Origin of the sequence: Anaerosporobacter faecicola, from assembly GCF_012070565.1 — a bacterium.
Lineage (GTDB): Bacteria > Bacillota > Clostridia > Lachnospirales > Lachnospiraceae > Anaerosporobacter > Anaerosporobacter faecicola.
Genome location: NZ_JAAQRO010000008.1, coordinates 173,015 through 230,685 on the forward strand (window position 1 = coordinate 173,015; position 57,671 = coordinate 230,685).

The 57,671-nt window shown below is 33.0% G+C and carries 54 protein-coding genes (2 of these 54 running past the window's edge); 1 reads left to right on the top strand and 53 read right to left on the bottom strand.

The window, feature by feature from the left end; genetic code table 11:
• From HBB17_RS03985 to HBB17_RS04015, 7 genes are all read right to left on the bottom strand, one after another.
• Positions 1 to 650, bottom strand: partial view of an MBL fold metallo-hydrolase gene (locus HBB17_RS03985; protein ID WP_167955945.1) — the 5' portion only. Its footprint begins 1 nt before the window's first position; the window shows 650 of its 651 coding nt (coding positions 1-650); it begins with the start codon at positions 648 to 650; its stop codon straddles the left edge of the window (only 2 of its three bases are visible, at positions 1 to 2).
• A 74-nt stretch (positions 651 to 724) separates the two neighbouring features.
• On the bottom strand, positions 725 to 3,031 hold the full coding sequence (locus HBB17_RS03990) for a RelA/SpoT family protein (protein ID WP_167955947.1): 2,307 nt from the start codon (positions 3,029 to 3,031) through the stop codon (positions 725 to 727).
• Between the two features lie 267 nt (positions 3,032 to 3,298).
• Positions 3,299 to 3,823, bottom strand: coding sequence for an adenine phosphoribosyltransferase (locus HBB17_RS03995; RefSeq protein WP_167955949.1), 525 nt, complete (start codon positions 3,821 to 3,823; stop codon positions 3,299 to 3,301).
• A gap of 120 nt (positions 3,824 to 3,943) precedes the next feature.
• A complete protein-coding gene (gene recJ, locus HBB17_RS04000) occupies positions 3,944 to 5,719 on the bottom strand; it encodes a single-stranded-DNA-specific exonuclease RecJ (RefSeq protein WP_167955951.1) in 1,776 nt (591 codons plus the stop codon).
• Positions 5,720 to 5,969: 250 nt separating this feature from the next.
• Positions 5,970 to 6,923: an LCP family protein gene (locus HBB17_RS04005; RefSeq protein ID WP_167955953.1), complete on the bottom strand. Its 954-nt coding sequence runs from the start codon at positions 6,921 to 6,923 to the stop codon at positions 5,970 to 5,972.
• 44 nt (positions 6,924 to 6,967) lie between these two features.
• Positions 6,968 to 7,897 (bottom strand): glycosyltransferase family 2 protein, encoded by a 930-nt coding sequence (locus HBB17_RS04010; protein ID WP_167955955.1) that lies wholly within the window; start codon positions 7,895 to 7,897, stop codon positions 6,968 to 6,970.
• Between the two features lie 52 nt (positions 7,898 to 7,949).
• Positions 7,950 to 8,933: a glycosyltransferase gene (locus HBB17_RS04015; RefSeq protein ID WP_167955957.1), complete on the bottom strand. Its 984-nt coding sequence runs from the start codon at positions 8,931 to 8,933 to the stop codon at positions 7,950 to 7,952.
• 387 nt (positions 8,934 to 9,320) lie between these two features.
• On the opposite strand from HBB17_RS04015, the gene HBB17_RS04020 reads away from it, so the two are divergent.
• Positions 9,321 to 11,078, top strand: a complete 1,758-nt coding sequence (locus HBB17_RS04020) for a M3 family oligoendopeptidase (RefSeq protein ID WP_167955959.1) — start codon at positions 9,321 to 9,323, stop codon at positions 11,076 to 11,078.
• A gap of 273 nt (positions 11,079 to 11,351) precedes the next feature.
• Here HBB17_RS04020 and HBB17_RS04025 read toward each other — a convergent pair whose 3' ends face one another.
• The 46 genes from HBB17_RS04025 to HBB17_RS04245 form a co-directional block, all read right to left on the bottom strand.
• A complete protein-coding gene (locus HBB17_RS04025) occupies positions 11,352 to 13,952 on the bottom strand; it encodes a homocysteine S-methyltransferase family protein (protein WP_167955961.1) in 2,601 nt (866 codons plus the stop codon).
• Positions 13,953 to 13,971: 19 nt separating this feature from the next.
• A complete protein-coding gene (gene sdaAA, locus HBB17_RS04030) occupies positions 13,972 to 14,841 on the bottom strand; it encodes an L-serine ammonia-lyase, iron-sulfur-dependent, subunit alpha (RefSeq protein WP_167955963.1) in 870 nt (289 codons plus the stop codon).
• 12 nt (positions 14,842 to 14,853) lie between these two features.
• Complete coding sequence (sdaAB, locus tag HBB17_RS04035) at positions 14,854 to 15,528, bottom strand: L-serine ammonia-lyase, iron-sulfur-dependent subunit beta (protein ID WP_167955965.1); 675 nt, start codon at positions 15,526 to 15,528, stop codon at positions 14,854 to 14,856.
• 205 nt (positions 15,529 to 15,733) lie between these two features.
• Positions 15,734 to 17,779, bottom strand: coding sequence for a homocysteine S-methyltransferase family protein (locus HBB17_RS04040; protein ID WP_167955967.1), 2,046 nt, complete (start codon positions 17,777 to 17,779; stop codon positions 15,734 to 15,736).
• Between the two features lie 352 nt (positions 17,780 to 18,131).
• Positions 18,132 to 18,578, bottom strand: a complete 447-nt coding sequence (lspA, locus tag HBB17_RS04045) for a signal peptidase II (RefSeq protein WP_167955969.1) — start codon at positions 18,576 to 18,578, stop codon at positions 18,132 to 18,134.
• Between the two features lie 5 nt (positions 18,579 to 18,583).
• Complete coding sequence (locus HBB17_RS04050) at positions 18,584 to 19,624, bottom strand: glycosyltransferase family 2 protein (protein ID WP_167955971.1); 1,041 nt, start codon at positions 19,622 to 19,624, stop codon at positions 18,584 to 18,586.
• Between the two features lie 107 nt (positions 19,625 to 19,731).
• Positions 19,732 to 20,268, bottom strand: a complete 537-nt coding sequence (locus tag HBB17_RS04055; protein WP_167955973.1) for a helix-turn-helix domain-containing protein — start codon at positions 20,266 to 20,268, stop codon at positions 19,732 to 19,734.
• Positions 20,269 to 20,335: 67 nt separating this feature from the next.
• Positions 20,336 to 20,644 (bottom strand): transposase, encoded by a 309-nt coding sequence (locus tag HBB17_RS04060; RefSeq protein ID WP_408609333.1) that lies wholly within the window; start codon positions 20,642 to 20,644, stop codon positions 20,336 to 20,338.
• Positions 20,645 to 20,995: 351 nt separating this feature from the next.
• The gene (locus HBB17_RS04065; protein ID WP_167956239.1) at positions 20,996 to 21,631 is read right to left on the bottom strand and encodes an IS3 family transposase; all 636 of its coding nucleotides are present in this window, start codon (positions 21,629 to 21,631) and stop codon (positions 20,996 to 20,998) included.
• Complete coding sequence (locus HBB17_RS04070; protein ID WP_167955976.1) at positions 21,538 to 22,101, bottom strand: helix-turn-helix domain-containing protein; 564 nt, start codon at positions 22,099 to 22,101, stop codon at positions 21,538 to 21,540. The genes HBB17_RS04065 and HBB17_RS04070 overlap by 94 nt, the downstream gene beginning before the upstream one ends.
• 99 nt (positions 22,102 to 22,200) lie before the next feature.
• Complete coding sequence (locus tag HBB17_RS04075; protein ID WP_238483665.1) at positions 22,201 to 23,799, bottom strand: acyl-CoA carboxylase subunit beta; 1,599 nt, start codon at positions 23,797 to 23,799, stop codon at positions 22,201 to 22,203.
• A 251-nt stretch (positions 23,800 to 24,050) separates the two neighbouring features.
• A complete protein-coding gene (locus HBB17_RS04080) occupies positions 24,051 to 24,758 on the bottom strand; it encodes a phosphocholine cytidylyltransferase family protein (protein ID WP_167955978.1) in 708 nt (235 codons plus the stop codon).
• A complete protein-coding gene (locus tag HBB17_RS04085; protein ID WP_167955980.1) occupies positions 24,755 to 25,834 on the bottom strand; it encodes a pyridoxal-phosphate-dependent aminotransferase family protein in 1,080 nt (359 codons plus the stop codon). The genes HBB17_RS04080 and HBB17_RS04085 overlap by 4 nt, the downstream gene beginning before the upstream one ends.
• 41 nt (positions 25,835 to 25,875) lie before the next feature.
• Positions 25,876 to 27,897 carry a sulfatase-like hydrolase/transferase gene (locus tag HBB17_RS04090; RefSeq protein WP_167955982.1) on the bottom strand — a complete coding sequence of 674 codons (2,022 nt, stop codon included), beginning with the start codon at positions 27,895 to 27,897 and terminating at the stop codon, positions 25,876 to 25,878.
• 277 nt (positions 27,898 to 28,174) lie between these two features.
• Complete coding sequence (gene pseC, locus HBB17_RS04095; protein WP_167955984.1) at positions 28,175 to 29,299, bottom strand: UDP-4-amino-4,6-dideoxy-N-acetyl-beta-L-altrosamine transaminase; 1,125 nt, start codon at positions 29,297 to 29,299, stop codon at positions 28,175 to 28,177.
• A 147-nt stretch (positions 29,300 to 29,446) separates the two neighbouring features.
• Positions 29,447 to 30,130, bottom strand: coding sequence for a PIG-L deacetylase family protein (locus HBB17_RS04100; protein ID WP_167955986.1), 684 nt, complete (start codon positions 30,128 to 30,130; stop codon positions 29,447 to 29,449).
• 51 nt (positions 30,131 to 30,181) lie between these two features.
• Positions 30,182 to 30,637, bottom strand: a complete 456-nt coding sequence (locus tag HBB17_RS04105; RefSeq protein ID WP_167955988.1) for a GNAT family N-acetyltransferase — start codon at positions 30,635 to 30,637, stop codon at positions 30,182 to 30,184.
• 76 nt (positions 30,638 to 30,713) lie between these two features.
• Positions 30,714 to 31,754 carry a UDP-2,4-diacetamido-2,4,6-trideoxy-beta-L-altropyranose hydrolase gene (gene pseG, locus HBB17_RS04110; RefSeq protein WP_167955990.1) on the bottom strand — a complete coding sequence of 347 codons (1,041 nt, stop codon included), beginning with the start codon at positions 31,752 to 31,754 and terminating at the stop codon, positions 30,714 to 30,716.
• A gap of 65 nt (positions 31,755 to 31,819) precedes the next feature.
• On the bottom strand, positions 31,820 to 32,569 hold the full coding sequence (locus HBB17_RS04115) for an amidohydrolase family protein (protein ID WP_167955992.1): 750 nt from the start codon (positions 32,567 to 32,569) through the stop codon (positions 31,820 to 31,822).
• Between the two features lie 7 nt (positions 32,570 to 32,576).
• Positions 32,577 to 33,218, bottom strand: a complete 642-nt coding sequence (locus HBB17_RS04120) for a class I SAM-dependent methyltransferase (protein WP_167955994.1) — start codon at positions 33,216 to 33,218, stop codon at positions 32,577 to 32,579.
• A gap of 15 nt (positions 33,219 to 33,233) precedes the next feature.
• Complete coding sequence (locus HBB17_RS04125) at positions 33,234 to 34,364, bottom strand: radical SAM/SPASM domain-containing protein (RefSeq protein WP_167955996.1); 1,131 nt, start codon at positions 34,362 to 34,364, stop codon at positions 33,234 to 33,236.
• Between the two features lie 95 nt (positions 34,365 to 34,459).
• Positions 34,460 to 35,653 carry an ATP-grasp domain-containing protein gene (locus tag HBB17_RS04130; protein WP_167955998.1) on the bottom strand — a complete coding sequence of 398 codons (1,194 nt, stop codon included), beginning with the start codon at positions 35,651 to 35,653 and terminating at the stop codon, positions 34,460 to 34,462.
• A 24-nt stretch (positions 35,654 to 35,677) separates the two neighbouring features.
• Positions 35,678 to 36,688, bottom strand: coding sequence for an N-acetylneuraminate synthase family protein (locus HBB17_RS04135; RefSeq protein WP_167956000.1), 1,011 nt, complete (start codon positions 36,686 to 36,688; stop codon positions 35,678 to 35,680).
• 58 nt (positions 36,689 to 36,746) lie between these two features.
• Complete coding sequence (gene pseB, locus HBB17_RS04140; protein WP_167956002.1) at positions 36,747 to 37,736, bottom strand: UDP-N-acetylglucosamine 4,6-dehydratase (inverting); 990 nt, start codon at positions 37,734 to 37,736, stop codon at positions 36,747 to 36,749.
• Between the two features lie 33 nt (positions 37,737 to 37,769).
• Positions 37,770 to 38,420: an RraA family protein gene (locus HBB17_RS04145; RefSeq protein ID WP_167956004.1), complete on the bottom strand. Its 651-nt coding sequence runs from the start codon at positions 38,418 to 38,420 to the stop codon at positions 37,770 to 37,772.
• A 42-nt stretch (positions 38,421 to 38,462) separates the two neighbouring features.
• On the bottom strand, positions 38,463 to 39,365 hold the full coding sequence (locus tag HBB17_RS04150; protein WP_167956006.1) for an aldo/keto reductase: 903 nt from the start codon (positions 39,363 to 39,365) through the stop codon (positions 38,463 to 38,465).
• 25 nt (positions 39,366 to 39,390) lie between these two features.
• The gene (locus tag HBB17_RS04155) at positions 39,391 to 40,164 is read right to left on the bottom strand and encodes an SDR family NAD(P)-dependent oxidoreductase (RefSeq protein WP_167956008.1); all 774 of its coding nucleotides are present in this window, start codon (positions 40,162 to 40,164) and stop codon (positions 39,391 to 39,393) included.
• Between the two features lie 2 nt (positions 40,165 to 40,166).
• Positions 40,167 to 40,856, bottom strand: coding sequence for an acylneuraminate cytidylyltransferase family protein (locus HBB17_RS04160; protein WP_167956009.1), 690 nt, complete (start codon positions 40,854 to 40,856; stop codon positions 40,167 to 40,169).
• Complete coding sequence (locus HBB17_RS04165) at positions 40,853 to 41,563, bottom strand: acylneuraminate cytidylyltransferase family protein (protein ID WP_167956011.1); 711 nt, start codon at positions 41,561 to 41,563, stop codon at positions 40,853 to 40,855. Before HBB17_RS04165 ends, HBB17_RS04160 begins: the two co-directional genes overlap by 4 nt.
• A 23-nt stretch (positions 41,564 to 41,586) precedes the next feature.
• Positions 41,587 to 43,476, bottom strand: a complete 1,890-nt coding sequence (locus HBB17_RS04170) for a capsular polysaccharide export protein, LipB/KpsS family (protein WP_167956013.1) — start codon at positions 43,474 to 43,476, stop codon at positions 41,587 to 41,589.
• A 551-nt stretch (positions 43,477 to 44,027) separates the two neighbouring features.
• Positions 44,028 to 44,975 (bottom strand): hypothetical protein, encoded by a 948-nt coding sequence (locus HBB17_RS04175; RefSeq protein ID WP_167956015.1) that lies wholly within the window; start codon positions 44,973 to 44,975, stop codon positions 44,028 to 44,030.
• A complete protein-coding gene (locus HBB17_RS04180) occupies positions 44,965 to 45,972 on the bottom strand; it encodes a TylF/MycF/NovP-related O-methyltransferase (RefSeq protein ID WP_167956016.1) in 1,008 nt (335 codons plus the stop codon). Before HBB17_RS04180 ends, HBB17_RS04175 begins: the two co-directional genes overlap by 11 nt.
• Positions 45,972 to 46,907, bottom strand: coding sequence for a hypothetical protein (locus tag HBB17_RS04185; protein ID WP_167956017.1), 936 nt, complete (start codon positions 46,905 to 46,907; stop codon positions 45,972 to 45,974). The genes HBB17_RS04180 and HBB17_RS04185 overlap by 1 nt, the downstream gene beginning before the upstream one ends.
• Positions 46,908 to 46,916: 9 nt before the next feature.
• A complete protein-coding gene (locus HBB17_RS04190; RefSeq protein ID WP_167956018.1) occupies positions 46,917 to 47,327 on the bottom strand; it encodes a sugar 3,4-ketoisomerase in 411 nt (136 codons plus the stop codon).
• A gap of 2 nt (positions 47,328 to 47,329) precedes the next feature.
• Positions 47,330 to 48,433: a DegT/DnrJ/EryC1/StrS family aminotransferase gene (locus tag HBB17_RS04195; protein WP_167956019.1), complete on the bottom strand. Its 1,104-nt coding sequence runs from the start codon at positions 48,431 to 48,433 to the stop codon at positions 47,330 to 47,332.
• A 5-nt stretch (positions 48,434 to 48,438) separates the two neighbouring features.
• Positions 48,439 to 49,359: a glycosyltransferase family 2 protein gene (locus tag HBB17_RS04200; RefSeq protein ID WP_167956020.1), complete on the bottom strand. Its 921-nt coding sequence runs from the start codon at positions 49,357 to 49,359 to the stop codon at positions 48,439 to 48,441.
• Between the two features lie 8 nt (positions 49,360 to 49,367).
• Complete coding sequence (locus HBB17_RS04205; protein WP_167956021.1) at positions 49,368 to 49,844, bottom strand: hypothetical protein; 477 nt, start codon at positions 49,842 to 49,844, stop codon at positions 49,368 to 49,370.
• A 1-nt stretch (position 49,845) separates the two neighbouring features.
• Positions 49,846 to 49,971: a hypothetical protein gene (locus HBB17_RS20610; protein WP_274380756.1), complete on the bottom strand. Its 126-nt coding sequence runs from the start codon at positions 49,969 to 49,971 to the stop codon at positions 49,846 to 49,848.
• Between the two features lie 52 nt (positions 49,972 to 50,023).
• Positions 50,024 to 51,352, bottom strand: a complete 1,329-nt coding sequence (locus HBB17_RS04210) for a glycosyltransferase family 9 protein (protein ID WP_167956022.1) — start codon at positions 51,350 to 51,352, stop codon at positions 50,024 to 50,026.
• A 28-nt stretch (positions 51,353 to 51,380) separates the two neighbouring features.
• Positions 51,381 to 51,833 carry a hypothetical protein gene (locus tag HBB17_RS04215; protein ID WP_167956023.1) on the bottom strand — a complete coding sequence of 151 codons (453 nt, stop codon included), beginning with the start codon at positions 51,831 to 51,833 and terminating at the stop codon, positions 51,381 to 51,383.
• 26 nt (positions 51,834 to 51,859) lie between these two features.
• Positions 51,860 to 52,531, bottom strand: a complete 672-nt coding sequence (locus tag HBB17_RS04220; protein WP_167956025.1) for a ribulose-phosphate 3-epimerase — start codon at positions 52,529 to 52,531, stop codon at positions 51,860 to 51,862.
• Positions 52,524 to 53,579, bottom strand: coding sequence for a galactitol-1-phosphate 5-dehydrogenase (locus HBB17_RS04225; protein WP_167956027.1), 1,056 nt, complete (start codon positions 53,577 to 53,579; stop codon positions 52,524 to 52,526). The genes HBB17_RS04220 and HBB17_RS04225 overlap by 8 nt, the downstream gene beginning before the upstream one ends.
• 1 nt (position 53,580) lies before the next feature.
• Entirely contained in the window at positions 53,581 to 54,294 is a 714-nt protein-coding gene (locus HBB17_RS04230; protein WP_167956029.1) for an IspD/TarI family cytidylyltransferase, read from the bottom strand.
• A 56-nt stretch (positions 54,295 to 54,350) separates the two neighbouring features.
• Positions 54,351 to 55,568 carry a CDP-glycerol glycerophosphotransferase family protein gene (locus tag HBB17_RS04235; protein ID WP_167956031.1) on the bottom strand — a complete coding sequence of 406 codons (1,218 nt, stop codon included), beginning with the start codon at positions 55,566 to 55,568 and terminating at the stop codon, positions 54,351 to 54,353.
• A 358-nt stretch (positions 55,569 to 55,926) separates the two neighbouring features.
• Positions 55,927 to 57,432: an N-acetylneuraminate synthase family protein gene (locus HBB17_RS04240; protein WP_167956033.1), complete on the bottom strand. Its 1,506-nt coding sequence runs from the start codon at positions 57,430 to 57,432 to the stop codon at positions 55,927 to 55,929.
• A gap of 120 nt (positions 57,433 to 57,552) precedes the next feature.
• On the bottom strand, positions 57,553 to 57,671 hold the 3' end of the coding sequence (locus HBB17_RS04245; RefSeq protein ID WP_167956035.1) for an acylneuraminate cytidylyltransferase. It continues 892 nt past the right edge of the window; 119 of the gene's 1,011 nt are visible here — the last part of the coding sequence; the start codon falls outside the window, past its right edge; its stop codon occupies positions 57,553 to 57,555.

Below are 57,671 nucleotides of genomic sequence, written 5' to 3' on the forward strand. Positions count from 1 at the left end.
TACAACAATCCTTCCATATATGGATTATTCTTTCGCTCATAGCTCATGGTAGTTGTCTCTCCATGTCCTGGTAATACAACTGCTTCATCTGCTACCGATTCTAATTGATGACAAACGGAATGAATGATCTGACGCATGTTGCTTGTTGGAAGATCCGTACGTCCTACTGTCTCACGGAATAATGTATCTCCTGTAACTAGGATCTGCTCGTCCATAAAATAATAGCACATTCCACCCTTTGTATGTCCAGGTGTTGCTATTGCTTTGACCGTAAAGCCACCTAGTGTCAGAAGCTCTCCATCCTGCAGATAATGATTGGCATCACAGGTATAGGAAGCTCCATTAAAATCAACTGAAAGATTATATTCATCATTTATTAGGACTTCCCGTTCCTCAGCATTCGCATATACAGGAATCCCATACTCTTCCACTAGATCTTTTACTGCTAAGATGTGATCAAAATGTCCATGTGTCAACAAAATTGCAACTGGTTTACACTGTAATGACTGAATCTTATTCTCAATTTTTTCTTTTTCTCCACCTGGATCAACGATGATGCATTCTTTCGTTTCTTGGTTCACTAATGTATAGCAATTTGTCCGTACCGGACCAACTATACAGGTGATAACCTCCATTTTACCTGCTTTCATTTAATTGCTTACCCTGCTTTCTTCTTTTCCATAATACGTGTATTCCTATACACGATAACATATTCATTCGGTGATTAACCGGTTGTTCTCTCAATATCTAACACACTTTCAATATTTCGAATCTTACCAACAATAATCCGTAGCTGTTCAACACCATGAATCTCAAATGCTATATTGATGGTTGCCGTTCCCTGCTTACTGGTTCGTACGGTCATTGATGTCACATCGATCTTATTCTCGGTAAATACTTTTGATACATCAAGTAAAACACCGTTACGGTTATTCGCAAAAATCTTGATTTCTGCTGTATAAAGTTCCGATGGTCCTTTATCAGCAGAAGCTGCCCATTCCGCATCGATCAGACGAGCCCTGTCCTCTTCCGGTAGATTAATCACGTTGATACAATCTGTTCGATGAATGGAAACGCCTCGCCCTCTTGTAACAAATCCAACAATTTCATCTCCTGGTACAGGAGAACAACATTTTGAAAATCGTACAGCAACATCATGGATTCCTTCCACCACAATACCACTTCTCGATTTTGCTACAGTTGCTGGTTTATTATCTTTCACTTCTGATATCGTTTCTAAAACTTTTTCATCTGTGATTTCTTTCTTTTGTTTCTTTTTATATTCATCAATGAGTTTATTAACGATTTGCCCTTCTTTTAGACCGCCATGTCCAATCGCTGCATACACACTGTCCCAGTCACGGAACCCGTATTTTCTCATTGCCTTTTCTGTAAATTCTGTCTTCAGCAAATCACTTAATACAATGTTTTTCGTCTTACAATAGCTAGACATCATATCTTTTCCACGACTAATATTGTCTTCTTTTAATTCCGTCTTAAACCATTGATTAATTTTATTCTTCGCCTGTGTACTTTTTACAACACTCAACCAATCTCGACTTGGACCACGGGAATTTTGTGAAGTAATGATCTCGATACGGTCTCCATTTTGAATCTTATATTCAATCGGTACCAATTTTCCATTCACTCTAGCACCTACCATCTTATTCCCTACCGCACTATGAATACTATAGGCAAAGTCAATTGGTGTAGAGCCATTTGGTAAATTCTTCACATCTCCAGTTGGGGTAAAACAATACACACTCTCTGAAAATAAATCCAGATCACTTTTCAGCAAGCTTAAGAATTCCTTATTATCCGACATCTCTCGCTGCCATTCTAGAATCTGACGAAGCCAGGTTAATTTTGCCTCTTCATTATCCCTTGTATTCTTTCCATCTTGATTCTCTTTGTATTTCCAATGGGCAGCAATACCATACTCTGCTGTACGGTGCATCTCATACGTACGAATCTGCACTTCAAACGGTCTGCCTTCTGGACCAATTAAGGTCGTATGCAAAGACTGATACATATTGGCTTTTGGCATTGCTATATAATCTTTGAATCTTCCAGGAATCGGCTTATACATCTCGTGAATCACACCAAGTGCAGCATAGCAGTCCTTTACCGTCTCAACAATGATTCGAACTGCAAACAAGTCATAAATCTGTTCTAACGTCTTATTCTGATTCACCATCTTCTTATAGATGCTAAAGAAATGCTTTACACGTCCATCAATCTTAGCATCAATATTGGCTGTCTTAATATGATTCTTAACTTCCGATACGATATCCCGAATAAAAGATTCTCTTTCACTCTTTTTAGAAGCAATCTTTTCAATCAATCCTTGATAAACTTCCGGTTCTAGGTATTTTAAAGATAAGTCATCTAGTTCTACCTTAATCTTAGATATACCAAGACGCTGTGCAATAGGTGCGTAGATATCCATGGTTTCTCTGGCTTTTTCTTTTTGCTTTTCTGGCTTCATATACTGCAATGTACGCATATTATGAAGTCGATCCGCCAATTTGATCAAAATTACACGAATATCTTTTGCCATAGCAAGAAACATCTTCCGTAGATTTTCTGCTTGAATCTCCACTTTATCCTTCGAATAGTTCAACTGTGTCAGTTTCGTAACACCATCTACTAACAGGGCAACTTCATCACTGAATTGTTCTGAAATCTGTTCTGTTGTCAAAACGGTATCTTCCACAACATCATGCAAAATTCCCGATACAATGGTTTCTTTATCCAATTCTAATTCTGCTAATATGATTGCTACACATAAGGGATGGATAATATAGGGCTCACCTGATTTTCTTTTTTGATCCTTGTGTGCATTATAAGCTAAGTTATAAGCCTTTTCAATCATGGAGATATCCGCAGAAGGGTGATATCCATGTATTGTTTGAATTAATTTGTCATACAATACCTCAGGCGACGTAAAATCAGCAGGAGCTGTAATATCAGAGAAATCATCATTTACAACAGTATTATTGGTATTCTCTTGTCCTTGTTTCCTATCCATGAAATCACCACCTATCCTCGCATCTATCTTTCACTATTGTTTTATGTTAAATAATTATAAAGAAAAGAGTACAAAAAATCAATAAAATAATAGAATTATGTCACAAGTCCTGTTTGTGTTTGCTTAGCCCCATTCCTAGAAACACTGCGTGTTTGCTCCGAACAGTATACTTCTTTGTAAAAAAAACAATTCCTACCAGTTATTTCTTATGATAAGCCTTTATAGCTCATCTTATTCCAACAACTGTTAGAAATTGTTTCTAAAAAATTATTTTCCTTCGTACTTAATCACTGATACAACATCATAACCAGCTAATTTCTTTCTTCCTTCTAAACCTTCTAATTCCATTAAGAAAGCAATACGTACGACTTCTCCACCTAATTGCTCAACTAATTTCACAATCGCTTCAATCGTACCACCAGTTGCAATCAAGTCATCGATAATAACAACTTTTTGTCCTGGTTTGATAGCATCTTTGTGTAGCTCAATTGTAGCAGAACCGTATTCCAGATCGTATTCCATCTCTACCGTTTCACGAGGTAATTTTCCTTTCTTTCTTACAGGAACAAATGCTTTGTTCAAGTTATAAGCAACAGGAACACCAAAGATAAATCCTCTTGACTCTGGTCCAATCACTACATCGAAGTCAACACCTTTTAATTCTTCCATAATTGAATCAATGGCTAACTTAAGACCGTCTGGATCTTGCAATACACTTGTTACATCTCTAAAAATAATACCCTCTTCTGGGAAGTCCTTTATGCTTACTACATAATCCTCTAATTTTTTCATGTATGTCCTCCGTTTTTTACATAACACGTTCTTTTTCAACAATATATTATTATAGCACTGCCGTTCCCTATTGGCAACCCAAAACATTTACCCCAATAGACCGCTTTCCTATTTTTCATCCTATTGTATTCCCTGAATAATGATTTGTGGTGTCTTCATTCCATTGTATTCGTTAATATTTGGATAATAGACTACCGATAAACGTATAGAATTTGGCACGCCCCGATACATCTTATTTACTTCATTATTGCCATATTTCTCACTGAGATATTCATTAAAATGATCAATTTGATTAAAGTACAGGGCATCCATACATTTTCCGTATTGGTTTTCTACTTTTAATTTCAATGTATTGCGATTCTTTCCAAGAATATCTGCCTTCTTCACTACCAAATTTCTTTCCGCAAATACAGGTTTTTCATTTCCCTTACCAAAAGGTTCTAATAACTCCAATTCTTCCACTAGATCTTCTTTCACATAACCAAGTGGCAGCAATACATCAATAGAAACTTTATTAATCAGATCTTCTTCTGTTAATTGCGTCGTTTCATTTAAAGCTTGCCGTAATGGTTCGATGTTCTCCTCTTTAAGAGATAGCCCTGCTGCCATAGGATGACCACCAAACTTATCTAAGTATTGTTTGCATGTAGTTAGTTCTTCAAACATGTTATATTGTTCAATGGATCTAGCAGAACCCTTTACCCCTTCTAAGGCTTTCGTCAACACAATTGCCGGTTTATGATAACGTTCTCTTATACGTCCCGCAATTATTCCTGCAAGACTTTCATGACATTCTGGTAGATAAACCACCAAAACCTTATCCTTTATTAAGGAAGTTGTTTCAATCTGCTCGATCGCTTCTTCAACACCTCTGGCTGTCATATCTTTTCGCTTATCATTCAGTTCTTTGATTGCTACGGCCTTTCTCCTTGCTTCTTCCCGATTTTTCTCTAACAGTAATTCCAATCCAATCTTCGCTGTTTCCAACCGTCCAGATGCATTGAGACATGGACCAATGATAAATCCAAGGTGATATGCTGATAATCGAAATGTATTGATTTGGTGAAGTTCCATTAATGCTTCCAACCCTTGGTTTTCTGTATTCTTTAATAACTCTAGCCCATACTTAACAATCGCACGGTTTTCATCCACCAAATCCATTACATCACACACTGTGGCAATTGCTGCATAAGCTAACAATCTCTTGGTTTCCACTTTTTCAATACCAAATCGTTCATATAGTACTTCAATCAATTTATATGCAACAACTGCTCCGCAGATGTTGGGGAATGGATAGGAACATGCTTGTTGTTTGGGATTCACCACCGCATCTGCATGAGGTAACACTTCTTCTCTTCCATTCTCCGTCTCAACAAATGGAATATCATGATGATCCGTTACGATCACCGTCATATTCTCTTCCTTTGCATACCGTACCTGTTCTACTGCTGCAATTCCATTATCACAGGTGATGATCGTATCAACCTGGTCTTCTTTCGCTGCTTTTATAATATTAATATTGATCCCGTACCCATCTTTCATACGTTCCGGAATCTCATAGTCTACATTAGCTCCCACTCGCTGCAAGGCAGTATAGAGTAGGTATGTCGATACAACACCATCCACATCATAATCACCAACGATCCGTATTCTGGCATTCTGGTTAATCTTCTCTTCTAACAGTTCACATGCGAAATCCACATCTTTGAGTAGATGTGGATCATGCATGCAGTCTGTATTCGAATGAATGAAATCCTGTATCTCTTTTTGGGAAGTAAGTCCACGGTTTACAAGTAACCGTGCCAAAACCTCGCTAATATGATTATCCTGAGCAATCTTCGTAAAATCTTCCTTTTTATTTTTTAGAAACCATTTTTCCAATTTACTTATCTCCATCTATGTTTCGTATCAATGTTTCCTCTAATATGTTTCCTCTATTTATAAATCTCTTATAGCCAATAGCCACCTTATTTTCTCATATAGGTGTGTATTAATTCCATTATATTTCAACCAAATATATATGAATTACTCAAACTTGACACTTCAAAATTCACCTCAGAGTAGGTGGTTGCTATATTCTTGGTAATTAAGTTGTGTACTTTGCAGCTTTCATACAAAAAATCGAAATTTAAATGCAAAGTTCGCCTTAATTAAATATAAAATCCTGCAAAGCATTTACATTTGTTTGTAAATCTGGTATCAACACAGCCATATTGTTAATTCGTCTCTGCGTATAAGAGTCATCTATTGGAATTCGGAATTGATGGATCTCTGTGGTACCTAACATAAGAACAGATTCCATATAAGACATAATCTGATCATTGGTCAAATCCGTAGATATACTTGGTATAATCTCATTTGCCAGATCAATCAGTTCTGTAAGTGACATGGATTTTGCCTCCGTAAAGATCGCTTGTAAAACCTTTCGTTGTCGTCCCGTTCTTCCAAAGTCCCCCTGCCCATCCTGTCGAATTCTTGTATACGCCAATGCCTGTGTTCCATTCATCACATTCATTCCCGGCTTTAATTTTAACACAGAACCTTTCTTATAGGCAGTCGTTAGATATTGGTATTCTTCATCCGTTAGCGTGATTTTAACACCACCTATGGTATTGATTACCTTCTTAAATGCAGAGAAATCTACTACTGCATATCCATCTAATCGAATTCCAAAATTAGTTGCAATCGTTTCATACATCAAGCTTACTCCTCCAAAGGAATATGCCGCATTAAAACGATTTTCTCCATATCCTGGTATTGTCAGATACATATCACGCATCAATGATGTTAATTTTAATTTTTTATGTTTTAAGTCTAATGTTGCAATCATCGCAGAATCCGACCGACCTGTCTGTGTCCAGGAAGCTCTCTTATCACTTCCCACTAGTAGTATATTGATGATTCGATCATCTTCCACCAGATTCACATCTTCTAAATCCACAGATGCAAGTGTTACGCCGTCTTCTCGATTTAATCCATCTAACATTCCATATACTTTAATCTTCGCTTCTGCAAGCAGAAAACCTGCTGTTGCTGATAAAAGAAGCAAGAAGATCATGATATATTTATAGAACAATCTCTTTCTTTGTTTCTTAGTCATGTAACGATCCCCCTGATATTCTAAAGCCCTGCTTATTCAAAAAACTAGATTATAAGGAATAAACCAAGATTCCTTGGTAATCCTGATTTCAGATATCCATAACGACATATGGCATAACGACGATAGAACCAGTTGTTTTTATTTAGCTCCACAAATCGTTTAACACACTCTCTTTGCTTCTCCGTCATCTGATCATGATAAATTAGGAGTAATTCTGATGCCTGCTCCCTTATAGATGCAATTGCTTCTTTTTGTTGCTGCAGGTTTGCAAGACGTTTTTTAATATAGGAAGCGTATTCTTGATTACCAACTACATTCCCTGTATGTTGGCGATATAGCATCGTTGGTTCTTCCAAATATCCAATTTTACCAAAGGTCGCAGCTACTAGAGCAATCCACCAATCATGCATTCTCGCATGCTCTGGAATCACTTCAATCTTTTTGCACAAAGCCCGATTCATCATCATTGTACAACCATTTAGCTTATTTTCCATCAGCAAATGAGGCAAGTCCAGTTTTTCCGTATTCAGATGATTGGATCGATGAAATGATAAATGGAGCAGCGAAAGATTCTCATCCACCACTGCTGCATCGGTAAATACAGCTAAAGGGGTATCCTTCCCATAGCTTTCCTCCATCTTCTTCATCTTCTCCAGTGTAAGTTGGATTTTATCTCGGTTCCAGTGATCATCCTGATCACTGAACATTACATACTCTTCTGTACTTTGTCTTAAACCTTCTAGAAAGTTTTTAGCACAACCTTTGTTGCTCTCATTTCTAATATAATGAAAACGTTCCCCATATTTTTCAAATAAGGTTGCGCTAATATGTTCCATTCCTTCGATATTTCCCTTTTCTTTTGTATCATCATAAACCGTTACTTTAATATCGGTATACGTGTTTTTCATAATAGAGTCAACCTGTTCACCGATATACTTCTCGCCATTATAGGCTGCCATAATGATTTCTATCATTCCCGTACCTAACCCTTTCTCTTTGCTATTCCATATCCTTGTGGGATATCCCCTAATTCACTTGCTTGTCCCAATATGATTTATTCATACTAAACCGTTTTCTAGTCTTTTTGGATAATTTTTCATATCGCAGCCCTGCTTTGTAACCAAGGAACTTAAATCCACTTTGTAGAACCAGATCAGGGATCAGGTATGCTTTTTTCTTCTTAATCAGATGTTTCATCGTTTTCTTTACTAGGGCAATTCCCTCTGATTCTGACTTAATATTCTCAAATATTTCTCGATATTGTCTTTGAGAAACCCCAAGGTCAAAGTTCCGAGTGAACTGCTGTCGATACGTATATTTGTGTGAATGGATCACACAAGCATTAGAAGCATATTCAATTTGATAGCCGCTTTGAATCACCTTCGATGCAAAGATCATATCTTCATTAAAAATTGTCTGTGTAACAAATCCACCTAACTTTTCATAAACTTCTCTCTTATACGCAGCACACACATTGGAACAGAAATACGTTTTGATTCCTAGCCGTTCCAAATCTTCTTTTCCTTTTCTTACATTTACATCTGGATAATTAAAGGTACGTGTATATCGTTCAATTTCACCCGCCTGGTCATTCGCAAGCTGTCTGGCATACGTAACCGCCACCCGTTCTTCTTTCAAAGGTTTTACCAGGTTCTCAATCAGTCTTTCGTCAAGTGGCATTGCATCCTGGGTTAAGAACATAAGTATATCGGCTTTCGACAAACTTGCCGCATAGTTTCTTGTTCCACCATGATCAAACTCTGTCCTTGTTATATGACGAACTTCTACCAAATCAAGACCTCTACATACCTCTTCATAGCGCGCTTTATTAAAATACTGCTCTTCTGTATTCATAATGAAAATTTTATTCAGATTGATCTGGTCTTGTTCTTTCGCTTCCTTGGCTATACGTACAGTCTGATGCAGTAACTTATCCAATAATACATAAAATTGCTCATTTGGATGATACGTTGGTATAATAATATCAACCGACAATTTTAATTTGTCCATCTTTATTCCTCTCTTTACCTAACAAATAGGATTCCATAGCTCTCGTAATACGAAATTATTGATTTCCTTCCTAATGGAATTACTTTCACATATTTAATAGGTCATGTTATCTTTATACTATTTTTACCCTTGTATCATAGTATCACACAACGAATTAGCTGACAATAATAATTATAGGAATTGAATGCATTTACTATTAAAAACTCCTTTGCTATAATGAGATAGGAAGTGTTACTTCCGATACATACAAGTGCATTGTTTAACTTGTCTATGCATCTTGATGAAAGGGTACTAATTTAAAGAAAGGATTAAGTCAGACACGTAACTTTCACCCTTTGTGTCTGCGGTTCCTAATGATTCCGTTCATTATGAACCTTGGTATATGCTATGAATACAGAATGGTCACTTGATGTCCTTTACAAAGGATATGATGATCCTGCTTATCAACAGGATCTTAAGAATTTTGATACGTTAGCAGTAGAATTTCATGACTTAGCAGAAAGCCTTGGAAATGCTTCTAACAAAGAAACTGTAAAACAATACATTGCTATCATGGAAAGATTTAATCTTCTCCTAATAAAGCTCTACAATTATACAAGTCTTCGGGAATCAACGAATACGACAGATAGTGAAACCTCCTCTTACTTAAACCAGTTACAAGTTAAGATGAGTGCTACTTCCAAAGATTCTGCCAAATTAGATAAATACATCGCAACACTACCAGACCTTGATGAAATTGTTGCTTCCGATGATTCCTTAAAAGAATATACCTTCTTATTCCATCGTTTAAAAGAACGTGCTACTCATATGTTAAGTGATGATGTAGAGGAAGTAATTGCAAAACTAAATCTCTCCGCAGGTTCTGCTTGGAGTTCCATGCAACAGTATCTTACTTCTACAGTAGAAGTAGACTACAAAGGTGAAAAAACAACCTTATCTGCAATCCGTAACTTAGCTTACAGCAAAGATAAAGCCGTAAGAAAAGAAGCTTACGAAGCAGAAATCGCCTGCTATGACAAGATCAAAGATGCGGTTAGTTTTTCCTTGAACAACATCAAATCACAAGTAAATACCATAAGCGAGCTTCGTGGCTATGAATCTCCTCTTGCATTGACTCTTGATCAAGCTTGTATGAAAAAGGAAACCTTATCTGCCATGTTGACAGCAATGAAAGAATACATGCCAAAATTCCATGAATATCTTAAGAGAAAAGCAACTGTTCTTGGATATGCAAACGGACTTCCTTGGTATGAATTGTTTGCTCCACTTGGTGAAAGCCATGAGGAGTACACTCCTGAATCTGCAAAAGCTTATTTGATCAAACACTTCCGTAACTTTGCAGATGATTTGGCGGATATGGTAGAAGAAGCCTTTGATAATAGTTGGATTGATTTCTTCCCTCGTAAAGGAAAAGTTGGTGGCGCTTTCTGTGCCGGCCTTCCTTATGTAAAGCAAAGCCGTGTCTTAACGAACTTTGATGGTTCATTTAGTGATGTCGTTACGCTTGCCCATGAACTTGGTCATGCTTACCACAATTTACAAATTCAAGATCACCATGTATTAAACTACATGGATTACTCCATGCCAGTTGCAGAAACTGCATCCACTTTCAATGAAAATGTTATTATGAATGCAGCCATTAACGAAGCTACTGGTACAGATAAACTTATCCTAATTGAAAGTCAGTTACAAGATACAACACAGATTATCTGTGATATCTATTCCCGTTTCTTATTCGAAAGTGCTGTTTTCGAAAAACGGAAGAGCGAATTCTTATTCAGTGCGGATCTTGAAAAGATCATGATCGATGCACAAAAACAAGCATTTGGCGATTCCCTAGAAGAAGCAACCCTTCATCCATATATGTGGGTCAACAAGAGCCATTACTACTCAGAAGAAGTTAGTTTCTACAACTTCCCATATGCTTTCGGTGGTCTTTTTGCTCGTGGTCTTTATGCAATGTACCAAAAAGAAGGCAGCGCATTCGTACCCAAATATCGTGCTTTATTAAAAGCGACTACGGTTAGTTCCGTAGAAGATGTTGCAAAGATGGCTGGTATTGATCTTACAAAACCGGACTTCTGGAGACAAAGCTTACAAAGCTATTCGGATGAGATTGATCAATTCTTGGAATTGACGAAGTAATTTGGGGTAACAAGGTCTCAAGTAAACTTGGACTTTGGCTCGTTGCTCGCGTAAATAATAAAGGGTGATAACGGATTGTTTGTTTTTCCGCTATCACCCTTATTTATCAATAATTTATCTCTACATGAATCATTGATCTATTCTATTCTTTTCTTTCTCTGCTTTCACATTCTCTTTATATATGTCATAAATTCATACGCAGATGTATTCCTTATCTGAACAATTTCTTTCTTATATTTCAATGATATGATAAAGCAAGGAACAAAAGCTCGATCATGAAATTGCCAATAACCGTTTCACCACGCGAACCGCATCCTGTGCATCTGTCGAATAGCCATCTGCATGAATCTCATCTGCATAACTTTGGGTAATTACGGCACCGCCAATGATGACCTTTGCACGAAGTCCAGCTTTCTTGTTTGCCTGTACCACCTTCTTCATCTCTAACATGGTTGTGGTCATTAATGCGGATAACGCAATGATATCTGCGTCCTTCTCTTTTGCCGTCTCAATGATCTTCTCACATGGTACATCTTTTCCAAGATCAATCACTTCAAATCCATAGTTTTTCAACATTAAGGCAACCAGGTTTTTACCAATATCATGGATATCCCCTTGCACCGTTGCTATAACGATTGTACCAAGTTTCTGACTGGATTTTTCACTCTGTAACAATGGTTCTAGATAGTCAATTGCCATCTTCATCGTTTCTGCACTACCAATCAACTGTGGAAGGAAGTAGATCTGTTTGTCAAATAATCTTCCCACTTCATTAATCGCTGGAATCAGCATCTGGTCAACGATACTCGCTGGTTTTTCTCCCTGTGTTACCATTTCTTTAACGTGATCGATAATTCCTTTTCGATTCCCCTTGATTACGTCCGTATAGATAATAGAAGTAGGTGCATCTGCTTGCTTATCTTTGTTACCAGTATTCGTATCGGTTCCATTTATGAGACCACTTGAAACACTATTCATCATAGGAGATGATACGCTGCTTGTGCTACCGTTTGCTATCTGATCCTTAGTCTGGTCTGTTTGTGCTGTCTGCGAACCTCCCACTTTATTCGCACCTGCTTGTGCCGTACTAGTTATGGTCATTGGTCGTGATGTAACACGGGTAATGTATCGTAGATCAGCCTCTTCCTTATTACATAGTAAGTCTGTAGCAAAGGCAGTATTAACTAGTAGATCTTGTGATGGGTTCGCAATTGCCATCGTCAAACCTTCATGAATGGCTAATGCTAGGAATGTACTGTTTACAAACTGTCTCTCTGGAAGTCCAAAGGAAATATTGGATAATCCAACGATCGTTGCTAACTGTAATTCCTTCTTACAGTAACGAATGGTTTCTAGTGTTTCTATGGCTGCTCTCTTATTGGCTCCAATGGTGTTCACCAAACCATCGACAATAATATCTTCCTTCGTTAATCCCTGTGCATATGCTGCATCTGTAATGGTGTGAATAATAGATTTCTTCTCTTCGATATCTTTCGGTAAACCTTTGTCAGATAATGGAAGTAGAATGAACATTGCACCATATTTCTTCGCAAGTGGAATCAACTTCTCGAATTTCTCCTTTTCCAAAGAGATGGAGTTAATCAATGCACGTCCTGGATAGATTCGAAGTGCAGCTTCAATAACCGATACATGGCTAGAGTCAATACAAAGCGGCAGACTACTCACTTGAGAAAGTTCATACACCACTTCTATCATTCTCTCTTTTTCATCAATTCCGTTCATTCCCATATTCACATCAAGAATAGAGGCACCATTTTCCTCCTGCTCTTGCGCCATTTCCGTTACCAAATCTAGTTTTCCTGCACGTAATTCTTCCTGTAACTTTTTCTTTCCTGTTGGATTGATTCGTTCTCCTACGATTAAGAATTTACCGTCTAGATCAATCTCTACCGTTTTCCGTTCCGTTGATAAAGCCCGAACTTTTGGATTCCAAGTTAAATCAGGTGTTATCTCTTCCACTTGCAACGCAAGTTCTCGAATATGATCTGGTGTTGTTCCACAACAACCACCCACGATCATGGCACCATCTTTTACTAAACCAGCAACTTGTAAACCAAATTCTTCTGCCCCAAGATTGAATACCGTTTCTCCTTCTACTAAAACAGGAAGCCCCGCATTTGGTTTTGCTATGATTGGCACACTTGTATAGTTCCTCATGGTCATGACCACATCACGCATCTGGTCAGGACCAGTGGAGCAATTCACACCAATGGCTGCGGCACCCAAATTTTGGAGAACGGTCACGGCAGTTCTTGCATCCGTTCCATACATGGTATGACCATCTTCATTAAATGTCATCGTTACCATTACAGGGAGGTCACAAGTTTCCTTGGCAGCTAATAAGGCAGCACGACATTCCTGTAAGCTCATCATGGTTTCAACCACAATCAGGTCAACGCCTGCTTTCACAAGGCATCGAATCTGCTCTTTATAAACGTCCACCAATTCTTCAAACAACAAAGTACCAATCGGATACAATTGTTGCCCTGTCATGGTTAAATCACCCGCTACGTAAACACTTTTTTCCTGTAACGAAGGATTTTCTTGCTTTGCCTGTTTTATTGCCTGCTTGGATAAGGCAACTAGAGCTGTATTCATCTGAACCAGATTTTCTTCTAATCCATATTCCTCCAACTTAATACGGTTTGCTGTAAATGTTGGACTATAGAGGATATCTGTTCCTGCCAGAACATACTCCTTCTGTAATCCCACCAATGCCTCTGGATTTTTTAAGATCCAGTCTTCTGGACAAACACCTGTTGGCATACCTGCTTTTTGCAGATTGCTTCCTGTTGCTCCATCTAATAGAACGATTTTGGAGCGGCATAACGATAGAAATTCCTCTTGATTCATACTGTTCCTCCCTGTTTTATCAACCGAAGATCGTTTCTTTGATCTCCATTGCTTTTGGTGTTGCTGCCAATCCCCCTAGGGCAGTTTCTTTTAATTCACATGGTAATTGTTTTCCTACTCGATACATGGCTTCCACTACTTGATCTGCTGGAACAAGACACTCCATACCCGCAAGTGCCATATCGGCACAGATGATCGCATTAACTGCTTGGGAAGCATTTCTCTGAGCACATGGCACTTGAACCAACCCTGCAATTGGATCACATACCAACCCCATTACGTTGATTAATACCAAAGAAAATGCATCCAGTGCCATCTTCGCGTCACCGCCAACCATTTCCACCGCTGCTGCGGCTGCCATAGCTGCTGCCACGCCACATTCCGCCTGACAACCACCTTCCGCACCTGCTACTGTTGCATTCTTCACAACGATTGCACCCACTCCAGAAGCCGTTAATAGGCCTTGTAAAACTTCTTGTTCTGAGAGATTCCATTCTTCCTTCACGCTGATCAATACAGCAGGAAGGATTCCACAGGAACCTGCGGTTGGTGCCGCACAGATCTTACCCATGGCTACATTAACCTCACTAGAGGATAAGGCTAATGCCATCACATGATTTAATAGCTTACCACTTAACGTCTTTTTTGACTTTCCATATTGATCTTGCTGAAAAGCTAGTCCATTGATCAAACTACCTTTCACATGAAGCTTCGTATCAACTGCCTTATGAGCAGAAGCTTCCATTACTTTATATCGTCTTCTCAGATTTTCGAATACATCTTCATCCTTCATCTGCGATAATTTCTTTTCATTTTCCAAAATTACTTTCCACAAAGGAACTTGGTTTTTTGTTGCTAGTTCCAACAATTCTTGTAAATTATGATACATATGCGCTCCTATCTATAAATCTGGTGTTACATTAATCAGTTGTACATGTAAGATATTCTCTAATTCTTCAATTGATTCTTTCACATGAAGCGGAATCACATCATCGGTCTCGATGATACAAAAGGCTTCTTCTCCTCTGGCGTTCCTACTTAACCGCATGGTTGCGATATTGATTCGATTATTTGCTAGAATCGCAGATACTTCACTGACAATTCCTTTCTTATCATAATGATTGATAATAATGGTACTATACTGTGCTGTGAATTCGGTATGGAATCCATTGATGCTAGTAATCAAAATCTGTCCTCCGCCAATGGAAGAACCAATTACCTCGTACTCCCTGTCATCTAGTAGTACAAATGTCATCTTAACTGTATTCTCATGTACATTTTCCAATTGAATAGGATAGAATTCATACGAAAGTCCCTGTTGCTTTGCCAGTTCAAAGGACTCTGCCAAAGCTTCATCATCTTCATATAAACCAAGAGCCCCTGCAACTAAAGCACGGTCCGTTCCATGCCCTTTGTAGGTCATTGCAAAGGAACCATGCAAACCAAATCGAACTTTTTTAAATGGTTCATCTACAATATTCCTTGCGATTCGCGCTAATTTTGCTGCTCCTGCTGTATGTGAACTAGATGGTCCGATCATAATAGGACCTACAACTTCAAAAATACTTACATCCATTCTATTCTACCTTGTCTTTCTTTTCCATTGTGATATTGGTATTAAGAATAGCTTTTCCAAACTGTTCAACGCTATTCTAAATGTTTTGTGCCACTCGGATATTCACCCTACCCGGGTTACTTTCGAATGTTTTACGGGTCACATAACGACCCTAATATCATCATATCACACACAAGATAGAAACGCACTTGCCTCCTTTACTACATCAAAGAGTTTGTAAAAATGGTTCTATTTTTTCAAATAGGGATACGCGGTTAAATGGAAGCATGAAGTAATATCCGTCTGCGTAAGGACTTAATTTTTGAATCAGTTCCTTCCCCAGTTGTGCACCCACATTTTCCGCTTCTTCTTTCGTCATCTCTGGTGTATAGCGTTCCACAATCTCCTCTGGAACATGAATACCAGAAAATTCATTTTTAATAAAATTCGCATTGCGGTAGCTGACAAAAGGCATAACCCCACAAAGAATCTTCGTATCCACATGTTCTTTAATATATTCTAGATTATTCATTGCAGCCTCATCATAGACTGGCTGTGTAAGGAAATACTGTGCCCCTACCGCAATCTTTCGCTCCATTCGTTCTACAATCTTTTCTACTCGCCCTAATCCAGGATTTAACGCCCCACCATATACGATTGGATCTTCTTTAAAATGTTCCTCGTTCATCTGTTTGATAAACTGCATCAAATGAATGGAATTATAGTCAAATACGCTAGTTGTTGACAGACGCTGCTCACTTGGAACCGGGTCCCCTGTTACCACAAGAAGATTACGAATCCCATTCAAATATGCCCCTAATAAGGTGGATCGCATTGAAATCATATTCTTGTCTCTGCAACAAACATGTGGCATAACTGGAATTCCATATTGGGAAGTAATCTTCAAACTCATTAATACCGAATCTACCCGACTTCTTCCCATTGGGGAGTCCGCTATGGTAACAATATCTGCTGATGTTTTCTTAATTGCTTCCACACATTCCATCAACTTTTCATCTTGGTGATCATATGGCGGATCAAGCTCCACTGCAATCATTTTTTTCCCAGACTGTAATCGATCCAAGAAGGTTTTCTGTGATTGGATTCGCTGGTTTCGTTGTTGCTGGTAATCTGGTTTGCTTGTTTGTATTTTGCTTGGTTCTATTTGGTTTGATGGAACTTTGCTTGTTTGTATTTTACTTTGTTCTGCTTGATTTAATAGACCTTTACTTGGTGTTACTTTACTTTGTTCTATTTGATTTGATAGGCCTCTGCTTGGTGTTACTTTGCCTTGTTCTATTTGATTTGATCGGCCTTTGCTTGGTGTTACTTTCCTTTGTTCTATTTGATTTAATGGAACTTTGCTTGGAGATCCTTGATTCAAAGTTTCTTCATTTCCCGGCTTATGCAACTCAGCAAATGCCCGAATATAGGCTGGTGTCGTCCCACAACAGCCTCCTATGAGAGAGACTCCCATCTCTCGCATTTCCTCTAACTTCTCTGCAAAATACTTAATGTTCGTACCAAATACCATTCGGCTATACATCTGCTCTGGATACCCCGCATTCGGTAATGCGGCTATTTTCTTATTTGGTGGAAAGGTTATATTCTGTAAAAACTGAACCATATGTCCAGAACCAATACCACAATTAAACCCACAGATATCGATTTCCTCAATCTGTTCAACCTCTCTTAACAGTTTTTCACCAGAAATTCCCGCCATCGTATAACCATTCTTATTAATACAGAAATTCGTTATAATACATACCTCTGGTTTTCTTTTCTTAACATAGGAAACCACTTCACGAAGAACCTCGATTTCACTAAATGTCTCAAATAAAAAGATCTCCGCCCCTTCTTTAAGAAAGGTTTCACAGATTCGAATATATTCCTCCTGTACCTCTTCCTTGGTGGTCTCACCATGGGTAGGTATTGGTCCGAGATCTGCTGCTATGTAAACAGCTCGTTCCTGCTGCTGTTCATATTCTTCTACTGCTCTTTTTGCCAAACGATAACCTTCTCGTATCAACTGCTTTTGTTTTTCTTCATCAATCTCCATTACAACGGTATTCGCTGCAAATGTATTGGTACGGATCAACGTTGCTCCTGCCTCAAGATATTCCTTATGAATGGCAACAATACTATTGGGATCCTCCATATTTGCCCATTCTGCAATTGTATTGGTCTCCTGTTTCTTTCTTGCATAATAAGTTCCCATTGCCCCATCTACAATTATTGGTTCTTTCTCTATTTGCTCTAGGAATGGATTCATCCTTTCATTCCTCCTTGTCTTATCTTCGTATTATATTGTGTTATTGTAAGGAATTAGAGCGTTAAAGTCAAGAAATCACAGGTGTTTTGGTTTATAGGAAATTCAGATATCTAGATATACTTATTTCTGATATGAGGAGTTGAATCATCGTTTATAGCATAACCTCTTCCTTTGTTACATCCTCAATCCAATGCTATGCATTGCTTTTCGAACATCTCCATTTCTTCGATTGGGTAACTCCGATGAACGCAACAGGATAAAGCCCATATAAAATGACCTATGAATACTTTGCTTTCATAGGTCACAGGATGGTTTTTCATAAATAGTTATTTCTTATAGTTATTTCTTATAGTTATTTCTTTTTAAAAAATAGGCAAATTCCAACTAGTACACTTCCCACCATTACAAATAAATCCGCTATGTTGAACACAACGTCTTTCAACCAATGAAAGGAAAAGTAGTCGACAACATATCCTCTTCGTATCCGGTCATATACGTTACTTGAGGCACCTCCAATCAATAACGCTAATGCGAATTTCAGTACCTTATTATCTTTTTTTGGTATAAGCATTCCAAATAAAAATAATAGACTACCAAGTAATAGTCCAGAGATAAAGATGACGATCTGTGTATTCTTTTCCAGAAAATTCAACATCGCTCCCTTGTTATGGTATCTCGTTACAATGATCTTACCGTCAAGGATTTCTTCCTCTTCATTCATCTTCTTGGTCTTTTCAATCTTATTTTTTATAACCAATTCTGTTGTAAATATTGCAATTGCAATAATAAGGTAGATCATAGTCCTTAACTCCTTTCTATCATTCCTTCATCAGGAACTTTCCAAGCTGCCGCCAATTCTTTGTATGCGATTCTCTGTTCTTCATTTCCCATTGCTTGATAGCAATCAGCTAATCGATGGAGTGGATAATCACCTGCATAATGAATATTCAGCTGACACTCCGTTTCATATGCTGCATTATAATACCAGATCAACGCTTCCTCAAACTCTTCTTTCCTATAATAGTATTCTCCTAATTCATAGCATACTTCCGAACTGGCTTTCGAAGCAATATTCTTCAAAGTTACTTTCATCAGTAAGGATAGATCCTCTTGTAAACGAGCGTATTTGGTAAGAACACATTGAATATATCCAATTTCTTCTGCTGTTCTTGAAGTATCCTTTTGCAATTCTAAAAAATATTGCCCTGCTTCTAAAAAGTCTTCCTCATTTCCTGCAATGAATAATTCCTTCGCGAACATATGGACCAACTTGCTAGATAATCGATCTCCCTTTTCCAATACGTGATAAAAATTATGAAAATCACGTTTGGCATGAGAGGTAACCGGTTTATGCATTATTTCTATATCGCTATCGTAAATCACTGGCTCAATATTTACTGTTTCATGAATGGGATCCTGCCAGGTAAATTCTCGTAATCGTTTATACAGTTTTGGTCTGTATTCCTTATCATAGTTGTAAGTAGTTCCATACTGCAACTGATTTGTATAATACATCTGAACGATTTCAATTTCAGGTAGCATCGCTTCTTTTAAATATAAGAATTTTTGTTGATTTTCTTCATCTATCTCTTCATCGGCATCTGCCACATAGATATAGTCCATAGTTGCTTTCGAGAATGAAAAATTCCTTGCAGCAGCAAAATCATTAATCCAAGGAAAATCATAGATCTTTGTGGTATATCTCTTCGCTATGTCTTTCGTCCGGTCTGTTGAACCTGTATCCACTATCACAATTTCATCCACCAACTTCTGAATGCTGTCAAGACAACGTGCTAGAATTGCTTCCTCATTCTTGACGATCATACATGCTGTAATTGTAATCATTGGTTTCCTCCGATCTAAACTCTAGTATAAATTTTTATTTTGCCATATTTTTAATAACATTTCTAAAATTAATGTTTCATAATCTTATAAACTTGTGCTTCTACGTATTACTCACACATTTTGTACACTAATATTATACCATTTTCATTAGATGAAAGGAAGTAACAAAAAGAGGCTGCTAAATGATGTGACCTCAAAAATTCCTTTACATGCTCTGCACTGGTATCAACAGTTTTTTCTTCTATTTCTTGAGATTTAATATATATCTTAGGCTTATCCAAAGTTTTCTTCCGACCTTTCTTATGAGGTCTCAAAGCATCAGGACCAGCAATCCGAAAGCGATTAACCCAACCGGTAATCAGATTTGGATTTGCTATACCTTCTTTAAGTGCTAATTCTTGATATGAGACCTCACTTGATAGATATAACTCTACCACATGAAGCTTCTGATTAAAAGAGTATTTATCTTTCTGTCGAGAACGCTTCAATCCATCATCACCATAGTTTTGATAAGAAACTATCCACCGTTGGAGTTGAGAATGAGTTGAATAACCATACTTTTTGACAAGCGCATTCGTACCACCCTCACCATAAAGATATGCCATAACAAATTTTTTCTTTTGTTCAAAACTGTATTTTGCCATAAAAATACCGACCTCCCAATCGTTAGATTTTGATATGTACCCAGAATCCTGGACACATATTTATAAACTAGGCGGAGATCATGGATGCTTTCCTGTATTCTACAGGAGGCATCCATTTTGTTTTTGCCTGAATTCTTTTGTTATTATAGTAATCTATATATTCTTCAATAGCTTTTGAGAATTCTTCAAAAGAAGAATAGTCTTTTTCGTAACCATAATACATCTCATTTTTTAATCTTCCAAAGAATGTCTCCATTATACAATTATCGTAGCAGTTACCCTTTCTAGACATAGATTGTATAATGCCATGTTCTTTTAAGCGCTCTTGATAGTAAGTGTGCTGATATTGCCAGCCTTGATCTGTGCTATCATGAATTCGGTATAATACAGACTATGCCGAAAAAAATACTATACCGAAGTTTTATGTGTAACAGCGTACAGGCGTAATACTATACCAATTTTTCCGTATAGTATTTCAATGATAAATTAGCTTCCAATTTAAGATGATATTTTGAGCTAGCATTAATGTTGGTTATACTTCATATGGTTGTGGAGCAATTTTACTATAAAAAGTGAATCTTTACGCTTAATTAAATAAAAAAACTATTAGGTTGTAATAAAACGTTTTAATAAATTCAGTACTTTATTGGAACAGATATAAATACTATGCTGAAGAATTATTGAATAAACAGTATCTATCAGACTTTATAAATAACTTCGGTATAGTTTATTCTTCGGCATAGTCTGAATGAAACAGTAATCCTGTAACATTAGGAAACTTCATAAAAGCAGAATCTAACATTCGCTTTACTTGTTCCATATTGGGACTTAAAGCAAGATCATAGGATACTATTTCATTTGTTGCCATATCATGTATTGGTGATAGATAGCACTTTCCCCATGAAAAGTTAAATTGTGATACATCAGTAGTCCATTTCTCTAATGGTTTCGAAGCTTCAAAGTGTCTATCTATGATGTTGTTCGCAATCCGACCAACCTCTCCCTTATAGGAATGATACTTTTCTTTAGGACGTTTGCCAAGTAGACCAGCTTCGTGCATGAATCGTTGAACTCGCTTATGATTTACTTCGTAACCTCTGTTGCATAGTTCTCTGTATACTCGTCTGACTTCGTATCTGCGCTTATTCTCTTCAAAAATATTTTTGATTTCTTTCAATAGTTCTTCATTTCTTAAAGCAACAGCATCATCTTTACTAATTTCAAAATAGTAGGTTGATTTAGCAATACCCACCGATTTAAGTAGATGCTTTAATTGATATCCCTTTTCTCTGAGGTCTTTGATGATAGCTGCTTTTTCGCCTTGAGTAGCGCAGCCTCTCTTTCGTGTCTCAAGGCGATTAATTTTTTTATTGCTTCATTTTCAGTTTTTAAATATTCTGTTTCAGCTCTTAATCTAATTAATTCTTCTCTCTCTGATAGAGTTAACTCAGTGGGCTTAAATTCTTTTTTCATAGGTATATCCTTTTTACTACGTCGACCTTTCTTAAGGTTTAATCCTTCATACCCATTTATTTTATATATTTGAACCCATTTTGACAATAGTCCTGAATCAATACCAGCACTAATAGCAACACTTTTTTGAGATTCTCCTGCCAACACACGCGCAACCAATTCGTATCTGTATTCCGCAGTACGTTCCTTACAAATCGTAGGATGTCTAAGTGATTCAAGACCATAGATATCTGCAATTTTTGACCACTGTACAATCCTTTTCCTAAAGCTTTTTTGCCCGATACCATCTGGTGTATTAATCCACTGACCAGAACGATACATTTCTACTGCATTTAATTTAAAAGCATAATCATATTTCATGTAAAAACCCCCTTTACTGGTGTTGTCCAGTAAAGGGGGTACATATCATTTTGGTCTAACTTTTGGGGGTCGGTACAAAAACAGCCCCTTTTTGTTACTTTACAACGGAATATTTCCATGCTTCTTTCGAACATTAATTAATTCGCTTTTACCACGTAACATGATCAGATCCGAGAATAATCGTTCTCTTGTTTGTGTTGGTTCAATCACTTCATCTACATAGCCATATTGCGCCGCAATTTCTCCATTCATACAAGAATCACGGTACTCTGCCGCCTTTTCATTAATAAACTGACCAACTTGTCCTTTTGGTAGACTCTTCATTTCTTTGCTATGAATGATCTCTACTGCTCCTTCTGCACCCATAACAGCAATTTCAGCTGATGGCCATGCATACACATAATCTGCATGGAGATGTTTGCTACACATCGCGATATACGCTCCACCATAGGCTTTTCTTAAGACAACTGTTAGTTTAATGGTACTTGCTTCCGAATATGCATAGAGTAATTTTGCCCCATGTCTTATAATTCCCTTCATCTCCTGATTTACACCTGGCATAAATCCTGGAACATCCACCAAGGTAATGATCGGAATATTATACGAATCACAGAAACGGATAAACCGTGCTGCTTTGTCACTGGCGTCACAATCAAGCACACCCGCAACATAATTTGGCTGATTTCCTACCACTCCCACTGTTATGTTACTTAATTTTGCAAAGCCTACAACAATATTTTGTGCAAACTCTGACTGCACTTCTATAAAACTATCTTTATCAAACATTTCCTCAATAACCTGGCGCATATCATAGCTTTGGCTCATTCGTTCTGGTAAGATTGATTCTAAGCCTTTTTGACTCTTGCTACTATAGTTTTCTTGACGAAATGTATGTCGATCTCCGTAATACTGTGGTATCATTTCAATCAATTTTCTTACACCTTCATAACAGCTTTCTTCTGATTGATATCGAAAATGTGCCACTCCACTTGTGGTAGAATGTACTTTTGCACTTCCTAGTTCATCTGCAGTAACCGTTTCATTGGTAACACTCTTGATTACCTTTGGCCCCGTTACGAACATATTACTGACATCATCAATGGTAAAGATAAAATCCGTAATACCAGGAGAATATACAGCTCCTCCTGCACATGGTCCCGCAATAATAGAAATCTGAGGGATGTATCCAGATGCTAATGTATTCATGTAGAAGATATCGCCATAACCAGCAAGAGAATTCACACCTTCTTGAATTCTTGCACCGCCGGAATCATTAATACCAATGATCGGACATTTGCTCTTAATTGCCATCTCGATCACATGAGCAATTTTCTTTCCATGTTCATTCCCTAGTGTACCACCCATTACTGTAAAATCCTGAGAATATATGTACACTCTCTGACCTTTGATCGTGCCATAACCCGTAATTACACCGTCATAAGGCAGTGTATTCTCCATTAATCCAAGCGCTGTTGTATGATTGGTTACTTTGGAACCAATCTCACGGAATGTATCTTTATCCAAGAGCAATGCAATTCGTTCAATGGCATGAAGTTTTCCTTTATCATGTTGCTTTTGTAATTTATATCGATCAGCATATTCTGATTCTTTTTCTTTTAAAAATGGAATATTCTCTGTGATTTTATTCTTTAGTTCTGTTATTCCTGATGGAAACATCGATAATTTTTGTTCTTCCAAGTAATGGACACCTCACTTATCTTACTATACTTACTTCATTCTGTGCTATAAAAATCCCTTCTTAACTATTGCCAAAGAAGGCTATGTTCAAACACATAATTACTTGTAAGATAGATTATAACGGATGTGAGAGGGAAATTCAATAGATTTATTTTGATATTCAAAGTATTTTACATATGTATCATTTATCACTCAGCTAAAACTTAAATATTTTCTATATATACCTGTTATATATTCCCTAATAAAATGCTCTATGTATTACAATCTGCTCTATATTCTAATATTCTTTTATAATCCTCTACGAAATCCACTTCAGCCCAAAAATCTCCAACAATATCCTTAACATATATTTCTCTTTCTTGCACAAAAGAATAGATTACATCTTCCCACCACATATTGTGGCTACCCTCTTTAATTAACTTTTCTAATCTATTTTTAAAATCCTCTAAAAAACTTTTCTTCATCTTTGCAATTCCAACATATTCTCCACTAATGTCGTTTCCACAAAGATTTTTCCCATATTTCAGTAGTTTTCCATCTAGAAATTTGAACTTATAATCAGCCTCCTCCTTACGGCTACTATCCGCAATCATAACAGGATTTTCACTTTCTTCCAGTAATAGATCAATTATACGAGTTTCTAAAAAAACGTCTGCATTCATCATAATAATATCATCATCAATAAAATCTCTAGCAAACCATGCAGATGCAATACTATTCGTTACATCATAAAAATAATTATAATAAAATTTGACTTTGTATTTATTTAATAAATCCTCTAAAACCTGTGCCTTGTAACCCAGAACGAGAGCTATATCATAAATACCCCTTTTATGTAATTCTTGTATTGTATATTCAATTAATGTAATATCCCCTATGTTAACCGTACATTTGGGTTTCCCCTCTATATAGCGACTTATTCTTGTCCCTTTACCTGCAGCCATTATAAGTACTTTCACAATATCCCCCTATTCTGCAAATCAATAAATGCATGTATTAATCTATCATTATCCCCTATAGTTATATTACCAATATGACCAATTCGAAGCATCTTTTCTTTCACTGTTCCTCCACAAGGATTAACTACTATTCCATATTCCTTTTTTAGCAATTCGAATATGCGGGATGCATTTTCTGTATTGTTCAATTTAATTGGAGTCATTGCGTTGGATAAACTTTCTGATGGTATAGAAAACGGTAATTCACTAATTTTTTTTCTAAAATCTACAGCCAATTCTCGAGTTGACTCGATGACATGATCAATTCCAATACTACATATTTGTTTAAGACGATCATCTAGCTGAAGAGTTATACCTACTGCAGTAGTAAATGGAGTTTGTCCACGTTCCATATTGCGAAAATATTCTTTTAAATCAAGATAATAATGTGATGTTGTTTGACACATAATTTTTTTATAGGTTTGGTTATTCACAATAACTGCTGCCATACCAGGATGGAGAGCCAATGCTTTTTGTGAACTTATTATTGTCGCATCAATATTCCATTCATCCATTTTGTATTCATCCGCTAAAAAACTACTTATTGCATCAACTACAAATACTGCTCCAATTTCGTGACAAAAATTTCCCAAACTCTTGCCATCATATAGTACACCTGTTGATGTTTCATGAATATTGACCAATACACCTGTTATTCCTCGATCCTTATAGCGCTCTAATTGTTCACTAGTAGGTACTTTTCCTTGTTCAAGTTCCAATACCTCAATGTTATACTCATATTTTCTACATATATCAACAAATCTTCTGCCAAAACCACCACCAACAATAATAAGTAATTTATCATTATTATTGAATATATTGCAAACTGCTGCTTCCATTGCCGCAGTACCCGATGCTGTTAATAAGGCAACTTTAGAATCTTGTGATGTAAACATACATTTTTTTAGATTTTCAACAATTCTATTATTAATTTTTGAAAATTCATTTGTCCGAAAATAAGGAATCTGTTGTGCAGAAATCTTTTTCGTATTTTCGTACATTTGGACTGGTCCAACAGTAAACAATAGTTCTTCCATCCTTTATCCTCCCCATAAACTACATTTTCTTGTTATTTTCCTTATTCATATATTAGATTACCTGCTATATGAGTGAAAATAATTTCTAAATTCTTATTTTTTTTATCTTCATCATCTAGTCTGTTATGGTTATAATCAAGTAATTCTACTGAAAATCCAGCTTGTAAATGGAATCTTCCATCTTCACCCACAGACGCGGCGGATTTAAAATTGCATATATAATCTTTCCAGTATATACTAGCATAATAAGGGTCTTTGGGATGAATGGATTCACTAATCACATATTCTCTTTCGTTTTCACCACCAAATTCTACTGGCAATTTACCATCTATGTATTCACCCTTCATTTGAATATCTAATAATTTACACATAATAGTACTATAGTCCGCTGTCGATATTAACTCCTTACATATCTTTTGATTAATACCCTTTCCTCTAAACATGAATGCCACTTTCGTTCTTTCAGGAGACAGGAAGAATTCATCTGGTTTTACCAAATATCCTTGCCCATGATCAGCAAATAATGAGACAACAAACTCTTCATCTGTATAGTGATCTTCTAAATATTTATAAATCAAATATAAATATTCATCAATTACCTTCGCTTGTTGAATATAAGCGGTTCTCTTATTTTTGCTGTAAGGTTGTTTTGCAGATGTTGTACCATGTTCTATCACCCGATCTGCTATGGATAATTTTGCTTCTACGGAAGCTTGTAATTCAACTTCATCAGCAATATCATGTAAGTCTCCTATTCCTATCCACATATAATGATTTGTCTCATTCATCAATTTCATATGATCGAGGGCAGCACTAACTACTTCGTCTGTTCTCATACCTTTCCATTGGTGCTGATAAATAATACGGTCCATACCTCGTAAATACCCATAGTTTGACGTTGATCTCCAATCTCCATCAATTTTGGCAGTTTGATAACCAGCTTCAGATAAATATTCCGATAACAAAGTAACATCGAATGGTAATGCCGCATGTAATTGATTATGCATGATCATATGGTGTGTTGTATCTAACCCTGTAACATATGTTGCTAATGAAGGATATGTCCATTCAGATGCACTATACGCATTATTACATATTGTCCCTTTGCTAAAAAATCGATATGTATTTGGCATCAAATTCTCAAATCCCTCTTCATTAATGACAACCTGCGAAAGACCATCAATGAATAATGATAAAACAATTTTTTTCTTATTCTCGTCATATGTAGTTGGAATTGGTTTCCCTATTATGATTGGCGCTTCTGAATATATTTTTGTATTTGGTTTTACACGATAATAAGAAAAATGATTTGGATTCTTAATATTTAAGATAAATTCCTGCTTATCTTCTTGGAATTTCAATTTATTATTCGTTTGAGAAAGAATCGGAATAATTCTCTCACAGCCATCATTCACCTGCATCTTATCACCACTAGCAATAATCGGGCGAATTTCTCCTTTTTCCTCAATCATATTATCTGATTTTCGGAAATAATTCGTCATTCTATCATAATATCCTACATACGCTTCCTTACCATCATAGTCTTTAAATATTTTACCAATGTTTGTTTCATAACTCTGAAATGGATTCGACATAATACCAAAACCATTTTTACTATTCTCTTTTACCTCTTTAATTTCTTGAATAAACCGATTGATCTCTTTTTTATTTTTTTTGGTTTTTGATATATCTATATACCTATTGGTTAATTCTCCAAGTTTTGCTTCTATATTCAAATCTAGTACTTCACGGTTATTTTCATTTCTTGCTAAAAACAATACTTTCGTATAATATTCACAAGCATGATAAATATCACTCTTTATTTCATATACAACAGCAAGATTATAATTTGCCTCTGTATTAAATGGATTTCTTCTAACACCAATTCGTGCCCAATTTAGTGCTTCTTCCATATCTCCTATTTGCAGAAAATACGTAACTTTAATTGATACTAACTCAAGATCATCTGGTGCTTCTTTCTCATACTCCAGAATAAAATCCTCAATCCCCTCTAAATCCTGCTGCTGCAGCTTTTCGTTTATTGTAGTTTTTAATTGTGACATTCATTTCCTCCCATCTCACGTAAGAAGCAGGATAATTCAAAGAATTATCCTGCTTCTATAATATAGTATTGATTAAATTTTCCATTATACTATGCATTCATCCTTGAATTAACATTCTATATTATTATCGGCAATTATTGCAATAAAATTAATAGATTCATATTAATCCTACAAGTAGTAGAAAAACATCTTTGTCAATGTTCAAAGCCGTCAGCCTGTTACTTCTTTTTCCGTCCCTATAGCATCTCAGAAGACTTTCTCTGTAACTAACATGTTACTATCTACAAAGATCATTAATATTATCTATAACAAATTCTTGCTCTTTATCTGTTAATCCATAAAAAATTGGTATACTAATACAATGTTCATAATAATTCTCTGCATTGTTACATATAATATCTTTATATCCATTATCTCTATAATACGGAAATTTGTATATTGGAATGTAATGAACATTAACTCCAATGCCTATACTACGTAATTTATCAAATACTTGTCGTCTGTCATAGTTAAGAACTTGAATAGTATAAAGATGATAACTATTATTGCATTCCTTTAGTTGATATGGTATTTTTATATTCTTATTATCGGCGAATGCATTATCATATCTTTTCGCAACCTCTCTTCTCCTTAACAAAAATTTATCAAGTTTTTTCATTTGAGATATACCAAGTGAACATTGAATATCTGTAATTCTATAATTATATCCCAAATCTAATTGTTCATAATACCAAGGTCCCTCATTATGCGAAAGTAGTGTAGCATCACGAGTTATTCCATGTGATCTAAACAAAATTAATCTATTATATAACTCCTTATTATTTGTAACAACCATACCACCTTCACCCGTTGTAATATGTTTAACTGGATGAAAACTAAACGTTGTCATATCTGATAAGCTTCCAATCTTTTTACCTTTATAGTCAGCTCCAAGTGCATGTGCTCCATCTTCAATAACAACTAAATTATGATTTCTAGCTATCTTATGGATCATATCCATATCACATGGTTGTCCTGTGAAGTGTACAGCAATAATTGCTTTTGTACGTTTAGTAATTTTTCTTTCAATATCTTCAGGATCAATATTATAGGTATCTGCATCTATATCTGCAAATACAGGTTTTGCACCACAGTAAAGTGCACAATTGGCTGAAGCAGCAAAAGTAATTGGAGTTGTAATTACCTCATCACCTTTTCCAATTCCAGCCGCATAACAAGCTGCGTGTAATGCTGCTGTACCATTCGATACTGCTACGGCATATTTAGCACCAACATAAGATGCTACGACTTTCTCAAACTCAGCTACCTTAGGCCCCGTTGTTAAGAAATCTGATTTAAGGGTTTCTACAACAGCTTGTATATCTTCATTATCTATTGATTGATGTCCGTATGGAATGTACATGTGGGATCAACTTCTTTCTTAATTTTTCACATTTTTTAGCCATTTTTTACTCTATAAATATCTTTTACTTCATAGTTTAATAAATTAAATATATCTATACTAAACAACATGTGCTATACTATTCTATCTTTTTTTAACTTAATTACACTAATCTATTATTTTTCTAATACATTGAAAAGCTTCAACATATGATTTTCCAACTATTAACCCACGATACTTAGCTAAAAGTTCAATCCCATCTTCAGATCTTGGATGTGGATATTGACATAACTCTGTTTTATAACACTGCATCGCTTTCTTTTTATGTTCTATATACTTACTTATGTCAATAAATACATTAGGTTCAAAACTTTGTTTTAATCCAAAATTCCATTCAGATGAAGATAGTGTTTCAAATGTATATATTTCTTTTACACAACAATCTTTCATTGGCCTAGTTGCAGTTATTACAGCATGATACGTATATTGATGATCAATATTCAAATCACCAAAATGGTGTGTATATATAATATTAGGACGAAATTCATTAATTTTCGCTTCGACAAGCTTAACTACATCAATTAATTCTACCTGATCAAAACGATTATCAGGTAAATTAGCAAAGTCAACTTTACTATATCCAACATATTTTGCAGCTTCTAATGTATCTGCATGTAACTTATCGATAATGTCCTTATCAACTGTATCTCGATTATTGAATCTAGATGTTTGTCCCTCCCCCAGTATTAAACACTGTACTATATCTCCTTTTTCAACATATCTTGCAACAGTAGCACCAACACCAAGAACTTCATCATCAGGATGAGCAACAACAACTAAAATCTTATTCATTAAACCCCTCCTTAATCATTATTAACTAATAATTTTAAACATGTTATACAATTACATAGTATTATCAATTTCTTTAGAAAACTCAAAATAATCATTATATTCTATACAACTATAACCTAAATTCCGAAATCTCATTATTGAATGAATATTACTCTTCTTTACGTTAGCAACTAATATTGTTCTATCATATATCTCTCGAACCTTATTCTCTATTAATTTTATGATTACTGTTCCATATCCTTTTTTTCTATAATTCTTTTGAATACTATAATCAATATATGCAATATTGTCTTTATATTCTAACCGTATCTGACCAACTGGAGTATCATTATCCATTAATATATACATGAAACAATTATTATCTTGGTATCTATCATGAAACCATCTTATATGATTTTCATATTTAATCATCTCTATATTAAATGAATTTTTTCTTACCTCTGTTTCATTCACCCATTGAAACAACAAATCCATATCTGTGAGAATAACATCTCTTAAATATTTCATAATACTCCTATCTAAATAGAAATCACTTAAGTAAGTGTTTGAATAATATATGGATCAATAAAGTAATATAATATTCTTATATCCTATTCATTACCATTTTTATTATCATTTCTGCTACTCTATCTGTTCCTAATCCATCGATCAATTTTAAACCATTGTTACTCATTTTTTTTCTTAACAAAAAAGAGTTGACCACATTGTTCACTATTTTACTCAAGCGATTGTCTATATCACTATAATTGCCTATATTAATAGTTACTTCTTTCTTATTCATGTATTCTGCAACCATGATTTGATCCGGTGAAAGTATAAAACTTATTGAAGGTGTACCTGTTGCTGCTAATTCATATAATGTACTACCTGAGGAAGTAATAAATAAATCAGATTTCAGCATTTCTTCCTTCATATTTGAATTGTATATTAATTTAAAATATGGTAAGTTTCCAATACTATTTTTTATTGAGAAAACATTGTTGAATGCTTTACCAATTATTATTCTAACATTTATCTTACTATCAAATTTAACCTTTTTTAATACCTCGATTACTTTACAAGTCATACCTAATGGATCACTACCACCAGTAGTTATTGTAATAGTTTTAACATTTTCATTAACTATTCTATTATTACAGTTCCGAAAACACTCTCGCATTAAGGTATACTTGCAACCCAAAAGATTAATTGATTCATTATCATAACTTAAGTCAGTAGCATAACAATTCCCATTAACAATCATGTTCACATTATACTTTTCTTTACATAGATCATCAATGTAAATAATATTTTTAACAGACTTCCGTAATCTAGTAAAATAGTTATTAGTTACACCATAATTGTCTACAATTAAGCAATCAATACTCAGTTTTTTTAATACATGCATAAGCTCATTTAGTTCATTTTCTATACTTTCGTAAACATAATCATCAACATTATTGATATTGTACTCTGTTGATAATTTGATTATCTTATATTTTACTCCTACATTCATATCATTTCTGATTATAAAAAAAATCTTACACTCCTTATTCTTGCTTAATGCATCTGCTAATGCATTGCAACGAACAAAATGACCATATCCAATATTTTCACCAACATCAAAACGAAAAGCTATATTCATAACAACATGCTCCCCTCAAACTCCAGTAGTATTCTTATTAATTATAGTGGTTGTATAAACTTTGATTATAAGCTATTACAAAGCTCACTAAAATTACTATTTAATATATTCTGTTGAATGCTACTATTAATATCATACTTATAACAAAAATCTTTAAATATATTCAAACTTTGTTCTATTGTAACATTAGGATAATCGGAGCCATAAAATATACGTTTTCCTGACATCTTTTTTATAACAAATGCATAATCTTGAATTACTGTTGAGCCCCACCAGTAATATAGTGAAAAAGAAATATCCATAAACAAATTAGGGTATTCTTCCATTAGTAATAATGTATCAAGTACTTTCGTCATTCCACCATGCGCAACTATTAATGGTGAAATAATTCCGTTGCCTAATAAATATTCTGCTAGATGTATTCCATTTGTTTTATATATATTTTTCGAACCATATGCCGCGCAAATAACTAAACACATATTATATTCTTGTATTTTTTTTGCATACTCTAATATTTTAGGGAAATCCTTATAATCTATATTTTGTTCATACGGTAATATCTTAACAAATCTAATATTATGATTTTTCAGTTTTTCTAATTCTAAACTACATATTTTTTCAAGTGGATTAAGCATTACACTGGGTATGATATTAGTTGGCCATGTTATATTACATAATTGTTTGACAGATAAACATGGATCTATAATATGAAGTAAAATTTTCTCAATTGAATTATCATTCATTATTTTTTCTATATTATTAAGATCAAGTTTTGAATCATTTGTGAAGTCATAGTGAAAATGTGCATCAATCATAGTAAACCTACTTCCCTAAGAATATCATAAACTCTTTTTGTGGTATTGGCTTGTAATTATGGACTAACTGTAGATTATCAGTTAATTCGAAAGCCATATCCATAATTGTATTTGGTGAATGATAATAAACTAAATCTTCTTTGGGATAAGTTTTTGTTAATTTAGTACTTAAAAAGTCTAAAATAAGCGTTTCATTTGCTAAACTAAATGATTTTTTCATAAATTCTTTAGTATAGTCTAAATTATTAATATTATGCAATTTAAAATTGAGTGTTCCTAATGATAAAACTATATCTGCATTACTTATAGAATCAGTATCTAACAACACATTTTTTTGATAAAATTCACATTCAGGAAATTTGTTTTTACAATATTCAATGAAATCTGGTATAATATCAATTCCTATATACTTACAGTTAATGTCATGGTCTTTTAAATACACATAAAAATCCGCAAACCCACATCCAATATCCAATATCCTTTTATTGGTAAAATCTATATTTTTGATCAATGTATCAAACCGTTCGATTTGATCTTCTTTCTTTCCCCAACCTAAAGCTTGTGGTACAACCCCTAAGCGCTTGTATCTCTCCGAATAACGTTGTATTGCATCCTCTTGAATTTTCCTATACTCATCTATATTCGTCATTTTATCTCTCCATATCTATATATTATTAATTGAAAAAGTATCATTCTCTAGTTGTTGTAAAACTTTATTTAAATACTCTAAATCAGAATTTCTCTCTCCAGCAACTTCATCAATTACCAAGCCCAATTTAATAGGAAATCTCTTATCTAAAAAGCTCTTCATTCCATACTCGAGTTCTTCTGTCCACGTATTACAATTTCTACAATCATAACCTATGTTCTTAAGATACTCAAAATCTGCATTAGCAACTGCTTTTCTAAACTCTCTAGCTTTTTCAGATAATAAGATTTCTTCTAACGTATTATCGTTAATATTTCCTATTACAAACTTGCTAGACCAATCCAATGAACAAGGATTTACAGTACCATCTGCATTAACTTTCACAGAAGTCCATGGATTAACACAAATATCATATTCCTCATTAATCTTTTTATCTTCTAATTTACCATATTCCTTACTATCTGATTGTAAACTTAATAATTCACCTTCATAGTAGTTATCAATCGGCATTTGATTCCAGAATTTTTTTGATACTTCTCTATACTCTTTGCCTTCTTCAACTAGAACTGTACCTACTGTAATAAAAACTGGTTTCTTATTTTCTCTTACATATTTTATGAATTTCAGTACTTGTCTAATTGTTCTATCAAAATTCGCACCTTTTAAAACCTTTTCATAAGTCTCTTTATGTAAAGATTGGAACGATATTTGAACACGAGACACACCACTATTAGCTAACTTTACAATATTTTTATCAGTTAGAGCTGTACCATTGGTAATTATGGAAACAAACATCTCTTTTCTAGATGCGTATTCTATCATATCATAAATCTGAGGATTTAAAAGTGGCTCTCCATTACCATTAAGGGATATATAACTACCTTTTTTCAACTTATCGATTGTCTTGCAAAATGATTCCAGACTTACACTTTTTAATTCTCTACTCATATTTTCTCTTGCACAAAATATACAACTAAGATTACATCTATTCGTTGATTCTACATAAATATTTAATAACCCTTTTGGCTCTAATAAATCTCCCTCTATGATCTCTCCTCTTTCTTTCTTTTCAATAATACTTTTCATTTGTGCATAATTTTCAGCGTAAGTATTTATTATATCCTTTGCTCTATATTTATCAAACATTCTTTACCTCCATAAAATATATTAATTGAACTCACTTTACTTAAGCTACTTCAAAAATATATCGTTATTATTTTCTATTAATTGATCTCTTTAATTTAAAAAACATGTACATATTCCGTATCTAATGCCTTTATACGATGTTCTATATCTGCAGCATCAACAAGTAGTTTTTCAAATTTGTCACCCTCAAGTATTACTACTCCCTCCCTTGATCTTGCATCATCTGTACTACCCATCTCTTTATTCTTCGTAGCATTAATATGCATAGCTAATATATTAGAATTAGAAATCTGTTCTGGTAGTTCTTTACCCAAAGGAGAGAAAAAATACATAATTGCTTTTTTCTTGAGTTCCAAAGACTTGATCAATACTTTTTCCCCAAGAGACATTCTTATCAATGATTCCGTAAAATTATATCCTGTGATAGATTTCAATATTACGTTGGAAATAAATACACCTCCACCTCGATTAGCTGCTTCTACAAAATATATATTATCTGTATTTTCTTCAATTAAGAACTCAAAATGAGTAAAACCAAAATTTATTCCATATGCTTTTACTATATTCTCAGAATAATTTTTAACTAAACCAATCTGTGATTGACTTAATTTCCCTGGATAATAAAGGATTTTTGCAACATTTTTATTATCCTTATAAGTATCCTTACTTGAAACAGTTATAAAATTGAATTGTTTGCTATCAAAAAAACCTTCTACAGTAATCGTATCTCCTTCAATATATTTTTCAATAATGCACATTCTTGAATGAGAGTTAACAACCGCAGTTAGCCATGCATTTTTAATACTCTCCTTATTGCTTACCTTTATTACTCCTATACTTCCTCTGTTATCCAATGGCTTTATTATTACAGGATAGCCAATCTTTTCAGCCTCACTTACAGCCTGTTCATAATTCCAACATAAAGAAAACTCTGGTTGCTTTATTGAAGTTAATCCCTTATCAACTAAAATCTTTCTTTGTAAATATTTATTATTAGTAATGGTCAATGTTTCTAATTGAGGTCCAGGTAAATTATGTTTTGTAGTCAAATAAGCAACAGCATACATTGAATAATCACATTCATCAGATGTTATGGCATCTGGCAACTCGCAATTATATATTTTTTCAAGTTCTTCGATGTTCCTACTATCTACTTTATATACTACATCTGCATTCAATTGATTTACACTCCACTGAGTTGTTGCTATAACATAATAGCCCATTTTCTTTGCATTATCAATTAATGGAATCTGTTCCCAACCTGCTCCAATTATCATAATTTTTTTCAACAATACCACTCCTCTCACTTGTAACTATAAGAAATCTTTAATCTTCAAAGGATGATTGCTTTCAATTTCGGCCTGTACTTGTTTTCCAACTATCTCATTTAAATTCCAAGCTGATATCATACTGTTATCCCCTCTGTAATAATCGATATCTTCTTTTGTTATTATCTTACCTTTTTCTACTTTGTTTCTTGAATATAGTCTCATTTCAAATGTATCTCTATTTTCTAACTCAAACTCTGTTAAGTTATTTCTAATTCCATTACCTAATGCTTTTTCAATATCTCTAATACATGATACCATAGACTTAAATTCATTCGGTTCAATTGCAAAAAAATGATCGGGCCCTATATTCTTTCGCGATAAGGTAATATGCTTTTCTATTACCTTGGCACCTCTTGCCACTGCAGCTAAAGTGATATGGTATCCTAAAGTATGATCAGAAAAACCAACAACTGTTCCAAACATTGCTTTTAATGTATCTATGAAATTTAAATTAACTTCATCCACTGGAGTTGGATAACTCGCAATACAATGTAATAATATTAACTGTTCTCTATTTCTAATAAGTTTAACTGCTCTCTCTATATCTTTATATAAACAATATCCAGTAGACATGATGATCGGTACATTCATATCATTTACCTTTTCTATTAATTGTGGAAAACCATACGTCTGTGGTGAAGCTATTTTGACTATAGGTACTTGTTGAGCATTTAATAAATCAATAGCATCTAAATATGTAGGTGCACTCAAACAAGTAATACCAATTTTCTTAGCATAATCAAATATTTTATCATACCAATCTTCTTCTAATTGTATTTTTTTTAGTAAATCAATCTGCTCAGGTGAGATTCTAGAATATTGATATAACTTTTCTCCTTTAATTGACTGAAACTTAACAGCATCTGCACCACACTCTTTAGCTATTTCCATCATTTCATATGCCAAATTAATATCTTGATTATGGTTTGAACCTATTTCTGCTATAATATATGTTCTTTCACCACCAATAGTATTATTATCTAATTTAATCATATTTCTCTCCTGTTAAAATTACTAAAAAATAATCCCATACGCACTGCCATTAAAATTCTTATTTTAATCCTCTAATATTTTTCACAAGTTGGTCAACAGATAACCATTCTTTATTATTTCCAGAGTTATACTCAAAACCACTATCAACCTTTTTACCGCCTTCTATAATATACTCTTTATTCCACCAATTAAAATGTGGATAGATAATATAGTGTTTTTCGTACTCATACGTTGTTAATGAATCTTCTTTAGTAACCATAACTTCATGTAGCTTCTCACCCTCTCGTATTCCGACCTCAATCATTGAACACTCTGGCAACATAGCCTTCGCTAAATCTGTTATTTTAAAAGATGGTATTTTAGAAATAAAGGTTTCTCCGCCCTTGGCTTCTTGCAATGCCTTAATTACTAACTGAACTCCTTGCTCAAGATTAATCCAAAATCTTGTCATCCTAAAATCTGTAATAGGTAATTCCTTTTTCCCACTGTTAATGATTTCTTGAAAAAATGGTATAACAGATCCCCTACTTCCTGCAACATTTCCATATCGTACAACAGAAAAATTCAGTTCTCTATCTCCAACATACGAATTAGCAGCAATAAAAAGCTTGTCTGATACTAATTTGGTACCACCATATAAATTTATTGGATTTACTGATTTATCTGTTGATAAGGCAACTACTCTCTTTACAGTTGGAGAATCTAATACTGCATCAATAACATTCATTGCTCCATTTATATTAGTTTTAACTGCCTCTATTGGATTGTACTCACAAGCAGGAACCTGCTTCATTGCAGCCGCATGTATTACATAATCAACACCATTCAATGCTCTAGCTAAACGAGCTTTATCTCTAACATCACCAATAAAAAAACGTAATATTTTTTCGTATTTCTTTAGTCTATTAGCCATAATAAATTGTTTATATTCATCTCTTGAATATATTATTATTTTTTTGGGTTTATAGTTTTTCAAGACATAATCTGTAAAGTAATTTCCAAAAGAACCTGTGCCACCTGTTATTAAAATCGTTTTATTATTTAACATATTTTCCCTCTTTCATTTTTATTTTCTATACTTCTAATTATTTTTAAGATACTTTTTTAAACATACGGTATCAAATGTTGACATTTTTCTTCGGTCGATGCAATCATACCATATATCCTCTTGCTCTTCAATCTTTCTTAATTTTTCCAATAACTCCTCGGTTATATTTTCCTTACCTATTATAACGACTCCACTATCATCACAAACAGCGATAGCACCATCATATATATTTTTTCCCTTTTGTATTATCTCGTTATACTTTTCTTTATTAACATTTTTATTGAAACAACCAATAGGGGATACACCATTGCACCATATTGAATAATTTTCTTTAATTAGGGTATGTGCATCACGCAATTTACCATTAGTAATAATTGCTGCTGCTCTCTTGTATAAAAGAACATATTTAGAAACCAAATCTCCTATAATAGCTCTACCATTTACATCAATGGCATCAATCATAAAAATTTCTCCATCTTCTAACTTCTCTGCTTCTTCATGAACAGTCCAATTCGATTCTTCAATAGCATATGAATACCTAATTCTTCCAACCTCAAAATGCCTTTGATTCAACGCTACTGAATCATGGAATAGTCCTGATTTTCCCAGACAGTCAGCCACTTCTGTTGTTGATACATGGTTTCTTCTAATAAAATCAATAATTTGTTTCTCAACCTGCTCCATATTCTACACCCTTTCTGCCATTTATTTAATAAGGCTTTACAACTACTTTCTACTCCATAAACTTGGAAAAATTATAGCTTTTTCTACATTATTAAATGAATTAGAAATTTCAGTTATAAACTCATCATTTAAAGATCCTCGATTAAAATAATTAATATTTTGTAATAATTGCTCTTTTGTATCAACCCCAAACACTAAATAATCTATATTAGAATTGCTTTGTACATATTGTAACGCACCATCAACAACACTAAGATCGTATTTATCAAGTATTCCTCTAAATCTATTTATCAATTCTTTTGCACTAGATAAATTATCTGGTATTTTCTCAATATCCATAGTAATTAGTCCTTGTAAAAAAGCGCTTCTGGTAAATATTGTAACTCCTTTATTTTTGGCGTATTGCATAAATTGAGTTTTTTCACCTCTTTGATCCAATATACTATATGGTAATTGAATATAATCAACCACTCCAGAGTCCACTGCTGAAAATCCATCTTCTATTTCATATATAGAAACTCCTATATTCTTTGTTAGTCCTTTATCCTTACTTTTCTGTAAAGCTTCTAGTACATAATCATTATGAACATAAGATGGTGTGTGTAATAAGTATCCATCTAAAATGTCTATGTTTAATCTTGATAAAGATTGTTCTAACTCATGAGTAATTATATCAAGTGGTTTCTTATTACTGTTCTCTTCTAATATATTAGGCTTAAGTTTTGATATTATTTCTAATTTGTTCTTTAGTTGTCTTTTTTTAATAAATTCTCCCAAAATATTTTCTGCTGTTCCATAGGCAAATGCAGTATCAATCTTCTTAATATTATGTTCAACTGCAATATCCAACATTTCAAAACTATTCTCGATACTTGGCTGTCCTAATGTATTATTAATTCCGTATTTCATGCCAAATTGTACTGTACCCAAACACAAATCTACCATAAGTACTCCTCCTAGTTATACATTTTTATCTTAAATTCCAACCACCATCAATTTGTAACAGCTGTCCAGTAAAATATTTATTTTTATCATCTAAGCAAAATTCCAATGCCTTATTGAATTCATCAATCTCAGCCATTCTACCTAAAGGCGTTCTACTACAATATTCCTTATGAAAATAATCGGTCTGTCTATCCTTGTCTCTAATTCCTCCTATTAGCAAAGAATTCACATTAATTCCTTTAGAAGCATATTGTACTGCCATATACTGTGTAATATAATTCATTGCTGCTTTTGATGAAGCATATATCAATGAAGTCGGAACCATGTTACGATCATAAACTCTGTTATCTGGAACAACTGCACTATACATTGAAGATATATTTACGATTGCCCCTTCTTTAGTTATTATATCATCAGCCATACTTGCTATTAAGAAAGCAGTTCCAAATACATTCACATTATAATGTTGTTGCCATATATTAATATCCATTTCAAATGCATTTTCAATTTTATCACGACACACCGCGCAATCTACTAGAGCATATATTCCCTCATTATATTTACTTTTTATATTTGAAATAAACTCCTCAATTTTATCTTGTTGATCAAGGCAGAGAATCTCAGGCTTACAGTTTGACATATGTCTTTTATCTAAAGTTAATAGAAAATCATCTATGTTCTCTTTACTCCTCGAAGTTGGAATAACAAAAGCACCTTTAGATAATAAAAAATCAGTAAACACTTTTCCAAGACCAGAGCACCCCGCCGTAACTACTATCTTTTTTTGCTCCAGTGACATATTTACATACCTCTCTTCTTTAATAACATCTCACACATATCAAGGTCAAATTGATTTCTTATATGTATTGAGCGTTCTTCTGGCATAGTAGTTCGTACTATATTGTCTCCAAAGAAATGTCTCCATCTGATCACACTATCTGTTACACCAACCTTAATTGCTCCGTTTGGTCGATAGACAGGACTTAACTCCGTTCTATCCTTTAACATCTTTTTACCAAAATACATCTCTGACATTCCAGAATTTAAATCTTCAAGTGCCCAGTGAAAATAATGTGGATCAATTTCTGTAGTACTTAAAACGAATTCACAGTATTTATTGCTTTCAAATACTTTATATGCATTCACTATATCGTCAGCCATCTTTAAAGGTGATGTTGGTTGAAATAACCACATTAATTTATAATCTCTTTTTAGATAATCATAGCAATACAATAATGGTTCAGCTGAACTAACTAAATCTCCAGCCATTTCTTTACTTTCCATAAAAGGAATTTCCGCACCATAGCTTCTTGCAATATCCGCATATTCTTCACTATCAGTTATTACAAATACATCATCAAAGATTTCGGATTCCTTACAAGCCTCTATTGTATATGCTAGCACTGGTTTTCCACATAAATCTAGTATATTTTTATCTTTTAAACCCTTTGATCCAGATCTTGCGGGTATAACACATAATGATTTTTTCATACGTTATCTCTCCTCTTAATCAAATATTCTGCATACATAAAATCTTCAATAGTATCTATATCAACTGAGTGCAACTTATCTAAGATTAATGCTTTTGAGTTTTTATACCAGTCGAATTTATTCATAATAATTTTTTGATAACGCGCTATTCGAATTGCTCCTGTTATTTGGTAATATTGTGGTAGCTCTTGTCTATTCTTTTTTTTAATTTCTTCATCAATAAAGTTATCCATTGACAAATTCTCATCTAATGTATTACACCAAAGAGGAATAGTATCTGCTTCGGTTACTGAATTTATTGCATCAATAGAAGGATTTTCTTCTAACTCTTCAAAACCTTTATCTATATCTTCAGAAGTAATTAATGGAGATGTAGGTTGTATAAATGCTAAATAGTCAAATTCAATGTTTTTATTCTTATAATAATTCATCATATTTATTATAACATCCGTAATTACTGAGCTATCAGTAGCTAACTCTTTTTGTCTTAGATATGGTGTTTCAGCACCATATTCCTTACCAATTTCAGCGTATCGTTCTGAATCTGTGTTTAAAAAAATAATATCTTTACTACTATTAAAATTATTTGTATTTCTTATAGCTGATATTACATATGATAATAATGGCTTATTATTTATTAATTTTATATTCTTGTCCTTAATTCCCTTTGAACCAGACCTTGCAGGTATAAAATATAATGTTCTCAAAATTCATCACCCTAATCTTTAAATTATATATATTTGAAATTTCTTTTAATATTTTGAAGTACATAAGATTGATTTTCTGCAACTGTATTAACTATACAGTCAGTGACTTCTAACTCTTTAAGTTCTGAAAAGTGTGACTCAGTCCATTCTGTTAAACACTCAGAGAAATCAGTATTTATTCCAAGATAGTCATGTAATGCAATAGCTAAATACAAGTCTTCTGAAACCTCCTCATCTGTACGATCACTTTTTATTTCAGATAATATTGTATTAAAATACTCTTCTTTACTATCAGTATATTTTATTCCTTTAATACCTCTATAATATACTTCTGTAGCAAGCACAACTTTTTTATTCATAATAGCAGCTTCTAAACCTACCGTAGAAGTGTATGGTAAAACAATTTTGCAATTCTTTATTTGTTTATAAGTATTTATTTTATCTTCTGCTTTGATAAATATTATTCTAGGATTATTTTCAAATTTTGTTTCTAAAATTTCTTTTATATTTATAAAATTATACATTTTATCTAATTGCGCTTTACGTGGATGTTCTCTGACCATTATCGTTTCATTGGTATTTGATAAAATAAACTGTAACGTTTCTATTAACCAATTTTCCATTGATTTAAATACTGAACAAACTGAACATGCTGATGAATCCCATTCAATGTTCATAGGCATTAAGATATCTATCTTTTCATTAAAATTATCATCTTTTGTACTTTGATAAAACATACTTCCAGCTTCCATTGTAGAATTTTGGGATTGTTCAATTCTTTTTTTACCATATTTGCACAACTCATTATATAACTTTTTATCTATCATTTTTTCTTTATTAGTCAATATATCATACATTTCTGGTAACTGTCCAAATATTCCTTTTTTACAAAAGAATATCTTACCATTTTTTCTTCCATTAGAGTCATAGCTTGACATACGAATATTTTTTTCTTCTGAAACAATTGAATATAACCCCATATTATTATATATTCCAGTATAAATATTTATTGTGTCAAATTTATATTTTTCAAAAAAACTTTTTACATATTTCATGTTTTCAATTAAGATTTTTTTGAAAGCTAAAGCGACTTCATCAACGCCTTTTTCTCTTATTTTAAATGATTTTACAGAAAGCAACCACTGTGCTGATGTATTAGCAATAGATTCTATCTTAATTTTTTCTTCTTCATTAATGTCTTTAACTTTTCCTGCATCACTTATATATAGTACTGGAATTTTAACAATACTAAATAAGTAATCTAATACCTCTTTAGTTATAGAATTATACATTTTTGAAGCACCTTCATATAATGTATAATCTTCAGTTCCAACTAAGTCATCTATTATTAAAGTTGCTTTATAACCCTTTGATAATAAAATCAACATTATTGTTATCGAGTAGTAACAATACGATGTCGGAAAAGCAGGGACAATAACTATGCCTATTTCTTGATTTTTATCAACTCTTTTTGTTCTTTCAATTATGCTATTTTTTATCTCTTCTTTATTTTTTTCTAAAAATGATAAATACTTCTTTGAAGAATCGAAGTGTAATGATAACCAAAAATCTAATTCAAATAATTGACAAATATCAATTATTTCTAATTGTATAGACATCTTATTGATTTGATTAATAATTGAATCACGATATGGTGATGCAATTAACACTACTGTATTTTGAGTATCAACTTCTTGCAATGTTAGTGGAGATTGAATATTTTTCCCTCGAATTGTTTGTCCCCATTTGTTTTTATCATTATCAACATAGAACAAAACATCATTTGAAAAATCCCATATTTCAAAGATCTTTTCTATTCTAGTTCCAGCACCAAATATTACTATCTTCCTTTTGTTTATTTTCTCTTTTAATTTTATCGCTTCAATACTTAAATAATCTTCAATTGTTTTCATCTAATACCTGCATGATGTATTTGTAATAAATACCTCAATACTCTCCTTCCTATATTGTAAAAGCCCAAAGTATTGATTTTTTTGACTTTTCTTTATCTAGTTACCTCTATACCAAGAACTAATAGTGATATAGTCATCGTATAATAGTTAGAGTATCCTCTTTGTTTGCTTTATAATAAAAGGCTATCAATCTCTGTTTACTATGATGGTGAACCTTCCTTGCCTACGGGAATCGTGTTCCAACTCCTTCTTCCCACCTGTTCATACACTGAATGCTAGCTAAGCTTACTAACAGAGTCATGCCCTGATAAACTTGGAAAAGAAGGTTCTATCACTATGCCAATACTATAATTAATTTTTCTAAATTCTTGTCCCCATAAAGACAGATTATTATCAGTGTAAAATAATATTTGATCTAAAAATCCACAGTTGTAATAACTTTCTAAACGCGTTCATGTTCCAACTATGATAATACTTTATTAGCATATTTACTAATAAACTAATTTACTACTGTATTTATATAACCTTTTAGTTTATTCTAATTACTACTCCTAAATTTCATTTAATATTATTTTTATTATTGCTTCCATATCACCTATATCATATCTTTGATCAATTGGTAGTGGTAACAGATACTTTGATAACTTTCTTTCAAACCTATTGCCGATTTCTTTTTCTAGAATATATTTCCACCATTGAGCCACATAAATCTTCTTACTAATCAGTTTATGTCGTATGTCCTTTTCTAAAAGTAAAGGATATACCATCGGTACTTTATCCTCTATATTACCTATATTTAAACAATTAATATTGTCTAATCTATTCATAAGAAACATAAAATTTTTTATTCTTTTTTTCTTTATCTCCTCATAATCTATAGCTTTAAGAACTTTCTGCGAAAACTTTGACATAGTACATATATTACTTTTGGTTATTTGTTCTTCATTTTGTAAGCTTATCGAATATGCACTATTTGTTCCCTCATTTATTGCCTTAAAAAGGTATTCCCCATATATTGGACAATATTCAGGTAAACTTTTTTCGATCAAATTATTGCAGATTAAATAAGCACCATCACATACTCCGAAAAATTTTCTACAAGAATATATATTGTAAGCCCCCTCAATTGGTTTTTCGAAAAAAGCTTGTGTATTATCAAATATTACATTCTTATATTTTCTTAAAAATTTTTCAGAAGATTCTCTAATACCATAATAATTAGCAATAAGGATTATAGCATTTGAGGGAATTTCGTTAATTAAAGGTTCAAAATTTTCATCAATATTATAATATCGTATCTCTATATTATATTTTTGTATTGAATCTCTTACAGACTCACACATATAAATCGGTAAATAAATGCAATTATAGTCATAATTAATAAGCACATATAAAATAGCACTTCTAGCACAGTTAAATCTCTTTACATTTTTACCAATATAATACTCACTGTTATTCATTAATTCAATTGGAAGATAGCCCCCATACTCATTGACCATTTTTTTCCCCCTTTACAATCAATGCACTACCATAAAAATCTGCAACAGGTATTATACTAACATTATTAACGCTACACCATTCGTCTACAGCCTTCCTTGTTCCTTCATAAAAAGGTGCATAGTAATCACTTATTAATATATATCCTCCTTTTTCCATTCTTGGGTAAAATATTTCCAATGCACTTTTAACCGGATTAAACAGATTAAGATCGATACTTACAAAAGAGAATGTCTCAAGGTCTAAGTCAAATGTTTCTGGAAAGTAGCCTTTTTTAAAGATTACATTGTCCTTATATGCGAGTCGTCCTAAAACAAAATCCATACTTGTATCCTTAAATTTATTACTTTCACCTCTTTTATTATCCATTGTTATATCTTCATCAATGTCTTTTTTAGAAAAGCCTTCAAATGTATCAAATAAAAATAACTTACGGCTTTTAAATATTTGATTGATTACAACTGTAAAATCTCCTCTAAAAACCCCCAACTCTACTATTGAACCTTTTATATTTTTATCATTTATTACTTGTGATAATAATCTTACCGTTTGTTCTCTCACAAAATCTTTATAAAAACTATCCAACATACAGTTACCATTCCACATTGTTGCTGGATAAATATTGGGCACAAGCATAGTATCCTTAAGCCAATCAAATATTTTATCTCTATTGTAGGTTTTATTTAAATATGATTTAATATTTTTAGCTATATTAAGATAAGTTTCTGAATCGTCATATATAAAACTAACAACTTTTTTTAAATCAACATTTTGATCCTGTAGAACTCGTATGATATTCTTCACATATCCACTTGCAATTACAATATAATCATATCTATATTGACATATATGTTCTGGACTAATTACATCATATGCTCTAAACTCATTTATTGTATTGTCCGAATTAATAAAAGCTAATATATTTACTTTGGAATAATCAATATTATCTAATAGCTTATTCGCAACACTTCCTGTACCAAATATTAAAATACTATCCATTAGTTAAGTCCTTTCCAATAACTAAATTTACTACTCACTTCACAACCAATACTTTCTTTAAAACTACAGAGTCCATAATTAGGTTCTCCATCCTCAGTGGAAGGCCCTATGTCTAAAACTTTAATTCCTTTTTGTAAATAATATTTATAAAGATTGTATGCAAGATAATTCATAGGCTTATATTCCGTATATCCCGCAATATCACCCCAGTAGATTACTTGATATATATCTTTTGTAATTTTAAATATTATAGCAGATGCTATAGACTGACCATCAAGCTGTAATATAAAAAAATCATGTATCATATATCGTATTGTTTCTTCTACTTGTTCCCAAGTCATTCTTAACGGAAACCCTCTATTTTTTCGATTTGTAGCTATTATTTCATATGCTTCTTTTTTTTTGGTAATAGCATCACAATAAATAAGTTTGAAGTTAAACTTATTAGCAATTTTTAAATTCTTCTTTGCATTTCTCTGCATATTTGTTTCTAAAATCGTAACATTTCTTAAGTAGAACTGATAATTCAAATCACATGTAAATATTTTATAATTTTTTCTTAATAGACAATTTTGTACTTTACTTATAAAAGTTTCATCATAAAAACTCGGCGGTGTCCTAAAATATATTTGATTAATTTCTTTTTCAATGCAATAATTTTCTAAAAGATCTATTGACTCCTCAATATCTTCTATTTTTACGTTTGTATCCATTTTTTCTAACATAGAAAATGGTGCAGAATATGGCATCTTCAAACAGTTATCTTTTACTCCTGCAATAATACCAAGTTTATTTTTCTTTGATTTAAAAATCAAATATTCTAAATAATCAACTTTTTCTTTATTAATTTCATGAAACCAAGATGCATTGTATACATAATAATTTGAGTCAATTAATTTGTCATATTCTTCTCTACTAATGCTCTTCAACTCCATATAATCACCTTATTTATCTTTATTCTGTTGTAACATATTTAAAAATTCATCATAGTTTCTAATATAATCATCTTCAATGTAATATTCTGAAGCTAATACTAATAATACAGCATCATCAGAAAAATCATACATCTCTCGCCACATATTATTAGGTACATATAGTCCTTCATATGGTTTCTCTAAATATACAATTTTCTTTTCTGTTCCATTATCTAATTTCACTTTACAAGAACCATGAATACATATAAGTATCTGTTCTAAATTTTTATGTGCATGATACCCTCTAGTAACTCCTTTAGCTGTATCATACATATAATAAACTCTTTTTATTTCAAATGGAATATCTTTGAATTCTTCTAACGCTACTAAACTTCCTCTTTCATCTCCATGTTGTTGAAATTGGTATTTTACTATCTGCATTATTATTTCCCCCTCTCATAACTATTTATCGTATCACAGATATACTGTAAATCATTATCACTCATGCCAACCCATATTGGTAATGATATTTCTTGCTTAGCTAATTTCTCTGCATATAAAAAATCTCCTTCTTTATAACCTAGATCATCATATGCTTTTTGCAAATGTAAAGGTACTGGATAATGTCTCTGTACCATTATTTCTTTATTTAATAAATATCTTTCTAGTCCTTTTTCATCTTCACAATATACTGGAAATATATGCCATACATTATCTTTATCAGTGAACTGTGGAGTACGAATAAGAGGATTATTAATATTCTTACAAAAATATTCTGCAATACCTCTTCTTTCTTTATTCCATTTGTCTAAGTATTTTAGCTTAACACGTAATACAGCTGCTTGTAATTCATCTAATCTAGAATTAAAACCTTTATAAATATGATGGTATTTTTTTGTAGCTCCATAATTTCGGAGACACTTAACTCTCTCATAAATTTCTTTATCATTTGTTGTTATTGCTCCACCATCACCTAATGCTCCTAGATTTTTCCCTGGATAAAAACTAAATTCTGCTGCTCGACCCAAAGCCCCAGCTTTCTTATCAGTAACCAAATCTACTGCTCCATGTGCTTGTGCAGCATCCTCTATTACTAGTAAATTATTATTTGATGCAATCTGGTTTATTCTATTCATATCAGTAATTCTTCCGTATAAATGAACAGGAATAATTGCTTTTGTCCTTTTTGTGATAGCCTTTTCTATTTTATCTATATCAATTAATGCATTATCATCAACATCAACGAATACCGGTTTAGCTCCTACATAACTTACAGCTAAAGCTGTAGCAATGAATGTATTTACTGGTAATATAACCTCATCACCTTGTCCAATATCTAATGCTGCTAATATAAGATGCAATGCATCTAACCCATTTCCTATACCAATACAATACTCTGTTCCACAAAAATCAGCATACTCTTCTTCAAATTTAGCCAATTCATTGCCCAATATATACCATTCATTATTAGTAACTCTATCCATAGCATCTGAAATCTCTTTTTTAATAACGCTATGTAATACTTGTAGATTCAAATATGGAATCATGTATGCTACTTCCTTTCCATACAAAATAGTTCTTTAATAGAAATCTTATCATTAATAAACACTTTGAATATTTTCATATCAAAAAATCGCAAATTATAGGCTCGTGCATCATCTATATACATTCTATATAAATTAGTAATACATTCTTTCTGTATACTTGGGCTAACATATTTAAGGTACTTTTTGACTACTTTTCTTTCTTCCATGAACATATACTTTATTTTTTTACTCCCCATTGAAGAGTTATAATTCGTAATGGAAGATTCACCTCTTCTGTAAAAAACCACTTTACAATCAATGAATGCAAAACTGATATTATGATGCGATAATTTTAACCACATATCAAGATCTTCAAAGCCTATTTTTTCATTATAATAACCATATTTTATAAATAACTCTCTTTTTATCATTGCACTAGGAGCATTAATGAAATTTTTGTGTAATAACTTTTCAAATACTCTCTGTCCTGAAATTATATTAATAGTTGCCTCTTCAAACTTGTGTAAAGACATATCTTGAGGTAATTTAAATTTATCATTTATACATATTGGTTTTCCACATACTACCCCTATATCTGAGTTTTTTTCAAATGCCAAAACAAGATTTTCGATACAATCGGGAAACATTAAATCATCACCTGAAAAATCTTTAACAAAGTCTCCTTTTGCATATTTTGTCATGATATTAACATTTTTGCATATGTTTCCTGTATTCATTTTACTTTGTAAAATTGTTATTTTTTCAAATCTATTCCGTTTATTTTTTAAAGTTTTAAATATTAGCTCCATAGTTCTATCTGTAGAGTAATCATCATATATAATTAATTCTAGTCTAGGATACGTTTGATTAATTATACTATTTAAACAATCTACAATATAATTTTCATGCATATATGTTAATAAACAAATCGATACCAACTTTTTCATATGAACTCCTATAAACCAAATATAATATCATCTAATGATATTATTGGACAATTAACTTTAGATACTAAGTCATTATATATTTCATTAAATGCAAATGTTGCAGTAACAACAATTACATCTACTTCTGGCAATTCATTATCTATACTATATATCTTTATTGCATTACTATCAAAAATATCTTCTTTGTCAATTCCATAACTTATATTAATTTCTGTATTTTCTAATTCATTGATTAATCTATTACCTAATTCACCTAGTCCATATATGGCTATATTCTTATATTGGTTTTTAATAAAATACTCACTTATCTCTTTACTATTATTCTTATTTATTAACCATTGATTTAGTAATGCATAATAGCCTCTGAATTTATCTACTTTTTTTCTTTCATCAATGTTTGATTTAGTGATCAATTTTTTATTGATAACTAATGTTGTAATACTACCTAATGCAATTCCCAAAATACCATAAATACCTTTTTTCATATTATACCCTCCTATAAACTATAGCTTTTATCCTCTTGAATCCAAACATTACATCTTCGCTTCTATCAATATTAATTGCCATCGCCATATCAAGTCCTAAAGGTTTTCTGCCATTCTTTACATCCATTATGTTTATATACTATAATATTCTGCTTCCATTCATACACACGACATTCAAATTATTCTAGGTTTTCTACTACTTGTGAAACCATTTTATCATTTTCAATTTGTTCATTATACACAAGTTCAATTGCATCATTACATAGTTCCATTTTGTTTAAACTATAAAACTTAATATATTTATCTGAACAATAATAACGATCTGGATATAGTATAATTTTTCTACATTTTGCACTTGCGATTACATCACATAATCCACTACGTAACCCAATCACTAAACCAGCTGTTTCAACTGTTTCTAAAGCATATTTAATATCAAAAAAGAGCTTTTGTGTACCGGGTATCACCTGTTCTCCTTCTCCACCACAATTCGTACAAACTTTATACCCTTTTTCATTTAATTTTCTTGCTATCTCAATCCAAAAGTATTCTGACATCTCAATAGAAGTCTTTGCATATGGCATTAAAATAGCTGTTTTTCCCTTTATTAAATTATTATCAATAAATAGTTGTTCAACATATCGTTCACTTTCTTTAGTATGATAAGTATACAATGGAAGTTCTGGCTTTACTCCCATATCTAATTCATACATATTGTAACGAAATTGATCCGCAAAAGTTAATCCCCGATAATTTCCTAATCGTTTTATTCCTACTGTATATGGAATGAGATGATGAATAATAAAGGCTTTTTTGTTATCAAAATTGGTAAATCTCAAGTATTCTAGCAAATCTGACATATCATCTGAGTTGATTAATTGTGTTTTTTCCTCAACTCCATATAATATAGCTATTTTTGAACATGCACTCTTTAACATAATTATAACATAATTATGTATTTGATTTTTTTGTAAGTATGCTCTTAAAAAGGATAAACCCAAATATGCATCACCTAATTGGACTAATGGAATAACAAAAACCTTCTCCAAACCTTTAGCTTGGATTAGTATATCGCTATAAATTTCTTTTCCTCTGACTACATGTTTAATCTTTTCATCAAATACTTCCTTTTTTATACTGTTAATACTATATGGTGAATACTCTATCATTTTAATAATATGTTGCTCTTCTGAATATCCCATATTCTCAAGCTGATTAACCATCTCACTATAATACTTTGAAGCAATTAATATAACAACATCTTTTTTATATGGTAATAAATAATCTTCAGGAGCATATACCATAGCATTTCCAATTGCTTGACCAATCTTTTTTTTGTTATTATCAATCACCGCATCAATATCTAATGAAAATTGAGTTAAATATCTAGCAGCCTCTTCAGAAGCTTGATTATAACCAAACAATATTAACTTCTTATCTACAAATTTTTTATTACTAATCTGCTCATCTAAGTTTTGTTTCATTTCACATAATAGATTATATTCCACTATTTCACCACCCTAATATATAGTAATTTTACAAGTAGATTTCATACCACATAGCCGTAGCAACTTCTTCTAAGGAAAGCTTATTTTTTCCTACACACCCTTTTCCTTTTCGTCCATATGGTTTTTCTAAAGATGCAATCACTAGATTCGGTGTAAAGTCATACAAACAATAGAATTGCAATATATCATCGGCAACTTCGTCATCTACGAGTATTGCATTGGCATCACTTGAGTATTGTATATACTTTTCAATTACTGTATTATCGACAGTTAGAATAACCTTTTTCTTTAATTTTTTTTTGAAACAATATTGCTCCATGTGCTTTAATGCAATTTCGTTATACTTCCAATCATGTTCTGGCATTAATACTACTAATGTTTGACTATCTATCTTATAGTTATCACAGTATTGTATCCATATTTGTCTTCCTTTTTCAGCTTCACTTATATGATCATTCAGTTCTTTTGTAATATTGTCCATAATCAGCCTCCGTAAGTAACAAATGATTATTTAATCACATCTCTATACTTCTCTATATTCACTCTTAAATCTCCACCATCAAAGATACTCGAACTACCCGCAACAAAAATATTAGCTCCCATATTTCTAAAAAGTTTTGCATTCTCATAACTAATGTTTCCATCAACAGCTAACTCTAAATCCCCATAGCCTTGTTCATCTAAGAATTCTTTTAAACGTTCTACCTTTGATATACAGCTTCGAACAATCTTCTGTCCCGCGAACCCAGGATTAACTGTCAATACGAGGATTCCATCAATATAATCAAGAACTTCTTCCACTGCATAAAGTGGTGTACCAGGATTGATTGCTAACATTACTTTTGAGCCATAACTTTTTGCTCTTACTAATGTTCTTTGTACATGGATTGTACTTTCATAATGAATACAGACACGGTCTTGTGGTCGTAATTTAAACCATTCAAGCTTATCTTCTGGTCTCATAACCATAAGATGAAAATCAAGAGGTATATCTGTCATCTCTCGAATTCCATTAATATAATCTGTCCCAAATCCGTAGTTAGGTACAAAGTCTCCATCCATAACATCAACATGAAGATAATCGACTTTTTCTTCTTCCATGATTTTGATATCATTCTCTAGATCTTTAAGCTTTAAGCACATTAATGATGCTGATATCTTGCCTTGTTCCTTATTCATTAGCAATCCCCCTTTTAACAATCATTATCTTGCTGTAGAATTCTGTTTTATCACGCATAATTGTTAGCCCACGTATAAGATCATTAAAAGCTAACTTATGAGTAATTAATGGTTTTATGTTAATTTGCTTGTTAACTAAATATTGAATTGCTTGATGCCAATTATCATCAGCACAACCATAGCTTGAATTCCATGTTCCATACAAAGCTAATTGTTTTCTAAGTATCTTCCAATATGTGCCTTTATCTAAAGCATAATCACCTTTGGGATTAGCTAATAAAAGAACACTTCCTTTTCCTTTGACCATTGATAAACACGAACCTAATACCTTATCGCTTCCAACACCTTCTACTACAGTGTCAACCCCAACTTGTTCCGTATACTGTAATATCCATTGAACTGGATCCATCTCTTTTATGTTGCATATATTATTGAAACCTAAGCTATGTGCTAATTCTGCTTGTTCCTGTTTATTTACTATTATATATATGTGCTCAATTCCTTTAGCTCTGGCCACTAATGCAACCATCATACCAATTGGACCTGCTCCATATATAGCAATTGTTCTACAATTTCTTTCTTCAATCTGTTTCATTGAATGGATAGCCACAGAGAATGGTTCTAGCATTGCTGCTTCTTCATAGGATATCTCATCTGGCAAAGACAGTAGATTCCATACCGGGACACGAACATACTCTGCAAACCCTCCATCGGTACGAGAGCCTAAATAACTGTAATTTTGGCACATCTCGTAATCTTGGTTTTTACAGTGTATACAGGTTTTACAAGGGATCAAAGGAAAGATCCCTACTCTTTTGCCAAGCCAGTTATTATTTTTACTATCTCCTGTCTTACGTACAATACCAGAAAACTCATGCCCAGGTATCGTAGGAAAATGGTAGGTTCCAGTTTCAAAAATTCTAGGTATATCCGATCCACAAACTCCTGCTGCCATCACTTCTACTAGTACACTATCATCATCTAGTTTCGGTTCTTCTACATTCTCATATTGAATATTGCTTATTCCATGTAATACGTACCCCTTCATGCTACAGCTCCTCACTCCCTACTAATAGTTTGAATTTTTCTAGGTCTTCCATCGTCGTAATTTTAAAATTATCTTCAGAGCCCTCTATTAGTTCAATTTTCATACCATATTTATAAGCAATCTCACTACTTCCTCTTATTGCTCCGATTTCTTCATCTGATAATCGTTCATGTATACTAAGGTAACTATTAAGTTTAAAACTCTCTGGAGCTTGTCCTGCATATAGTTCATCACGATTTAACAAACCTTCAATATGCTTACCTTCCAAACTACGATAAATTGTATCTTTAACTTTTATTACTGGCATCGCTCCATCCGATGTAGTAGCTCCGTGTATACAATCTGTTATAATTCGTTCGCTTACAAGAGGTCTTGCTGCATCATGAATGATTACAATTTCATCTTCCTTAATTTCTTTATTTACTATTTGCTTAGCGTAGCATAAACCATTATAGATTGAATGTTGTCTTGACTTACCTGGCATGGCAAAGCCTTTAAACTTATGAATATTTTCCTTTGTTAGCCACTCATTAAGGAATTGGTGCCATTCTTCTTTTGCTACAATAATAATTGCATCGATATTTTTATGCTTTTGAAATGTTGCTAAACAGTAAGAAATTACTGGTTTATCACTTACCATAAGATACTGTTTTGGAACATCAATCGCTTTCATCCTGCTAGCATTACCACCAGCTAAAATAATTGCAATATTCATCTCTTTCCCAACTCCTTTTTAGTCATACTTAAACCAAGCTAATGAAATGTGCTAGTTTATCTAATAATTTTTTCTATCTTTTCCTTTAGTCGTTTACTTGAATCAGTATCGTAATACTTAAACATTCTTTGTTTTGATTTAAGACGATCCTTTTTATGCTTATCATTCTTTAGAACGCTTGAAATCTTATTCATCAGCTCGTCCATATTAAATGCTCTCTCTTCTGGCATGTATTCATCAAATGAAACATATCCTTCTCTTGTATTGTGCGAATACTCTTCATAATCATAGAAGAATGATACAACTGGTCGATCTAATAACATAAAATCGGAATATACGGATGAGTAATCTGCTACTAGCAAATCTACTTTTCCCATGAAAGTATATGGATCAATATCTGCTTCTATATTGAATATATTTGAATACTCTATTTTAGAAAATTCTTTTTTCAACTTTGACTTTGGATGAAGTTTTATTCCAAACATTAAGTTACTATTCTGTAAAAATGTATTAAACCTATCTAAATCCATAATTTCAAAAAATTTCGTTTCTGAATCTCGAAATGTTGGCATATAGAATAATATTTTTTTCCCTTCTTCCTTCCACCTCACGATATTCTTATAATTCTTTTTTTCAAGTTCATTCATTACTTTAGGAAAATCATCTAACCTCATTGCATCATTTCGTGGATAGCCATCAATGATCACATGCTCTAATGGTGTATTAAAAGCCGATGAAGTTATAATTGCTAACGGCTCAGACGTAGCTAATGTATAATGATAAGGTTTTTCATCAGACAATCTTCTTAACCAGGTAATAATCTTTTCTTTTCTATTGCGAGGATGTCTAACAAAATCAAACAAATTATCATGATTCGCTTTCTTATTGCCTGTCCCATGCCATAGATTTATTTTAACTGCACCACCAGAAGTCCAAAAATCAATATCTTTAGAATAATTATCAAAGATATAAACTTTTCCTCTAAATCCAAACCATATTCCCTTTAATGAATGATAATAATATGCTTCATATCCTTGTTCTCTAAGTAATGTTACTACATTTTTATTATGAGTTAACCATATTGGTCTTAGATCTTTATAATGTTCATTTATATATATATACAGATATCTTGGATTATCAGCAAAACGTCTTCCGAATGTGCTACCAAATAACCAGATATTTTTCTTCCTTGGAGTAATATACGAGATCCAATAGACTGGTAACAAAAAAAGTTGTGCCCAATACTTTAAACCAAATTGTGTCTTCTTTTTCATAAAGCATCCTGCTTTCTAAATTTTATACAAAAAAGGTACCATAAGTAATATTGCTACACTTTTGGCACCTTTACATTAGTTAATATTAAAATTTTATTTTATCGTCCCTGATATGTAGTCTATTCCTTTATACTTACTATATCGGCACAATTCTATAAATTCTTTACAATAAAATTGAAAACACAATCTAAAATGGTCAGATTAGATATAATATTCAGATTATTTGTTATTGCATATCATATTATGTTGTACTACATTCACAAAAGGAGGACCATCTCGTTGATTTTATCTAATATAATTCTAGTTCTTCAGCAACCATTTTTGTGAATAATTGAACAAATGAAAAGCCTATATCCTCCTACCATCTTCTCAAGATCGTCTTTCTCTCAATCGGATCCAATCTACTAATCTTAGGATCCTCATAATAAGAATCGCTCTTTACATGTGTTGTTGACACTTCTTCAAAAATAGCTCCATTTACAGAGGTAAAGGAATGTTTTTCGTTTCTTAATACCGTTTGTATATCTCCAGGTTTCATTTTTCTTTCTTTTCCTTCAATATTAACAGTTAAATCTCCATACAGTAATTGAAACGTTTCTTCTTTTATCTTATGGGCATGTACAGGGTGTTTTTGTCCAGGTAAAACAATCAATAACTTTTTACAATACTCACGATTAATAATACTTATAATAATCGCACCAATCTGTCGAAAATGTTGCATTCCATAATGATGGGAAAGTTCAACCTCAAAATCATCTCCCAGTGCAATTCCTGCCTCATAAAGCATACCTTTTGCATCATGGATTACGCTTCTTACTTGACTAATTTCCGTGATTTTCTTTTTTTCATGAACTTCAGCATTTACTTCATAATCATGGCTTGCGATAATGCCTTCATAGAATTCTCCGCTATTCATCTGCTTTTCATGACATGGCATAGCAAAAAATACATCGTCTCGATGAATTTCTTCTCCAGCTTTAATTGATTTATTAACATAAACACCACGCATCAATGAATTTAGTGAATCCAATTCTTCTTGACTTACATACTTATCATTCTCTTTTTTCGTTGTACACATAACTTTCGCATTCATGGCAGCTTGTACCCAATGATCTGCTTGGTCTGGATTCATCGAATAGGCATTCAATGTAATTGTTTCTGTTGGTAGCCCTACATGTCTCTCTAATATTCTTGCACCTTTTGCAACCGCAAGCATAGGAACCGTGTTATCATCTGGATCCTCATGTCCCGAATAACCAATTGTTACTTCAGGATATCGACGATTCATACGGTCAATAAAATCTAATTGTAAGCGATCCATTGGAGCTGGATATTCAGCTATGCAATGTAAAAATGCAAATTCACAGCCTTTGTGTGTAAAGAAGTTATAAATCTTATCAATATCAGAAAGTGTTTTTCCACCAGTTGAGATAATAATTGGCTTTTGTGTTTTCGCTATTTCTGTTAACAATGGCCAATCCAATGCACTACAACTAGCGACTTTAATCACGTCGATTCCCTGATCCATACACCAGTTCACTCCATCTTCATCAAATGGAGTTGACATTGTAATCATGCCTTCTTCACGTACAGCATCTACTAATTGACAAAACTGGTCATACATAAGTCGAGTACTCATAAATCTTGGAATATGTTTTACATCTGCACGATCTTTATAATCTGGATGAATGAAGGTATCCAAATTTCTATACTGCAATTTTACAGCAGCCTTGATATTATGTTTTCTTGCAATTTTCCCCATTGCATGGACTATATCAATCCCATGCTCCACACTTCCTTGATGGCTGTTTGCCATCTCAAATATAAATAGATCATCAAAAATATGCTTTTGCTTTTCCATCATATCCATCTCCTCCTATTTATCTTATGATTTGTATGATACAAAGGCCATATGTCTCATGCTTAATAATCAAACATGCCTTCGACCCTTAAACACAATAAATTAATTCTCTACTTTTAATCCTTATTTATTCAGAACCATCTTTAATAACAAATTCATATCTATAAACTTATCATCTACATAATAATCCGCATTTGGCTTGCCAAAGTGTAATTCATGGTAATGCACCCCCCAAGAACTTA

Excerpts from the sequence above, each read along its gene's own strand:
- HBB17_RS04025 (WP_167955961.1), bottom strand. The coding sequence starts at position 13,952 with ATGAATCAAGAGGAATTTCTATCGTTATGCCGCTCCAAAATCGTTCTA.
- HBB17_RS04190 (WP_167956018.1), bottom strand. The coding sequence starts at position 47,327 with ATGCAGATAGTAAAATACCAATTTCAACAACATGGAGATGAAAGAGGA.
- HBB17_RS04015 (WP_167955957.1), bottom strand. The coding sequence starts at position 8,933 with ATGGACAAATTAAAATTGTCGGTTGATATTATTATACCAACGTATCAT.
- HBB17_RS04230 (WP_167956029.1), bottom strand. The coding sequence starts at position 54,294 with ATGAATATTGCAATTATTTTAGCTGGTGGTAATGCTAGCAGGATGAAA.
- HBB17_RS04150 (WP_167956006.1), bottom strand. The coding sequence starts at position 39,365 with ATGGTAGATTTGTGTTTGGGTACAGTACAATTTGGCATGAAATACGGA.
- HBB17_RS04195 (WP_167956019.1), bottom strand. The coding sequence starts at position 48,433 with ATGATTCCATATTTGAATCTACAAGTATTACATAGCGTTATTAAAAAA.
- HBB17_RS04085 (WP_167955980.1), bottom strand. The coding sequence starts at position 25,834 with ATGGAAGAACTATTGTTTACTGTTGGACCAGTCCAAATGTACGAAAAT.
- HBB17_RS04070 (WP_167955976.1), bottom strand. The coding sequence starts at position 22,101 with ATGAAATATGATTATGCTTTTAAATTAAATGCAGTAGAAATGTATCGT.
- HBB17_RS04160 (WP_167956009.1), bottom strand. The coding sequence starts at position 40,856 with ATGAAAAAATCATTATGTGTTATACCCGCAAGATCTGGATCAAAGGGT.
- HBB17_RS04180 (WP_167956016.1), bottom strand. The coding sequence starts at position 45,972 with ATGGATAGTATTTTAATATTTGGTACAGGAAGTGTTGCGAATAAGCTA.
- HBB17_RS03995 (WP_167955949.1), bottom strand. The coding sequence starts at position 3,823 with ATGAAAAAATTAGAGGATTATGTAGTAAGCATAAAGGACTTCCCAGAA.
- HBB17_RS04135 (WP_167956000.1), bottom strand. The coding sequence starts at position 36,688 with ATGATTAAATTAGATAATAATACTATTGGTGGTGAAAGAACATATATT.
- HBB17_RS04185 (WP_167956017.1), bottom strand. The coding sequence starts at position 46,907 with ATGGAGTTGAAGAGCATTAGTAGAGAAGAATATGACAAATTAATTGAC.
- HBB17_RS20610 (WP_274380756.1), bottom strand. The coding sequence starts at position 49,971 with ATGGATGTAAAGAATGGCAGAAAACCTTTAGGACTTGATATGGCGATG.
- HBB17_RS04205 (WP_167956021.1), bottom strand. The coding sequence starts at position 49,844 with ATGAAAAAAGGTATTTATGGTATTTTGGGAATTGCATTAGGTAGTATT.
- HBB17_RS04005 (WP_167955953.1), bottom strand. The coding sequence starts at position 6,923 with ATGACTAAGAAACAAAGAAAGAGATTGTTCTATAAATATATCATGATC.
- HBB17_RS04240 (WP_167956033.1), bottom strand. The coding sequence starts at position 57,432 with ATGATGGAAAAGCAAAAGCATATTTTTGATGATCTATTTATATTTGAG.
- HBB17_RS04220 (WP_167956025.1), bottom strand. The coding sequence starts at position 52,531 with ATGAATAAGGAACAAGGCAAGATATCAGCATCATTAATGTGCTTAAAG.
- pseC (WP_167955984.1), bottom strand. The coding sequence starts at position 29,299 with ATGTACATTCCATACGGACATCAATCAATAGATAATGAAGATATACAA.
- HBB17_RS04145 (WP_167956004.1), bottom strand. The coding sequence starts at position 38,420 with ATGGAGCAGGTTGAGAAACAAATTATTGATTTTATTAGAAGAAACCAT.
- HBB17_RS04105 (WP_167955988.1), bottom strand. The coding sequence starts at position 30,637 with ATGAAATATTTAAGAGATGTTATTCTCACAGATATGGATTTGTTGTTT.
- sdaAB (WP_167955965.1), bottom strand. The coding sequence starts at position 15,528 with ATGGATGTAAGTATTTTTGAAGTTGTAGGTCCTATTATGATCGGACCA.
- HBB17_RS04100 (WP_167955986.1), bottom strand. The coding sequence starts at position 30,130 with ATGAATAAGATTTTAGTTGTTGTTGCTCATCCTGATGATGAAGTTCTT.
- lspA (WP_167955969.1), bottom strand. The coding sequence starts at position 18,578 with ATGATCTACCTTATTATTGCAATTGCAATATTTACAACAGAATTGGTT.
- HBB17_RS04010 (WP_167955955.1), bottom strand. The coding sequence starts at position 7,897 with ATGATAGAAATCATTATGGCAGCCTATAATGGCGAGAAGTATATCGGT.
- HBB17_RS04125 (WP_167955996.1), bottom strand. The coding sequence starts at position 34,364 with ATGTTTGATAAATATAGAGCAAAGGATATAATAAATACTTACGCTGAA.
- HBB17_RS04200 (WP_167956020.1), bottom strand. The coding sequence starts at position 49,359 with ATGAAAAAGTTGGTATCGATTTGTTTATTAACATATATGCATGAAAAT.
- HBB17_RS04235 (WP_167956031.1), bottom strand. The coding sequence starts at position 55,568 with ATGAAAAAGAAGACACAATTTGGTTTAAAGTATTGGGCACAACTTTTT.
- HBB17_RS04170 (WP_167956013.1), bottom strand. The coding sequence starts at position 43,476 with ATGAAAACAATTGAAGATTATTTAAGTATTGAAGCGATAAAATTAAAA.
- HBB17_RS04090 (WP_167955982.1), bottom strand. The coding sequence starts at position 27,897 with ATGTCACAATTAAAAACTACAATAAACGAAAAGCTGCAGCAGCAGGAT.
- HBB17_RS04215 (WP_167956023.1), bottom strand. The coding sequence starts at position 51,833 with ATGGACAATATTACAAAAGAACTGAATGATCATATAAGTGAAGCTGAA.
- HBB17_RS04040 (WP_167955967.1), bottom strand. The coding sequence starts at position 17,779 with ATGAATCCATTCCTAGAGCAAATAGAGAAAGAACCAATAATTGTAGAT.
- HBB17_RS04225 (WP_167956027.1), bottom strand. The coding sequence starts at position 53,579 with ATGAAGGGGTACGTATTACATGGAATAAGCAATATTCAATATGAGAAT.
- HBB17_RS04020 (WP_167955959.1), top strand. The coding sequence starts at position 9,321 with ATGAATACAGAATGGTCACTTGATGTCCTTTACAAAGGATATGATGAT.
- sdaAA (WP_167955963.1), bottom strand. The coding sequence starts at position 14,841 with ATGTATCATAATTTACAAGAATTGTTGGAACTAGCAACAAAAAACCAA.
- HBB17_RS04055 (WP_167955973.1), bottom strand. The coding sequence starts at position 20,268 with ATGGCAAAATACAGTTTTGAACAAAAGAAAAAATTTGTTATGGCATAT.
- HBB17_RS04050 (WP_167955971.1), bottom strand. The coding sequence starts at position 19,624 with ATGATTACAATTACAGCATGTATGATCGTCAAGAATGAGGAAGCAATT.
- HBB17_RS04115 (WP_167955992.1), bottom strand. The coding sequence starts at position 32,569 with ATGATTGATGCACATTTTCACTATGACTTCACAAATGATTCAAAACTT.
- HBB17_RS04120 (WP_167955994.1), bottom strand. The coding sequence starts at position 33,218 with ATGACGAATATAGATGAGTATAGGAAAATTCAAGAGGATGCAATACAA.
- pseB (WP_167956002.1), bottom strand. The coding sequence starts at position 37,736 with ATGTTAAATAATAAAACGATTTTAATAACAGGTGGCACAGGTTCTTTT.
- HBB17_RS04155 (WP_167956008.1), bottom strand. The coding sequence starts at position 40,164 with ATGTCACTGGAGCAAAAAAAGATAGTAGTTACGGCGGGGTGCTCTGGT.
- recJ (WP_167955951.1), bottom strand. The coding sequence starts at position 5,719 with ATGGAGATAAGTAAATTGGAAAAATGGTTTCTAAAAAATAAAAAGGAA.
- HBB17_RS03990 (WP_167955947.1), bottom strand. The coding sequence starts at position 3,031 with ATGGATAGGAAACAAGGACAAGAGAATACCAATAATACTGTTGTAAAT.
- HBB17_RS04175 (WP_167956015.1), bottom strand. The coding sequence starts at position 44,975 with ATGGTCAATGAGTATGGGGGCTATCTTCCAATTGAATTAATGAATAAC.
- pseG (WP_167955990.1), bottom strand. The coding sequence starts at position 31,754 with ATGAATATAGCTTTTCGTTTTGATGTTGGTGAAAATATTGGATATGGT.